The 53,307-nt window shown below is 63.3% G+C and carries 50 protein-coding genes, 1 tRNA gene and 2 pseudogenes (1 of these 53 cut by a window edge); 26 read left to right on the plus strand and 27 right to left on the minus strand.

The window, feature by feature from the left end:
* The 6 genes from AC0L2F_RS21910 to napE all read right to left on the minus strand — a co-directional run.
* Positions 1-1,087, minus strand: partial view of an ATP-dependent DNA helicase gene (locus tag AC0L2F_RS21910; RefSeq protein ID WP_007596183.1) — the 5' portion only. Its footprint begins 29 nt before the window's first position; only the first 1,087 of its 1,116 coding nucleotides appear in the window; it begins with the start codon at positions 1,085-1,087; its stop codon lies off the left edge, out of view.
* An 88-nt stretch (positions 1,088-1,175) separates the two neighbouring features.
* The gene (locus tag AC0L2F_RS21915; protein ID WP_473249808.1) at positions 1,176-1,829 is read right to left on the minus strand and encodes a NapC/NirT family cytochrome c; all 654 of its coding nucleotides are present in this window, start codon (positions 1,827-1,829) and stop codon (positions 1,176-1,178) included.
* Positions 1,826-2,296 (minus strand): nitrate reductase cytochrome c-type subunit, encoded by a 471-nt coding sequence (locus AC0L2F_RS21920; protein WP_007614113.1) that lies wholly within the window; start codon positions 2,294-2,296, stop codon positions 1,826-1,828. The genes AC0L2F_RS21915 and AC0L2F_RS21920 overlap by 4 nt, the downstream gene beginning before the upstream one ends.
* Positions 2,293-4,806: a nitrate reductase catalytic subunit NapA gene (gene napA / locus AC0L2F_RS21925; protein ID WP_473249809.1), complete on the minus strand. Its 2,514-nt coding sequence runs from the start codon at positions 4,804-4,806 to the stop codon at positions 2,293-2,295. The genes AC0L2F_RS21920 and napA overlap by 4 nt, the downstream gene beginning before the upstream one ends.
* Positions 4,807-4,822: 16 nt before the next feature.
* Entirely contained in the window at positions 4,823-5,137 is a 315-nt protein-coding gene (locus tag AC0L2F_RS21930) for a chaperone NapD (protein WP_007614109.1), read from the minus strand.
* A gap of 26 nt (positions 5,138-5,163) precedes the next feature.
* Positions 5,164-5,349, minus strand: coding sequence for a periplasmic nitrate reductase, NapE protein (gene napE / locus AC0L2F_RS21935; protein ID WP_007596178.1), 186 nt, complete (start codon positions 5,347-5,349; stop codon positions 5,164-5,166).
* Positions 5,350-5,555: 206 nt separating this feature from the next.
* Between napE and AC0L2F_RS21940 the strand changes: the two genes are divergently transcribed.
* From AC0L2F_RS21940 to AC0L2F_RS21950, 3 genes are all read left to right on the plus strand, one after another.
* Positions 5,556-6,683 carry an AraC family transcriptional regulator gene (locus tag AC0L2F_RS21940; protein WP_007614097.1) on the plus strand — a complete coding sequence of 376 codons (1,128 nt, stop codon included), beginning with the start codon at positions 5,556-5,558 and terminating at the stop codon, positions 6,681-6,683.
* An 85-nt stretch (positions 6,684-6,768) separates the two neighbouring features.
* Positions 6,769-7,998: an acyltransferase family protein gene (locus AC0L2F_RS21945; RefSeq protein WP_473249810.1), complete on the plus strand. Its 1,230-nt coding sequence runs from the start codon at positions 6,769-6,771 to the stop codon at positions 7,996-7,998.
* A 56-nt stretch (positions 7,999-8,054) separates the two neighbouring features.
* The gene (locus tag AC0L2F_RS21950; RefSeq protein WP_473249811.1) at positions 8,055-9,260 is read left to right on the plus strand and encodes an LLM class flavin-dependent oxidoreductase; all 1,206 of its coding nucleotides are present in this window, start codon (positions 8,055-8,057) and stop codon (positions 9,258-9,260) included.
* 28 nt (positions 9,261-9,288) lie between these two features.
* On the opposite strand, the gene AC0L2F_RS21955 is transcribed toward AC0L2F_RS21950, so the two are convergent.
* Both AC0L2F_RS21955 and AC0L2F_RS21960 read right to left on the minus strand, forming a co-directional pair.
* The gene (locus AC0L2F_RS21955; protein ID WP_473249812.1) at positions 9,289-9,870 is read right to left on the minus strand and encodes a hypothetical protein; all 582 of its coding nucleotides are present in this window, start codon (positions 9,868-9,870) and stop codon (positions 9,289-9,291) included.
* Between the two features lie 108 nt (positions 9,871-9,978).
* Positions 9,979-10,209 carry a hypothetical protein gene (locus AC0L2F_RS21960; protein WP_007614092.1) on the minus strand — a complete coding sequence of 77 codons (231 nt, stop codon included), beginning with the start codon at positions 10,207-10,209 and terminating at the stop codon, positions 9,979-9,981.
* Between the two features lie 224 nt (positions 10,210-10,433).
* Between AC0L2F_RS21960 and AC0L2F_RS21965 the strand changes: the two genes are divergently transcribed.
* The 5 genes from AC0L2F_RS21965 to AC0L2F_RS21985 all read left to right on the plus strand — a co-directional run bounded on the left by AC0L2F_RS21965 (position 10,434) and on the right by AC0L2F_RS21985 (position 14,033).
* The gene (locus AC0L2F_RS21965; protein ID WP_473249813.1) at positions 10,434-10,793 is read left to right on the plus strand and encodes a DUF2200 domain-containing protein; all 360 of its coding nucleotides are present in this window, start codon (positions 10,434-10,436) and stop codon (positions 10,791-10,793) included.
* Positions 10,794-10,910: 117 nt separating this feature from the next.
* Entirely contained in the window at positions 10,911-11,699 is a 789-nt protein-coding gene (locus tag AC0L2F_RS21970) for a helix-turn-helix domain-containing protein (protein ID WP_473249814.1), read from the plus strand.
* A gap of 77 nt (positions 11,700-11,776) precedes the next feature.
* Positions 11,777-12,943: a cytochrome P450 gene (locus AC0L2F_RS21975; RefSeq protein WP_473249815.1), complete on the plus strand. Its 1,167-nt coding sequence runs from the start codon at positions 11,777-11,779 to the stop codon at positions 12,941-12,943.
* A 254-nt stretch (positions 12,944-13,197) separates the two neighbouring features.
* The gene (locus AC0L2F_RS21980; protein ID WP_007614087.1) at positions 13,198-13,779 is read left to right on the plus strand and encodes a flavin reductase family protein; all 582 of its coding nucleotides are present in this window, start codon (positions 13,198-13,200) and stop codon (positions 13,777-13,779) included.
* 95 nt (positions 13,780-13,874) lie between these two features.
* Positions 13,875-14,033: a hypothetical protein gene (locus AC0L2F_RS21985; protein ID WP_156526979.1), complete on the plus strand. Its 159-nt coding sequence runs from the start codon at positions 13,875-13,877 to the stop codon at positions 14,031-14,033.
* A 114-nt stretch (positions 14,034-14,147) separates the two neighbouring features.
* Here the strand turns inward: AC0L2F_RS21985 and AC0L2F_RS21990 are convergent, their stop codons facing one another.
* The 9 genes from AC0L2F_RS21990 to AC0L2F_RS22030 all read right to left on the minus strand — a co-directional run bounded on the left by AC0L2F_RS21990 (position 14,148) and on the right by AC0L2F_RS22030 (position 23,970).
* Positions 14,148-15,296, minus strand: a complete 1,149-nt coding sequence (locus AC0L2F_RS21990; RefSeq protein WP_473249816.1) for a M20 family metallopeptidase — start codon at positions 15,294-15,296, stop codon at positions 14,148-14,150.
* 335 nt (positions 15,297-15,631) lie between these two features.
* The gene (gene flbD / locus AC0L2F_RS21995) at positions 15,632-17,017 is read right to left on the minus strand and encodes a sigma-54-dependent transcriptional regulator FlbD (RefSeq protein WP_473249817.1); all 1,386 of its coding nucleotides are present in this window, start codon (positions 17,015-17,017) and stop codon (positions 15,632-15,634) included.
* Between the two features lie 44 nt (positions 17,018-17,061).
* Entirely contained in the window at positions 17,062-17,412 is a 351-nt protein-coding gene (gene fliN / locus AC0L2F_RS22000) for a flagellar motor switch protein FliN (protein WP_007614079.1), read from the minus strand.
* A 3-nt stretch (positions 17,413-17,415) separates the two neighbouring features.
* Positions 17,416-18,036, minus strand: coding sequence for a FliH/SctL family protein (locus AC0L2F_RS22005; RefSeq protein WP_473249818.1), 621 nt, complete (start codon positions 18,034-18,036; stop codon positions 17,416-17,418).
* Positions 18,036-19,127 (minus strand): flagellar motor switch protein FliG, encoded by a 1,092-nt coding sequence (gene fliG, locus AC0L2F_RS22010; protein WP_007614076.1) that lies wholly within the window; start codon positions 19,125-19,127, stop codon positions 18,036-18,038. Before fliG ends, AC0L2F_RS22005 begins: the two co-directional genes overlap by 1 nt.
* A 17-nt stretch (positions 19,128-19,144) precedes the next feature.
* Positions 19,145-20,752, minus strand: a complete 1,608-nt coding sequence (gene fliF / locus AC0L2F_RS22015) for a flagellar basal-body MS-ring/collar protein FliF (RefSeq protein ID WP_473249819.1) — start codon at positions 20,750-20,752, stop codon at positions 19,145-19,147.
* Between the two features lie 192 nt (positions 20,753-20,944).
* Positions 20,945-21,220 (minus strand): CtrA inhibitor SciP, encoded by a 276-nt coding sequence (sciP, locus tag AC0L2F_RS22020; protein WP_002714638.1) that lies wholly within the window; start codon positions 21,218-21,220, stop codon positions 20,945-20,947.
* Between the two features lie 370 nt (positions 21,221-21,590).
* Positions 21,591-22,298 (minus strand): flagellar hook assembly protein FlgD, encoded by a 708-nt coding sequence (locus AC0L2F_RS22025; RefSeq protein WP_007614067.1) that lies wholly within the window; start codon positions 22,296-22,298, stop codon positions 21,591-21,593.
* Between the two features lie 13 nt (positions 22,299-22,311).
* Entirely contained in the window at positions 22,312-23,970 is a 1,659-nt protein-coding gene (locus AC0L2F_RS22030; RefSeq protein ID WP_473249820.1) for a flagellar hook-length control protein FliK, read from the minus strand.
* Between the two features lie 348 nt (positions 23,971-24,318).
* On the opposite strand from AC0L2F_RS22030, the gene mnmA reads away from it, so the two are divergent.
* The 7 genes and pseudogenes from mnmA (at position 24,319) to istB (ending at position 30,411) form a co-directional block, all read left to right on the plus strand.
* On the plus strand, positions 24,319-25,500 hold the full coding sequence (mnmA, locus tag AC0L2F_RS22035; RefSeq protein ID WP_473249821.1) for a tRNA 2-thiouridine(34) synthase MnmA: 1,182 nt from the start codon (positions 24,319-24,321) through the stop codon (positions 25,498-25,500).
* Between the two features lie 246 nt (positions 25,501-25,746).
* Positions 25,747-26,385 carry a class I SAM-dependent methyltransferase gene (locus AC0L2F_RS22040; RefSeq protein ID WP_473249822.1) on the plus strand — a complete coding sequence of 213 codons (639 nt, stop codon included), beginning with the start codon at positions 25,747-25,749 and terminating at the stop codon, positions 26,383-26,385.
* 45 nt (positions 26,386-26,430) lie between these two features.
* A complete protein-coding gene (locus AC0L2F_RS22045) occupies positions 26,431-26,787 on the plus strand; it encodes a hypothetical protein (protein WP_473249823.1) in 357 nt (118 codons plus the stop codon).
* Positions 26,788-27,028: 241 nt separating this feature from the next.
* Positions 27,029-27,105, plus strand: a tRNA-Met gene (locus AC0L2F_RS22050).
* 562 nt (positions 27,106-27,667) lie between these two features.
* A complete protein-coding gene (locus tag AC0L2F_RS22055) occupies positions 27,668-27,991 on the plus strand; it encodes a hypothetical protein (protein ID WP_473249824.1) in 324 nt (107 codons plus the stop codon).
* A gap of 57 nt (positions 27,992-28,048) precedes the next feature.
* Positions 28,049-29,539 (plus strand): annotated as a pseudogene (istA, locus tag AC0L2F_RS22060) (IS21 family transposase); the annotation flags it as partial.
* A gap of 8 nt (positions 29,540-29,547) precedes the next feature.
* The gene (gene istB / locus AC0L2F_RS22065) at positions 29,548-30,411 is read left to right on the plus strand and encodes an IS21-like element helper ATPase IstB (RefSeq protein WP_473249825.1); all 864 of its coding nucleotides are present in this window, start codon (positions 29,548-29,550) and stop codon (positions 30,409-30,411) included.
* An 8-nt stretch (positions 30,412-30,419) separates the two neighbouring features.
* Here the strand turns inward: istB and AC0L2F_RS22070 are convergent.
* From AC0L2F_RS22070 to AC0L2F_RS22080, 3 genes and pseudogenes are all read right to left on the minus strand, one after another.
* Positions 30,420-30,869 (minus strand): annotated as a pseudogene (locus AC0L2F_RS22070) (ATP-dependent DNA ligase); the annotation flags it as partial.
* Between the two features lie 473 nt (positions 30,870-31,342).
* Positions 31,343-31,996 (minus strand): hypothetical protein, encoded by a 654-nt coding sequence (locus tag AC0L2F_RS22075; RefSeq protein ID WP_473249826.1) that lies wholly within the window; start codon positions 31,994-31,996, stop codon positions 31,343-31,345.
* Positions 31,997-33,747: 1,751 nt separating this feature from the next.
* Positions 33,748-34,812, minus strand: a complete 1,065-nt coding sequence (locus AC0L2F_RS22080; RefSeq protein ID WP_473249827.1) for a methyltransferase domain-containing protein — start codon at positions 34,810-34,812, stop codon at positions 33,748-33,750.
* A gap of 202 nt (positions 34,813-35,014) precedes the next feature.
* On the opposite strand from AC0L2F_RS22080, the gene AC0L2F_RS22085 reads away from it, so the two are divergent.
* From AC0L2F_RS22085 to AC0L2F_RS22095, 3 genes are all read left to right on the plus strand, one after another.
* Positions 35,015-35,608: a TetR/AcrR family transcriptional regulator gene (locus AC0L2F_RS22085; protein ID WP_473249828.1), complete on the plus strand. Its 594-nt coding sequence runs from the start codon at positions 35,015-35,017 to the stop codon at positions 35,606-35,608.
* Between the two features lie 9 nt (positions 35,609-35,617).
* Complete coding sequence (locus tag AC0L2F_RS22090) at positions 35,618-37,729, plus strand: alpha/beta fold hydrolase (protein ID WP_473249829.1); 2,112 nt, start codon at positions 35,618-35,620, stop codon at positions 37,727-37,729.
* Between the two features lie 129 nt (positions 37,730-37,858).
* Positions 37,859-38,134: a hypothetical protein gene (locus AC0L2F_RS22095; RefSeq protein ID WP_473249830.1), complete on the plus strand. Its 276-nt coding sequence runs from the start codon at positions 37,859-37,861 to the stop codon at positions 38,132-38,134.
* A 9-nt stretch (positions 38,135-38,143) separates the two neighbouring features.
* On the opposite strand, the gene AC0L2F_RS22100 is transcribed toward AC0L2F_RS22095, so the two are convergent.
* Positions 38,144-38,326, minus strand: a complete 183-nt coding sequence (locus AC0L2F_RS22100; RefSeq protein WP_473249831.1) for a hypothetical protein — start codon at positions 38,324-38,326, stop codon at positions 38,144-38,146.
* A gap of 261 nt (positions 38,327-38,587) precedes the next feature.
* Between AC0L2F_RS22100 and AC0L2F_RS22105 the strand changes: the two genes are divergently transcribed.
* Positions 38,588-39,007 carry a CopG family transcriptional regulator gene (locus AC0L2F_RS22105; RefSeq protein ID WP_473249832.1) on the plus strand — a complete coding sequence of 140 codons (420 nt, stop codon included), beginning with the start codon at positions 38,588-38,590 and terminating at the stop codon, positions 39,005-39,007.
* A gap of 4 nt (positions 39,008-39,011) precedes the next feature.
* Entirely contained in the window at positions 39,012-40,187 is a 1,176-nt protein-coding gene (locus AC0L2F_RS22110; RefSeq protein WP_473249833.1) for an extracellular catalytic domain type 1 short-chain-length polyhydroxyalkanoate depolymerase, read from the plus strand.
* 125 nt (positions 40,188-40,312) lie between these two features.
* Here the strand turns inward: AC0L2F_RS22110 and AC0L2F_RS22115 are convergent, their stop codons facing one another.
* Positions 40,313-40,456, minus strand: coding sequence for a hypothetical protein (locus AC0L2F_RS22115; protein ID WP_473249834.1), 144 nt, complete (start codon positions 40,454-40,456; stop codon positions 40,313-40,315).
* A 749-nt stretch (positions 40,457-41,205) separates the two neighbouring features.
* Here AC0L2F_RS22115 and AC0L2F_RS22120 point away from each other — a divergent pair.
* A complete protein-coding gene (locus tag AC0L2F_RS22120; protein WP_473249835.1) occupies positions 41,206-42,396 on the plus strand; it encodes a cytochrome P450 in 1,191 nt (396 codons plus the stop codon).
* 307 nt (positions 42,397-42,703) lie between these two features.
* On the opposite strand, the gene AC0L2F_RS22125 is transcribed toward AC0L2F_RS22120, so the two are convergent.
* Both AC0L2F_RS22125 and AC0L2F_RS22130 read right to left on the minus strand, forming a co-directional pair.
* Positions 42,704-43,621: an NAD(P)H-hydrate dehydratase gene (locus AC0L2F_RS22125; RefSeq protein WP_473249836.1), complete on the minus strand. Its 918-nt coding sequence runs from the start codon at positions 43,619-43,621 to the stop codon at positions 42,704-42,706.
* A complete protein-coding gene (locus AC0L2F_RS22130) occupies positions 43,618-44,382 on the minus strand; it encodes a histidine phosphatase family protein (RefSeq protein WP_473249837.1) in 765 nt (254 codons plus the stop codon). Before AC0L2F_RS22130 ends, AC0L2F_RS22125 begins: the two co-directional genes overlap by 4 nt.
* Positions 44,383-44,808: 426 nt before the next feature.
* On the opposite strand from AC0L2F_RS22130, the gene AC0L2F_RS22135 reads away from it, so the two are divergent.
* The 3 genes from AC0L2F_RS22135 to AC0L2F_RS22145 all read left to right on the plus strand — a co-directional run bounded on the left by AC0L2F_RS22135 (position 44,809) and on the right by AC0L2F_RS22145 (position 48,172).
* Positions 44,809-46,965: an exonuclease domain-containing protein gene (locus AC0L2F_RS22135; protein ID WP_473249838.1), complete on the plus strand. Its 2,157-nt coding sequence runs from the start codon at positions 44,809-44,811 to the stop codon at positions 46,963-46,965.
* A gap of 130 nt (positions 46,966-47,095) precedes the next feature.
* The gene (locus AC0L2F_RS22140; RefSeq protein ID WP_088931269.1) at positions 47,096-47,320 is read left to right on the plus strand and encodes a hypothetical protein; all 225 of its coding nucleotides are present in this window, start codon (positions 47,096-47,098) and stop codon (positions 47,318-47,320) included.
* Positions 47,321-47,911: 591 nt separating this feature from the next.
* Positions 47,912-48,172 (plus strand): hypothetical protein, encoded by a 261-nt coding sequence (locus AC0L2F_RS22145; RefSeq protein ID WP_473249839.1) that lies wholly within the window; start codon positions 47,912-47,914, stop codon positions 48,170-48,172.
* Positions 48,173-48,212: 40 nt separating this feature from the next.
* Here AC0L2F_RS22145 and AC0L2F_RS22150 read toward each other — a convergent pair whose 3' ends face one another.
* The 3 genes from AC0L2F_RS22150 to AC0L2F_RS22160 all read right to left on the minus strand — a co-directional run bounded on the left by AC0L2F_RS22150 (position 48,213) and on the right by AC0L2F_RS22160 (position 51,117).
* Entirely contained in the window at positions 48,213-49,223 is a 1,011-nt protein-coding gene (locus AC0L2F_RS22150; RefSeq protein ID WP_473249840.1) for an ion channel, read from the minus strand.
* A 324-nt stretch (positions 49,224-49,547) separates the two neighbouring features.
* Positions 49,548-50,246, minus strand: coding sequence for a GrlR family regulatory protein (locus AC0L2F_RS22155; protein ID WP_473249841.1), 699 nt, complete (start codon positions 50,244-50,246; stop codon positions 49,548-49,550).
* A 79-nt stretch (positions 50,247-50,325) separates the two neighbouring features.
* Entirely contained in the window at positions 50,326-51,117 is a 792-nt protein-coding gene (locus tag AC0L2F_RS22160) for an IclR family transcriptional regulator domain-containing protein (protein ID WP_473249842.1), read from the minus strand.
* Between the two features lie 164 nt (positions 51,118-51,281).
* On the opposite strand from AC0L2F_RS22160, the gene AC0L2F_RS22165 reads away from it, so the two are divergent.
* Both AC0L2F_RS22165 and AC0L2F_RS22170 read left to right on the plus strand, forming a co-directional pair.
* Positions 51,282-52,448: an ABC transporter substrate-binding protein gene (locus AC0L2F_RS22165; protein WP_473249843.1), complete on the plus strand. Its 1,167-nt coding sequence runs from the start codon at positions 51,282-51,284 to the stop codon at positions 52,446-52,448.
* A gap of 47 nt (positions 52,449-52,495) precedes the next feature.
* Positions 52,496-53,307, plus strand: an 812-nt coding sequence (locus AC0L2F_RS22170; protein WP_473249844.1) for a 3-carboxyethylcatechol 2,3-dioxygenase, incomplete at its 3' end; no start/stop codon positions are given.

A 53,307-nucleotide genomic window follows, 5' to 3' on the forward strand; every position in this document is an offset into this window, starting at 1 on the left:
CCCGCGTGATGCCCGTGTACAGCCACCGCGCGCGACTCTCCTGAAACGCAAAGCTCTCGTCGAACAGCACGACGTCGTCCCATTGCGAGCCCTGCGACTTGTGCACGGTCAGCACATAGCCGTAGTCGAACTCGTCATAGGGCTTGCGCTGCTCCCAGGCGATCGCCTCGACACCGCCCTCGAAGCAATCGGCGCGCACCGAGACCTTGGTCACCTTGTGGCCGAGATCCTCGTCCGGCGACAGCCTCATGCTGAGAATGCGGGATTTCGAACGCGAGGTGTTGCGCGACTTCACGCGCCACAGCCCGCCGTTGAACAGGCCCTTCTTGCGGTTGTTGCGCAGGCAGACCAGCTTGTCGCCGGCGACGGGGAAGACGTCCTCGATGTTCTGGCGCTGACGCACCCGCATATTATACGCGCGCCGCGTGTTGTTGCGGCCGACCAGCACCTGGTCGGCGGCCATGACGCGATCAGGATCGAGCTCCTTGCGCGACACCACCTCGCTCTCGCCGTAGCGGCCGATGTCGAGCTCGCGGCCCTCGCGGACGTCCATCGACATCCGCACGATCGGGTCGTCCTGGGCCTGGCGGTGCACCTCGGTCAGCATCGCGTCCGGCTCGGTATTGGTGAAGAAGCCGCCGCCCTGGATCGGGGGCAGCTGCGCCGGATCGCCCAGCACCAGCAGCGGGCAGTCGAACGACATCAGGTCGCGGCCCAATTCGGCATCGACCATCGAACATTCGTCGATCACGATCAGCTTGGCCTTGGAGGCCGGAGCGTCGTCCCACAGCTCGAAGCTGGGTTGTTCCTCGCCGGATTCTCGGGTGCGGTAGATCAGCGAGTGGATGGTGGAGGCTTCGTCGCAGCCCTTGTTGCGCATGACCAGCGCCGCCTTGCCGGTGAAGGCGGCGAACTTCACCTCGCCGTCGACGCCGTCGGCGATGTGCCGCGCCAGCGTGGTCTTGCCGGTGCCGGCATAGCCGAACAGGCGGAACACCGGCGGCGTGCCGTTGCGGCCGGGTTTGGCCTTGAGCCAGTCGCCAACGGCCTTGAGCGCGGCATCCTGATGCGGGGTGAATGTGGCCATGTCTGTCTTGAGGAGGGGGCGAAACGGAGCGATTCGCCAGCCCCAAAACTAACCATTCGCACCGCCGGTTCAAGCCGGGCGGGGCCTCCTACTGCCAGCCGGGAACGCCGCGCATGTCGGGCAGATGGTGGGCGATGCCCTTGTGGCAGTCGATGCAGGTCTTCTCCTTGGTGAACAGGAAGCGCTGATGCGCGACCGAGGCCCGCGGCGACTGCTTGGTGATGTCCATGGAATCGGCGCTGTGGCAGTTGCGGCATTCCAGCGAATCGTTGGACTTGAAGCGCGCCCATTCATGCGCCGCCAGCTCGAGCCGGTGATCTTGGAATTTCTCGCGGGTGTCGATCGTTCCGAAGATCTTGCCCCAGACCTCCTTGGAGGCCTGCATCTTGCGGGCGATCTTGTCGGTCCAGTTGTGCGGCACGTGGCAATCCGGACAGGTCGCGCGCACGCCGGAGCGGTTGGCGAAGTGGATGGTCGATTTCAGCTCGGCATAGACGTTGTCCTTCATCTCGTGGCAGCCGGTGCAGAATTTTTCGGTGTTGGTCAATTCCAGCGCGGTGTTAAAGCCGCCCCAGAAGATCACGCCGGCCATGAAGCCCGCCAGCACGAGCACGCCGAGCCCGAACACCGAGCTCGGACGGATCAGGACCTGCCAGAGCTCGCGCGCAAAGTCCCAGATTCGCGCGATGAAGCCGCCCTTGGCCTTCATTCCCTCGTCGGGCTCATCAGCGGTCGTCGTCATCGGCGGCCACCGGGGCTTGCACGCGACAGCAGCGTGTCGATGTCGGTGAAGTCGTTGCTGACCGGCGGATTGGCGGTGTTCTGCGGCACGTGGCATTCCGTGCAGAAGAAGCGGCGCGGCGAGATCGAAGCCAGGAACTGGCCGTCGCGATCCATGAAGTGGGTGATCGAGACCATCGGCGCCTGCGATTCCGCGATGCGCGCCCGCGCATGGCAGGACAGGCACTTGTTGCCGTTGAGGTCGATCTGATAGCCGTCGATCGTATGCGGAATGACAGGCGGCTGCTCCGGATAGTTGCGCACTTCCCTTTCGGAGGTGTTGCGGTTCGGCAGCATCGGCGGCGCCGGACCTTCGTCGTTGAGCGGCGTCGGGCCGCGCAGGCCTGAGGTCACCGTCTGCGCGGTCAGCGAACTCGCGCCGGCCGCGATCGCGACTGCGAGCAGCGCTACTCCAAATCGTTTCATCATGACACGTTCACCCGCTCGATGCGCACGGCGCACTTCTTGTAGTCGGTTTGCAGCGAGATCGGATCGGTGGCGTCCAGCGTCACCTTGTTGATCAGCTTGGACTCGTCGAACCACGGCACGAAGACGAGGCCTCGCGGCGGCCGGTCGCGGCCGCGGGTCTCGACGCGGACGCGGATGAAGCCGCGGCGGGAGATCACCTTCACCTCGTCGCCGCGGCGGATCTTCGCCTCCTGTGCGTCGTCGGGATGCATGAAGCACACGGCCTCGGGGAAGGCCTTGTAGAGCTCGGGTACCCGGCGCGTCATGGTGCCGGAATGCCAGTGCTCCAGCACGCGGCCGGTCGAAAGCCAGTAGGGATATTCGTCGTCTGGCGATTCCGCCGCCGGCTCGTAAGGCAGGGCGAAGATGCGCGCCTTGCCGTCCGGATAGCCGTAGAACTGCACGTCGGTGCCCTGCTTGACATAGGGATCGCTACCCTCGCGGAAACGCCATTTCGTCTCCTGGCCGTTGACGACGGGCCAGCGCAGGCCGCGTTCGCGGTGATAGGTGTCGAACGGCGCGAGGTCGTGGCCATGGCCGCGGCCGAAGGTGGCGTATTCCTCGAACAGGCCCTTGTGGACGTAGAAGCCGAACGCTTTGGACTCGTCGTTGAGGTAGCCCTGCTCGATGTCGGAGACCGGAAACTTGTCGACCTGGCCGTTCTTGTAGAGCACGTCGAACAGCGTCTTGCCCCGCACGTCCGGCTTCTTGGCGATCAGCTCCTCCGGCCACACTTCCTCGATCTTGAAGCGCTTGGAGAATTCCATGAGCTGCCAGAGATCGGACTTGGACTCGCCCGGGGCAGCGACGAGCTGATGCCAGAACTGCGTACGCCGCTCGGCATTGCCGTAAGCGCCTTCCTTCTCCACCCACATCGCGGTCGGCAGGATCAAATCAGCGGCGAGCGCTGTCACCGACGGATAGGCGTCCGAAACCACGATGAAATTGTCGGGGTTGCGGAAGCCCGGATAGGTCTCCTCGTTGGCGTTGGGACCGGCCTGCAGGTTGTTGTTGACCTGCACCCAATAGGCGTTGATCAGGCCGTCCTTCAGCATCCGGCTTTGCAGCACGGCGTGCGCGCCGGGCTTGTCGGGAATGGTGCCTTCGGGCAGCTGCCAGATGTGCTCGGTCTTGGTGCGGTGTTCCTTGTTGGTGACCACCATGTCCGCAGGCAGGCGGTGCGAGAAGGTGCCGACTTCGCGCGCGGTGCCGCAGGCCGAGGGCTGGCCGGTCAGCGAGAACGGGCTGTTGCCGGGCGAGGAGATCTTTCCGGTCAACAGATGGATGTTGTAGACGAGGTTGTTGCACCAGACGCCGCGGGTGTGCTGGTTGAATCCCATGGTCCAGAACGAGACCACCTTGGTCTTGGGGTCGGCGTAGAGCTCGGCCAGCGCCTCCAGCCGGTTGAGCGGCACGCCCGACATCTCGGCCGCCTTCTCCAGCGTGTACTCCGAGACGAACTTGACGTACTCGTCGTAGCTCATCTCGGTGGAATCGTTGGCCTTCGCCGCGCCCGTCGCCTTCTTCTGCAGCGGATGCTCGGGCCTCAAGCCGTAGCCGATGTCGGTCTGGCCGCGCCTGAAGATGGTATGCGCGGCAACGAAGTCCTTGTTGACCCGGCCGGTCTTGATGATGTGGTTGGCGATGGCGTTGAGGATGTAGAGGTCGGTCTGCGGCTTGAATATCATGCCGATGTCGGCGAGGTCGAACGAGCGGTGCTCGAAGGTCGAGAGCACGGCGACGCGGACATGCGGTGCGGACAGCCGGCGATCGGCGAGGCGCGTCCACAGGATCGGATGCATCTCCGCCATGTTGGAGCCCCACAGCACGAAGGCGTCGGTGGCCTCGATGTCGTCATAGCAGCCGGCCGGCTCGTCGATGCCGAAGGTGCGCATCATGCCGGCCACGGCGGAGGCCATGCAGTGGCGTGCATTGGGGTCGATGTTGTTGGTGCGGAAGCCGGCCTTGAACAGCTTCACGGCCGCATAGCCCTCCCAGACCGTCCACTGGCCGGAACCGAACATGGCGACGCCGTTCGGCCCGCGCTTCTTGATCGCCTCCTTCCACTTCACCTCCATGATGTCGAAGGCTTCGGTCCAGGTAACAGGCGTGAATTCGCCGTTCTTGTCGTATTTGCCGCCCGTCTTGCGCAGCATCGGCTGTGTCAGGCGGTCGTGGCCGTACATGATCTTGGAGAGGAAGTAGCCCTTGACGCAGTTGAGGCCGCGATTGACCTCGGCCTTGATGTCGCCGTGGGTGGCGACAACGCGATTGTTCTTGGTCGCGACCATCACCGAGCAGCCGGTACCGCAGAAGCGGCAGGCGGCCTTGTCCCATTTCAATTCGGCGACGTCGCGCTCGGCGACGAGGTTTGCGGCGAGCGTCGGTGCCGGCATGCCCGCAGCGGCGGCCGCAATGGCGGCGGCCTCGAGCTTCAGCATCTGGCGGCGGTCGAGCTTTGGCGATGTCATGACGACTCTCCCGGCCTTAAGCCGTTTCGATGGCGTGAAAGACCAGCGCCGCCGAATAGACGTCGGGCAGCGACTGGATGGTGTTGAGCAGGGTGCCGAGGCTGCCGGCATCCGGCGCCTCGGTCACGACGATGAGCTTTCCTCGCGCATCGCGGCCGTGAATCTCGCAGCCGGCAAGAGCGGTGATCGCGGCTTCCAGCTGGTCCAGACGCTCGGGGCGGGCCTGCACGATGATGCTGGCAATTTCGCAACCGGGTGGCGCGACGATGCGGTCGGCGCTGAGCACCCGGCCGGTGATCAAGGCACGGCGGTTGAGTTTGGATTCGGCCATGATGCCTGTCTTTCGCTTCGAGGAGATCAATGCGGGGAGGGCGGTGGGCCGGGAGGGCCGGCGAACATCTGGTAGATCCAGACGCCGAGCCCGTAGGAGCCGACCGTTCCGACCGCGAGGACGGGCATCACGATCGCGGTCAGGAACAGGAATGCGAAAATCTCCATGCGCTTGCGGCGCACGCGCGAAGTCGCGTCGTCGGGGGCCGACATATTCGGTCTCGTCTGAAATGTGGGGATTGGGACGGCATCCGGGCCGTTGCCTTGCTGCACTTTAGAAGCAGCAGGGCCACTGACGCCTTGATCTGGATCAATCCGTCGAGTCGCGATGCTGGCTGCCGCCAGACCACAAGCGCAAGTTTGGGTTGTACCCGTGCGAAGGCGATGCGACAATTTGGCATCGAACGGGGATACGAGCTGTGACCGCGACAGGGCTGACGGCGATCGATCTCGGACTTCGCGGCGCGGCGAGCGGCGTGTTCCTGTTGATCGTTCTCGTGGCCTTGCTGCGTCGCGCGACCGGCCAACAGGCTTTTCTGGGCATCGCGATGTGCGCAGGCGGCATATTCTATGCGATCGCGACGGCGCCCAACCTGCCCAAAACGGCTTGGTGGTGGGTGTTGCCGATCCTGTCCGCGCAGCCTGCGGTCTTCTGGCTGTGGGCGCGCGCGGCGTTCGACGACGATTTCGTGCTGAGGCGTTGGCACGGCGCCCTGTGGCTGAGCATCGTGGCTTTCGGGTTTGCGATCACGCTGGGCTGGGCGAACTGGCCCGCTTTGGCCGGCGCAGGCGGGCGAGTCCTGGCTCTGGCCACCCTGGTGCTGGCCCTCGCTGCCGCGGTTCAGACGGTCAAGACCTGGCGAGCCGATCTGGTCGCGCGGCGACGCCGACTGCGGCTGGCGATGCTTGCGATCAATGTCGTGCTCATCGCGACCGTCGCCGTCGCCGGCTTCGCCGCAATTCCCGTCGCGGTTCCCGGCGCGCCCGGCAGTCTCCCGACCGCGCTCGGGCTGTTCATCGTGGCCATGCTTGCCGCCATCGGCCTGTTCAGCGCGCCGGCGATGGCCGTCGATGACGCCACGGCCGCGATCGCATCCGGCGAGGCGGGGAGGCAAGCCCCGGCCGCCGATCGCGCCGCCGCGGGGCAGGCCGTCGTCGACCCGATCCTGCTCCGGCGTCTTGACCATCTGATGACGGTCGAGCGAACTTACCGCCAGGAAGGCCTTGCGATCGGAGCGCTCGCGGCGCGGCTCGACGTTCCCGAGCATCGGCTGCGCCAAGCGATCAATGAAGGGCTGGGCTATCGCAACTTCAATGCGTTCCTCAACCGCTACCGTATCGAGGACGCCAGGCTGGCGCTGTCCGACTCGACGCAGCGGGAGGTCCCGGTGCTGACCATCGCCATGGATGCGGGCTTCCAGTCGATCGGACCTTTCAATCGCGCGTTCAAGGCCGAAACCGGCATGACCCCGACCGAATTCCGGCGCGAGGCGCTGAGCCGGCCCGACAGCGCTGAACTCAGCCAGCCGCGCCGCGAAATCGGCTAGCCGATTTTTGGATCAGGCGAGAACGCCGCGCCCCGATTGGGCAGACTGTCCGGCAGATCCTCTCGCCAGCCGAATGAGCCCACCCATGTCACCTTCGACCGCCGCCACCCCTGCATCGGAACGGCTGCACGCTCTTGATGCACTCAGGGGCGGCGCCCTGCTGCTCGGCATCGTCCTGCACGCGGCCATGTCGTTCGTGCCCGCCACGCCCCGGTTCTGGTTCATCCAGGACACCCATCCAAGCCTGCTCCTGGGCCTGCTGACCTTCGCCATCCACGTCTTCCGGATGACGACCTTCTTCCTGATGGCGGGTTTCTTCGCCCGCATGAGCTTTCATCGCCGGGGCGTCAGGGGCTTCGTCCGCGACAGGCTCCTGAGAATCGGGCTGCCGCTCGTGATCGGTTGGCCGATCCTGTTCACGCCCATGTACTTCATCGCGATCTGGGCGTCTCATTTCCCGAACGGCGGCTGGTCCCGCAGCTGGCCACCGGTGCTGCCGAATTTCCCCCTGACCCATCTCTGGTTCATCTATGTGCTGCTGGAGCTTTATGTCGCCGTTCTGCTGCTGCGCGGCGCATTTGTCTGGCTAGATGCGTCAGGCGGGTGGCGAGTGGTAATTGACCGCGTCTTCGCCGGGATCATGAAAAGTCCGCTGGCCCCCCTTGTTCTGGCGATCCCGATCGGCGTCGCCTTCTGTCTCGATCAACGCTGGATCAATGTGATGGGCGTGAGGACGCCGGATCAATCGCTCATCACCAACGCGCAGGCCTGGATCGGCTTCGGCACCGCCTTCGCGATCGGCTGGCTGCTGCATCGGCAGATCGATCTGCTGCGGCTGATTGAGCGGCGCTGGCTCCCGCATCTTCTGCTCGCAATCACTCTGATCCTGATCAGTTTCGTGCTGGTTGGGGCGATGACGTCCGCGCCGGGTGCACCGAAACTGCCTTTCGGCTTTGCCACGCTCCGGCTTGTCTCCGTGATCCTGTATGCGCCGGCGATATGGATTTCGACCTTCGCGGTCATCGGCCTCGCCCTCCGCTTCATGTCGGGCTTCAGCCCGACCTGGCGCTACCTCGCCGACGCCTCCTACTGGCTCTATCTGATCCACCTGCCGATCGTGATGGCGCTGCAGGTCGCGCTGTCGCAGCTCGACTGGCCCGGGCTGATCAAGTTCGTCATCATTCTCCTCGTCGCTGTTCCGCCGATGCTGGCGAGCTATCATCTGCTGGTGCGCTTCACCTTCATCGGCACGGTGCTGAATGGCCGCCGCGCCGAGAAGCGTGTTCTCCCGCAAGGCGGAATTGCGACTGCGTAGACAGCGCCGCCCCGCGCATTAAGATGCCCGCAACAAGAATAAGCGGGAGAGGCGTCATGAAGTTCGGCATCTTCTATGAGCTGCAACTGCCACGGCCCTGGGTGGCCGGCGACGAGCTCAGCCTCTACCAGAACGCGCTCTCGCAGATGGAACTGGCCGACAGTCTCGGCTACGATCACGCCTGGGTCGTCGAGCATCACTTCCTCGAGGAATATTCGCACTCGCCGTCGCCTGAGTCGTTTCTCGCCGCCGCGAGCCAGCGCACCAAGAACATCCGGCTCGGCCACGGCATCCTCCAGCTCACCACCAACCATCCGGCGCGTGTCGCCGAGCGCGTCGCGGTGCTCGACCTGCTCTCCAACGGCCGCTGCGAATTCGGCATGGGCGAGAGTGCCTCCATCACCGAGCTCACGCCGTTCGGCCGCGACATGGAGACCAAGAAAGAGGTGTTCGAGGAGGCCGTCGCCGCGATCTTCCCGATGTTCAAGGACGCGGGAAGCGAGCACCACGGCAAATATTTCGACATCCCCTTGCGCAACGTCGTTCCGAAGCCGGTGCAAAAACCGCATCCGCCCTTGTGGATGGCCTGCTCGCAATTACAGACCATCGAACGCGCGGGACGGCACGGCTTTGGCGCGCTCGGTTTCCAGTTCGTCAGCGTGGATGCCGCGCATGCCTGGGTGCACGCCTATTACAACGCCATGACCAAGCGGCTCACCAAGCTCGCCGACTACGAGATCAACCCGAACATGGCGCTGGTGTCGTTCTTCATGTGCGCGAAGACGGACGAGGAGGCCCGCGCCCGGGCCGACGGCGCCACCTTCTTCCAGTTCGCGTTGCGCTTCTACGGCGCCTCGCAGAACCGCCAGCGTCCGGCGCCCTACACCGTCAACATGTGGGACGAGTACAACAAGTGGAAGCGCGACAACCCGGAAGCGCAGGAGGCGGCGCTGCGCGGGGGCCTGATCGGCTCGCCCGAGACGATCCGCAGGAAGCTCAAGCGCTTCCAGGGCTCGCACATCGACCAGGTCATCCTCCTGAACCAGGCGGGCAAGAACAGCCACGAGCACATCTGCGAATCGCTGGAGCTGTTCGGCCGCGAGGTGATGCCGGAATTCCAGAACGATCCCGCGCAGGCCGCCTGGAAGCAGGGCGTCATGAGCGGCGAGATCAAGCTCGAGGAGATCGACACCGAGGCCTTCACCGACCGCTACGGCAAGCTCGCCGTCAGCGTCTCGCCGGCCAAGGCGGCGGCGGGGTAGGGTCTTTCACCGCCGCGGCCGGCTGACTTTATTTGGATTCCGTTTTCGTCTGGACGTTCTGGACGGCTCCGTCCACCGGCGTCCACTGCACCCGGCCATCCAACGCGGAGAGGTTTAGACCACGGCCGGTCCCGAAGAGAACCATGTGCCCCGAACTGGCGGAGTCCACAGCGAGCGTCGCGCGGGGAAGTTTTGCAGCATTGTACATCGTCAAGGACGCATCCTGATGATCATTCAGGGACAGCACCGCCCGATGACCTTGCTCCGTATCGAGGAGCGACACCGAAGGTGCACCATCCTGGCGAAGCCCGATGCTGAGACGCACCTTCTCGCGGCTATCGAAGAGCGAGATATGCGGCGTTCCGTCGGAAGTGGACGAGATCAAGGCGACAATTTTTCCGGTGCCATTGCGCAAGGCTATTGTTTCCACAGAGAGGCTTTTGGTCTTGACCGCATCGGCGTTTACGGTCGCATGCCATTGCGACGAAATGATCGCCGCAGCCGCCATGATCGTAGCCCCTAGAACGCTCCATCTCATTGCCTTCAGCGATCGGTCCTGCCGCTGGATATGCGATGCCAGATTTTCAAGTGTGGGTTCGACCTTGAGCATGGCTTCGCCTCTGCCTTCGAGTAAGTTTGAAATCCGAGCATGCACTGCTGGTGCGAATTCTGCTAACCCAGCAGGGAATGCCGGCAATACACCGTCGAGACAGTCAGCTCAGCGGCCGCCCGGGAGGTAGTTACGCTTGCAGCTTTCGATATTCTTGTTTCGGTTCGGGTAGTCGGCACCGAAGGCCCCCACGTATTTGAGGCAATCCATGTATGGCTTGTTTCCCATCCATCCGTATTGCGAGCCGAAGCCTGCTGCAGCAGGTGAATAATGTGCGGACCCGAGCAGAGAGCCGAGTCCGACGAGGGCGGCGAAGACAGCGAAGCGAGCGGCTTTCATGTGAGGTCCTCCTGTTTTGGGTGGCGGGTTGCGGCCACGATGCAGAGTGCCGCAACTGCTTTGAACCTTCAGTGACCCATATCACGGGCGCTTTGACCGGCGTTTGCGCGCATTTACCGCCGTATATTGCTTCGCGGGGCTTTCCAGTCAGAACCTCTACGGCAAGCTCCATCGATGATATCGTTTCAACCTTCGGCCGTAACGAGTGATGCCCTGGAGTGGTCATGGCAAAACACCGGATCTATACGATGAGCTTCGCAAGCGTTTATCCGCTTTACGTTGCGAAGGCGGAGAAGAAAGGACGCACCAAAGCTGAGGTTGATCAGGTCATCTCCTGGTTGACAGGCTACGGTCAGAAGGAGCTGGAAGCACAACTGGAGCAGGGGACGGACTTTGAAACCTTCTTTGCGAAGGCCCCCAAGATCAATCCATCGCGAGCGCTGATCACAGGCGTGGTTTGCGGTGTCCGGGTGGAGGATGTCAAAGAGCCGACGATGCGAGAGATCCGCTACCTGGACAAGCTGATCGATGAGCTGGCCAAGGGAAAAGCGATGGACAAGATTTTGCGGAGAAGTGCCGCCTGAGGCGCCAGCCCTGGTCCGCCTGGCTTGGCGACCTTGCGGCAGATATCCGACGACACCCGGCTTCCGCCGCGCGGCCATTGCTGATAAATTTCGTCAAAAGGCGATAGGGAGAAAACGATGCGCCCTCACGGGACGCCCGCAAATCCGGCGGCCGGCGATGTCACACCCGCGGTGCTCGCCATCGGTCGCCCGGATTTCCCTGATATCCTGATCGATACACTGCGCCGGCAGGCCGGGGTCGGCCATTGCATGGTGTTCGCCCTGAGCCGCGCGGGCGCCGCACACTGCCTGCTCGATGCCGGCAACATCCCGATCGGCGGCGATCTGGGCGCGGCCTATGCCGGGCAGTTCCATCAATCCGATCCCAACCGCGATGCGCTGTTCGAAGGCGAGGGCCGCGCGCCGCTCGTGCTGCCGGCCTTCGCGCCGCGCATGTACGGAGCGCGCTACCGAAAAATGTTCTTTGTGGATTCCGGCATCGTCGACAAATGCGCGACCGCGATCTGGGTCGACGATACCTGCTTCTACGTCAATTTCTATCGCATCGCTGTCCAGGGCCGCTTCAGCGACGCCCAACGCGCGCGACTTCAGGCCATCGCACCGGCCATCAGTGCGAGCGTAGCACGCCATTTCCAGCACAGCTCGTCCGCGACGACTGAGCAATCTCTCGCCGCGCTCTTCGCGACGCGCGCGCCGCTCGCCAGCCTCACCCCGCGTGAGCAGGACGTTTGCCGGCGCATCCTCTCCGGCTTCAGCTCCGAGGCGATCTCGCAGGCGCTCGGCATCAGCCTGCATTCGACCCTGACCTACCGCAAGCGCGCCTATGAACGGCTCGGCATCTCCTCGCAAAGCGAGCTGTTTGCGATCGTGCTGCGCCTGCTCGCCGGCCCGCGCGGCCTGAACTGAAGCTGTCCCAATCGCTGGGGACAGACAGCGCCTCCTGAAGCCGCTAACCTTGGTGGCGAACAGCATGGGAGCGAAGCTTGAGCACGGCGCCGCGCATCGACATCGACCCGGCCGCATTCTGGGCCGACCCCTATCCGATGCTCGCCAAGATGCGCAAGGAGGCGCCAATCGCGTTCGTGCCGCAGCTCGGCTCGACGCTGCTGACGAGCCGCGACGATATCTCCATCTCCGAGAAGCAGATCGACGTGTTCTCCTCGCACCAGCCCGCGGGCCTGATGAACCGGCTGATGGGCCACAACATGATGCGCAAGGACGGCGAGGCGCACCAGGTCGAGCGCCGCGCGATGTTTCCAACGGTGTCGCCGAAGACGGTGAAGGCGCATTGGGCCGCGCTGTTCCAGGCCCATGCCGATCGCATCATCGACGCGATCGAGCCGGGACGGATCGATTTCATGCGCGACTTCGCGTTGCCGTTCTCCGGCGAATGCCTGAAGTCGATTACCGGCCTCGCCAATATCGGCTTTGCGGAGATGGATGCCTGGTCACAGGGCATGATCGAGGGCATCGCCAATTACAGCGGCGACGCAGCCGTCGAGGCGCGTTGCCATGCGGCGACGTCGGGCATCGATGCCGCCATCGACGACATCCTGCCGGTGATGCGCAAGCATCCCGACCAGAGCATCCTTGGCGTGCTCCTCGCCTCGGGCATGGCGATGGAGAGCGTGCGCGCCAATGTCAAACTCGCGATATCAGGCGGCCAGAACGAGCCGCGCAAGGCGATCGCCGGCACGGTTTGGGCGCTGCTGACCCATCCCGACCAGCTCGATCTCGTGCGCCAGGGCGAGGTGACCTGGCTCCAGGCTTTCGAGGAATATGCCCGCTGGATCTCGCCGATCGGCATGTCGCCGCGACGCATCGCAAAGCCGTGGACCATCCGCGACGTCGCGTTCGAAACTGATGAGCGCGTATTCCTCATGTTCGGCTCCGCCAATCGCGACGAGAAGCACTTTGAGCGCGCCGATCAGTTCGACGTGCGGCGTGATACGGCCAAGAGCGTCGCATTCGGCGCCGGTCCGCATTTCTGCGCCGGCGCCTGGGCCTCGCGTGCCATGATTGCCGACGTCGCACTGCCGACCTTGTTCGCCCGTGCCAGCCGGCTCGAGATCGCCGACGACGAACCGGTGCGGGTCGGCGGCTGGGCGTTCCGCGGGCTGCAAAATCTGCCCGTGAGGTGGCTGCATTAGCCCGGCAAGGACCGGTCCATCCGCAACGCCGCCATGATGCCATCCTGCTCCTGTTTTGCCCGACGAGTCAAGTTGATTTCGGATAAGCGTAAGTCATTGTTTTCGCACGCCCCGGCTACTGTGCATGGGGTTGTTTTCGCGATTTTTTAATCTCTCGGTCGGGTCGCGGGCCTCGAAGGCTCGATCCTGAGCCACCTTTTGTCGGCGGACGATCGTACCTAGATAGAGAGGGACCCCCGCTCGGGGACGATGCCATGAATGTAGTGCCCCGCGATCTCATGACCGAAAATGCCGTCTCGCCTGCTGATTTCCGCGGCGCCATGCGCCATCTCACCGGCGGCGTCAGCGTCATCACCGCCGGACGGGGCAAGGACATCACCGGCATGACCGTCACCTCGGTCAGCTCGTTCTCGGTCGATCCGCCGACGCTGATCGTCAGCATCAATCGCGACGCCTCCTCCTTCCCGCTGATCCGGCGCCACGGCGCCTTCGGCGTCAATATCCTCGCCGCCGATCAACTCGACATCGCCGAGCGCTTTGCCGGCAAGGGCGGGCTCAAGGGCGCCGATCGTTTCGCGGGCGCCAGATGGGTGACCGCGGTCTCGGGTGTTCCGCTGCTGGTTGGCGCATTGTCGGCCGTCGATTGCGAAGTCGAGGAGATCATCGAGCGCCATTCGCATGGGATCATCATCGGGCGGGTGCGAGACGTCAGGAATTCGACCCGCAACGCAGCGCTGGCCTATTGGCACGGCCAGTATGTGGCGGTGGATCAGGACGAAGACGCGGTCAGGCTTGCGGACGTCAGCGTTCCCACCCACGTCCGCCGCGGCATTTGATCGCCGCCGGCCACAGACCGTCCAGGCTGGCCTTTTCGCCCTCATCGCTCTAGAAGCGCTGCCTGAGCCTCCCGCCGGGACAGCAATGGAGCGCAATGATGAAACGCGTCGCGACCTGGGCCTTCTACGCGGTCGGCGCGATTGCGATCGCCTATCTCGCGCTCTACGCCTATGCGATGTTCAGCGGCCATCCGATCGTGCCGGGCGACCCCATCCAGATCTTTCGCAGGCCGGATGCGCCGAGCTATTCGTAACGGCTCTCTCCTCGTCATGCCCGGGCTTGACCCGGCCATCCACGCGCAGCCGCCATTCCCGAGAGACGTGGATGCCCGGGACAAGCCCGGGCATGACGGCAGAGTGCGTGACGACTACCCCCGCAAGATCGCCAGCGCCAGCGCCTGCGCGCGCGGCACGATGCTGTCGAGCTCGAGATATTCCTCCGGCGTGTGCGCGAGCCCGCCGACCGGGCCGAGCCCGCAGATGGTCGGCGTTCCCACCGCGGCGGTGAAGCCGGAATCGGCGCAGCCGCCGGAGAACTCGCCTTCGAGCGTGGTGAGACCGGCCTGCTTTGCTGCGGCCTGATAATTCTCGAACAGCGCCTTTGAATCGGCGCTCTGCACCACCGGCACGAACTCGCCCTTGACCGTCAGCGTTGCGCTGGTGCCGGGCACGTAAGGTGTCGCGATGATGGTCTCGATCGCGGCCATCACCGTCGCGCGATCCGCCGGATCGACGTAGCGCAGGTCGATCTGCCCTTCCGCGTAAGGCGCCGTGGTGTTGACGGACTGCCCGCCCGAGACGAGGCCGACATTGAGCGTAATGCCCTTGTCGAGATCGGTCAGCGCGTGGATATGCACGATCTTGTGCGCGAGCTCGCCGATCGCGCTGACGCCGGCGGCGAAATTGGCGCCGGAATGCGCGGCTTTGCCGGTGATGGCGACATGCATGAAGATGCCGCCCTTGCGTCCCGTGACGATATTGCCGGTCGGGCGGCCCGGCTCGGAATTGAACACCGCGCGCGCGGCGCGTCCTTCGCGCTCGATCACCGGCCGCGAGGAGGGCGAACCGATCTCCTCGTCCGAGGTGATCAGCAGCTTGATCGGGTGCGGGTTGCCGCCGAATTTGTGGAAGGCGGTTGCCACGAATATGTTCATGACGACGCCGGACTTCATGTCGGCAACACCAGGACCATAGGCGCGCGTGCCCTGGATCGTGAACGGACGCCGTCCGGCCTCGCCCTTGCCGAACACTGTGTCGCGATGTCCCATCAACAGCACCGGCTTCTCGTTGCTGCCGGGTTTTGCGACTTCGGCATGGATGGCATCGCCGAAAGTACCGTGGCTTTCGCGCCGGAACGGAATGCCGTGCTCGGCGAAATGCCGCTCGAACCGCGCCCCGACCGCATCGACGCCTTCCTTGTCATAGGATCCGGAATCGATGTTCACGACATCACGCAGCAGGTCGATCATCGCCTGCCGCTGCGTCGCCAGCCAATCCGTGATTTGAGCTTGAGACATTTTACCCTCACGTGGTCCTCGGTGGCGCTTATAGTGCCTGGCGCTGTCGCGACCTAGTCGGAGAACGCGGTGCGGCCATGTCGTAGTCTGCGGGTTTTGATCCACGCTGCCTCCCCAACGTCGTCCTGGCGAAAGCCAGGACCCATACCGCGGAAAATATCGAGGGAGGGCGGTAGGAGTACCGAATGACGAATCTTCGCCAAACTCTTCCTTGGGGTAATGGGTCCTGGCTTTCGCCAGGACGACATCGAGAGTCTGGAAGCTGTCTGCACTTCACCAACAAAAATGCCCGGGACGAGCCCGGGCATTCGCAGTTTCAATGTTCGGCAGGAGTCCTACGCCCCCACCATCGGCATGCGCGGATAGTCGCCCGGCGTGCCGGCTGGCGTAATCGGAATGCCGCCGTCGGAATATTCGTTGAGCTTGTTGCGGAGCGTGCGGATCGAGATGCCCAGGATATTGGCGGCATGGGTCCGGTTGCCGAGGCAGTGCTTCAGCGTCTCCAGGATCAGGTCGCGCTCGACGTCGGCGACGGTGCGGCCGACCAGCGCCCGCGTCACCTGCTCGGCGGCCATGGTGGCATGCGCCACGGCCGGCACGGTCTTGGCGAGATCGAGGCGGTCGCCGTCGGGCGTGAGGATCGCATCGGCGCCGATCTCGTCGCCCTGCGCCATCAAAACCGAACGGTGCATGGTGTTTTCGAGTTCGCGGACGTTGCCCTGCCAGCGGTTGGTGGAGAGCACGCGGCGCGCTTCCGCCGAGATCGGGCGCATCGGCACGCCATTGGCTTCGGCGTATTTCTTCACGAAGTGCTGGGCGAGCTCGAGAATGTCGAGGGGACGCTCGCGCAGGGGCGGGATCTTCAGATTCACGACGTTGAGCCGGAACAACAGGTCCTCGCGGAACGTGCCTTCGCGCACCGCGTCCACCAGGTTGCGGTTCGAAGTCGCGATGATGCGGATGTCCACCGGGACGGGCTTGGTGCCGCCGACACGGTCGATCACGCGCTCCTGGATGGCGCGGAGCAGTTTCGATTGCAGGCGGACGTCCATCTCCGAGATTTCGTCGAGCAGCAACGTGCCGCCGGTTGCCTCCTCGAACTTGCCGATGCGGCGGGCGATCGCGCCGGTGAAGGCGCCCTTCTCGTGGCCGAACAGCTCGGACTCCAGCAGATGCTCGGGGATCGCAGCGCAGTTGATCGAGATGAACGGGCGCTTGGCGCGGGCCGAGCGGGTGTGGACGTAGCGAGCCAGCACTTCCTTGCCTGTCCCGGATTCGCCGGTGATCATCACCGAGGCGTCCGAGCCCGCGATCTGCTGCGCGAGCTTGATCACCTTGGCCATCGCCTCGTCGCGATAGACCAGCTCGCGGGAATCGTTGGCGACGGCGGCCAGCACCGCTGCGATCAGTTCCGGATCCGGCGGCAGCGGGATGTATTCCTTGGCGCCGGCGTGGATCGCGGCAACCGCGGCGCGGGCGTCGTTGGTGATGCCGCAGGCGACGATCGGCGCGTGGATGTGCTCGGCCTCGAGCCGCATCACGAGATCGCGGATGTCGAGGGCGACGTCGACCAGCAGCAGGTCGGCACCCTTGCCGCCGCGCAGCACGCGCATCGCCTGATCGTGATCCTCGGCGTGGGTCACGGTGGCGCCGTTCGCCATCGCGATCTTGGTGGCGGTGGTGAGCTGGCCCTTCAATGTGCCAACGATGAGAAGCCGCATGTCAGTCTCCTGTCCGTCTGGTCGCGCTGCCGCGCGTCGTCGCTTTAGGCGCGTTCAGTCTTGATGATTTCGGTCATGGTCACGCCGAGCTTGTCCTCGACCAGGACGACTTCGCCGCGGGCGACCAGCTTGTTGTTGACGTAGATGTCGATGGCCTCGCCGACGCGCCGGTCAAGCTCGAGCACGGTCCCGGGTCCGAGCTTCAACAGCTCGCTGACGTCCATCTTGGAGCGGCCGAGCACGGCCGAAACCTGGACCGGCACGTCGAACACGGCCTCGAGGTCGGCGGCGGCGCGCGTCGCGTATTCGTCCTCGTTGTAGCCGACGTCGGTGCCGGCAGGCGGCATCGGGCCGTTGAGATCGGGCAGCGGGACCTGTCCGTCAGTGTCGCTCATGATTTAACTCCCCCTGCGGGACGCAACGTAGCGTCCCACCATTTCGTCGATCTTGGCCGCGATGGCGGCGCGCTCCAGCACGACGCCGCCATCGGCCCATTCGATCCGGCAGTCGCCGGTAGCAATCTCCGGCTCGGCCAGAATCACCAGCCGGCCTTCGAAGCCGTTCTGCTTGGCCAGCCGCTCGATGTTCTCGCGCGCGGCGTCGTAGAGCGCGTCGTTGATGCGGACGACGAGATGCGGCGTCGCGACCAGATGCGAGAAGCAGTCCTTGACCAGCGCGACGATCTCGCCGAGCGGCTCGGCGGCGACCAGATCGGCGCACAGCTTGCGCGCCACCGCGACCGCAACGTCGACCGCCTCGGTCTCCATCTTGGATTCGATGTTGCCGATGCCCGAAGCGATGCCCCGGATGGCGATGTTGATCTCTTCCATGGCAAGCGCGACACGGCGGTCGCTCTCGGCCTTGGCCTCGCGCTGGCCTGCGGCGAAGCCGTCCTGATAGGCGCGCGCCTCGGCTTCCGCGACCTTCTGGGCGATCTCGGCCGCGGTTGCGGCCTTCTCGCGCGTCCGGTCGGGCGCCGCGAAGTCGTTGTCGAACAGGAATTTTGCCGGAGCGGCCATCAGTACACCAGCTCGTCGTCGGCGCGGTTCTTGGTCAGCATGATCTCGCCCTTGGCGGCGAGATCCTTGGCCAGGTTCACCAGCAGCGCCTGGGCCTCGTCGACGTCGCGCAGGCGGACCGGGCCCATCGCCGCCATGTCGTCCTGGAGCATTTTGGCCGCGCGCGAGGACATGTTGCCGAAGAAGAAGTTGCGGACGTCCTCGTTGGCGCTCTTGAGCGCGACGCCGAGCTTGTCCTTGTCGACGTTGCGCATCAGGGTCTGGGCGGAGCCGGAATCGAGCTTCACGAGGTCGTCGAAGGTGAACATCAGCGCCTTGATGCGCTCGGCCGATTCGCGATTGTCCTCTTCCAGCGAGGTGATGAAGCGGGTTTCGGTCTGGCGGTCGAAATTGTTGAAGATTTCCGCCATCACCTCGTGGGCATCGCGTCGGCGGGTCTGTGACAAATTGGACATGAATTCGGTGCGCAGCGTCTTCTCCACGCTCTCGATCACCTCCTTCTGCACCGCCTCCATCTTCAGCATGCGGTTGACGACGTCGAGCGCCAGATCCTCCGGGAAGATGCCGAGCACGCGCGCGGCGTGTTCCGGCTTCAGCTTCGACAGCACGACCGCGATGGTCTGCGGATATTCGTTCTTGAGATAGTTGGCGAGCACCTCTTCCTGCACGTTGGAGAGCTTCTCCCACATGTTGCGGCCGGCGGGGCCGCGGATTTCGTCCATGATGCCGTTGACGCGCTCGGGGGCCAGATATTGCTGGAGCAGCCGCTCGGTGGCGTCGAAATTGCCCATCAGCGCGCCGGAGGCCGACATCCGCGAGACGAACTCGAGCAGCATGTCCTCCACCGTATCGACCTCGACGGTGCCGAGCGTCGACATCTCCAGCGAGAGCTGGCGCACCTCGTCATCGTCGAGCAAGCCCCAGATCTTGCCGCCATATTGCTCCCCGAGCGCCAGCATCAGGATCGCGGCGCGCTTCGGCCCCGGTACTGCTTCGGTCTTGGCGCCCGCGCGGCCGACGGCACGCTGACCGAGCGTGGAGATCACGCTGGTGATGTCGTTGGAATTGGCGTTTTGCAGGGCAGCGGCCATGTCAGATCACTTCTCGATTATTTCGCGGGTTCGGTCAGCCATTGGCGGATGATGGCGACGGTCTCGTTGGGATTGCGCTCGGCGAGTTCGCCGACGCGATGGACGGATTGGGCATGGACCTGGCCCTGCACGGTGGCGACGTCGATCGCGCTCGCGGCGCCACTCGGCAGGAGCGGCTGGCTGGCGGGCGCGGCCTCGTCGCTCGCCGGGCCGGTGAGGGCGCCGGAGATGGCGGCTGCGACTTCGTCGGATGCCAGGATGCGCTTGACCAGCGGCCGGACCACCAGGAACAGCACCACCAGGCCGAGCAGCATCATCACGCCGAGCTCGACGAAGTACATGACGTCGTCCTTGGTGAACTGGAGCATGCCGAGCAAGCCGCTCGGCTCCGCGATCGGGGTGGTGGAGGGGGCGTCGGCAAAGCGCAGATTGACGACCTCGACCTGGTCGCCGCGCTTCTGGTCGAAGCCGATCGCTGAGCGCACCAGCGTGGCGATGCGGTCGAGCTGCTCCTTGGTGCGGTCCTGGTAGGCCAGATCGCCCTTCTCGTTCTTGGAATAGATGCCGTCGACCAGCACCGCGACCGAGATGCGGTTGACCCGGCCGGCCTCGGTCACTTCGGTCTTGGTGGTGCGGGAGATCTCGTAATTGTTGGTCTCTTCGCTCTTCTTGCTCTGGTCCTTGGCCGCGACGCCGCCGTTCTGCTGGTTGCCCGGCAATTCGTTGTTGACGGTGACCTGGCCGTTGTTGTCGGCGGTCATGCTCTGCTCTTCGCGGGTCTGGCTCGAGCGCAGCACGCGGCCTTCGGGATCGTACTTGTCCGAGGTCTGGGTGATCTTGTTGAAGTCGAAATCGGCGGAGAGCTGGACCCGGGCGCGCCCCGTGCCCACCACGGAGGAGACGATGTCCTCGACCTGCTTGCGCATCCGCTTCTCGAAGGCGGTGCGGCGCTCGTCGCCCATCGCCTGCTCCGGATCGGTCTGGGCGCCGTCGGCGAGCAGCTGCCCGGTCTCGTCGACGATCGAGACCCGCTGCGGCTTCAACCCGTTCACGGCCGAGGCGACGAGGTGGCGGATGGCGCGGATCTGCTGGGCTTCCAGTGCGCCGCGGACCCGCACCACGATCGAGGCCGACGGCTCCGGCGCCTCGCGCGAGAACAGCGGGCGCTCGGGCAGCACCAGATGGACGCGGGCGGCCTGGATGCGGTCGATGGCGCGGATGGTGCGGGCGAGCTCGCCCTCCAGCGCGCGGAGATGGTTGATGTTCTGGACGAAAGAGGTGGTGCCGAGCGCATCCGACTTGTCGAACACCTCGTAGCCGACGCCGCCGCCCTTGGGCAGGCCGCCCTCGGCGAGCTTCATCCGCAGCCGGGTGACCTTGTCCTTGGGCACCATGATGATGGTGCCCTCGTTGCGCAGCTCGAACTGGATGCCCTGGCGCTCCAGGTCCTTGATGATGCCCGAGGAATCCTCGACGCTGAGGTCCGTGAACAGCGTCGTCATCTGCGGCGTGGTGACGCGCATGATGACGAACGCGAAAAAGCCGACGAGCGCGGCGGTGACCGCGATCATCGCCCCGAACCGGGCGGCTCCGATACCCTTCAGAAAGTCCGCAAGACCTTGCAAGCAACCGCCCCGAGAGATTCGGCTGCTTTCACAGGAAAGGCCGACTGGGCAATTATTGCCTAGGTGATGGTTTCGATATGGTTAACGAAGGTTAAGAGCTGCGACAAAAGTCGCGCCAAAACGAAACATGAAAAAAATCGGCCTCGCAAGGCGAGGCCGATTTTCGTCAAAAGCCGCAGATTTCCGGATTGCCTACTGGCGATATTGTTGGATACGGGTGGTGCGAAGTCCCGCCAGACCATGCTGGTCGATCGAAAACTGCCAGGAGAGGAATTCGTCAACCGTCAGGGTATAACGGCTGCAGGCCTCCTCGAGGGAGAGAAGACCGCCACGGACTGCGGCGACGACCTCGGCCTTGCGGCGGATGACCCAGCGTTTGGTGCCGGGTGCAGGCAGATCCGCAATCGTCAACGGACTACCGTCCGGCCCGATGACGTATTTTACCCTCGGGCGATGGGGTTCTGTCATGGCGTACTCACAAACTCTCAACCACTGAACTCACTCAGGAACCGTACGCCCGCCGGCTTAAAAATCCGCTAAGCCTAAGGCTTCAATACAATTCTCGTTGAAAATGGCTGGAACGCAGCCGACTCGACCGGCGGGACGGTGCGTCCAGGCGGGCCGAGGGGGGTGTTCGTAAATACTTTACTAACGAACGAGGCCTGCGCGGGGTGTCGCAAGGCCTCTCGACGTCGTCCTGGCGAACGCCAGGACCCATTACCCCAGGGAGGAGTCGCTACGACGACTCGGGGTCACGTCCTCGCGCCAAAACGACTTTCGGTGGCTATGGGTCCTGGCTTTCGCCAGGACGACGCGGAATGTGGTTCGCGTGCCGCCTTTAATTGCTGGCCGTCGCGATGATGCTCTTGACCTGGCTCAGGGTGTAGCTGGCGCCGTCGATGGTCAGCAGCGGCGGCGACTGGGTCAGGTCGACGGATGACACCACGCCCTGCACCTGCGCGGCGATGCCGACATTGTTGTTGGCGACATCCTTGCCCGTGGCCGAGATCGTGTACTTGCCGTCGGGCCATTGCGTGCCGTCATTGCCCTGGCCGTTCCAGGTGAACGGGACGTCGGTGCCCGCGCCGGCGGTGTATTTGCCGGTGAACACGGTCTGGCCGCTGGCATTGGCGATGGTGATATCGACCGTCGCATCGCTGGGCACGTTGAGATGCCAGGTTGCCGACGAATTCGTCATGGTCCCGGTGGTGCCGTCGACCAGGGCGGTCTTGCCGACGAAGCCGAGCGCCTGGGTCGCCTGCGTGGTCTGTTGCAGGGTGACGAGCTGGGACAGCGAATCGTTGGTCTTGAGCTGCTGCTCGACGCCGGCGAACTGCACCAGCTGCTGCGTGAACTGGTTGGTGTCCAGCGGATCGAGCGGGTTCTGGTTCTGCAGCTGCGTCGTCAACAGCGTCAGGAAGGTCTGGAAATTGCCGGCCAGCGTCGCGCCGGTGCTCGAGCCCAGGCTCGGGTTCGACGAGGATTTCGGCAGGTCGGTCGTGCCCGAGACGACGGACGGGGCGGTGGCGGCATTCGTGGTGGTCATGATCGAATACTCCTCACACTCTGATGTCGACGCCGCTGCTCGATCCGAGCATGCGGCCGTAGCTGCGCCCGACCGGGGCCGCGGGAACTGCGTCCTCGTCGCTGACGATCAGCCGGCGGGCATTGCCGCCATTGTCGTTGTTCTGGCCGGAGTTCTGCCCCGACGAATTCTGGTCGCGCAGGCTGAAGGACAGCCCGTTGCTGCCGGTCTTGAGGCCGGCATCGTCGAGCGCGCGCTGCAATTGCGGCGCGTCCTGCCGCAGCATCTGCAGCGTCTCCGGCTTCTCGACGGTGAGATGCGAGGTGACCTGGCCGTTGCGGTCGACATTGATGCGGACGTCGATGCGGCCGAGGTCGAGCGGATCGAGGCTGATGTCGAACCGGGTCTTGCCCGCGCGCGCGGCGGCGGCAATTTCGATCGGCACGCCGCTGATCGGAATGGCGTTGGCATTCGCCGCGGTCGCCGTGAGCGTCGCGGTCGAAGCGGTCGCGGCCGATGTCGTGTTGGTCAGCGGCGCTTGAATGGCGGAGGCCGCCTGCGCGCTGATGTCGGTGGAGGGGACAGCGGCCTGCGTGCCCGCATGGGCATGCGGTGTTGTCGTCGCCGGTGCCGCATCGGTGGTGCGGTCGGAAGTCCCGGCTTTGGCGTCGGCTGCGTTCGCGTCGATGGGCGGCTTGTCGGCTTGCGGATGCGCCGTGTTGGCGGACGCTGCCGTCGCCGGGGTCTGCGCGGCGTTGGCCTTGCCGGTGTCCTGGCCGATATTGGAGACGTCGCTCGCGCCTTGCGCGATGGCTGCGGCCTTGAACGAGGTTTTTGGCGTGCCCTGGTCGACGGCGGCGATCAGGCCGCCATTGGTCTTGGCATCGGTCGCGGTCGAATCGGTCGTCCCGGTCGCGGCATCGGCCAGCGTCGCCGAGGTGTCGGCATCGACCTTGGCGCTCGCGGTCTTGGCGCTCTTGTCGCCCGGCGTCGCGGTGTCGGTCTTGGTGCCGGCGATCTGCGCCGCGATGGATGCGCTGGCGGCGAGGCCGGCGGCGGCGATCGTCAGCGGCGAGGAGGCGGCGCCGGCGGCCTGGTTCGCAGCCGCGTTCGGATCGACCGGCACGGCCACCACGAGTGCGTTCGGATCGGGTAAGGCGGCCTGCGCCGCGTCGATCTGCGCGGCGGCGGCGGTATCGACGGCGGCCGCGAGGCCATCGGTGCCGTCGGCCTTGTCCGCCTTGGTCTGGTCGGACTTGTCCGCAGACTTGTCGGCCGATTTGGCGTCGGACGCCTCCGGCTTGTCCTTGGTCTTGCTATCAGCCTTGGCCGCATCGGCGGTCGAGTCGCTCTTGGCGTCGTTCCTGGCGTCGCTCTTCGCGTCGTTCTTGGCGTCGTTTTTGGCGGACGCGGATTTGTCGGTGTCGTCGCTGGCCTTGCTCTGCGAGGACTTGTCGCTCACTGAGCGATCGCGCGGGCTCTTGTCCGAGGCGGAGGACGATGAATCGGTCCGGCGTGGGGTGTCCTGCGCGGAGGACGCCGCGCTGTCGCTGATCGCCTGGGTGTTGCTGTCCACCAGCGAGCCGAAGGACTCGTTTGCGGAGCTGTCTTTCGGCGCTTGCGACCGGGCAGGCTTTTGCTGCGCGCTCTGGACTTGCACGCTTGCCGCTACATCTGACGTACGACCGACCACAGGCAACCCCTTGGAAACATCTTCGCCATGAGAGGTAGCAAGGAGCGGGCCACCGTCGCGCTGAGTAATTTTAACTAATAAAATCAAAGGTTTAATGATTTGGCGTCCCCGCCGCGGGGCCTCCCGAAGCCCCGCCATTTCTGCCTCCCCGGCAAGAATTGCCGTAAACCTTGCGGGGTCCGCGATTGCTTCACCGGAAGGCCGCCTATATTAAAGAGACAGCTCTCAACCGCTTTCGACCGGGCAGGCCGCGCCCTTCGGGAACTCTCGGTTCCCGGGGATTGCCTTTGTCCCGCCGGAAGCACCCAGCGGATCGCCGAACGCCGCCGTCACAACGCTTTAAGGCCCATGCTCAACAGTCTGGATCTCGAAGGCCGTCCTGAGGATACCAGGGTCGTCGTTGCCATGTCGGGCGGCGTCGATTCATCGACGACGGCTGCGCTCTTGAAGGCGGAAGGCTACGACGTCGTCGGCATCACGCTGCAGCTCTACGACCATGGTGCAGCGACCCATCGCAAGGGCGCCTGCTGCGCCGGCCAGGACATCCACGACGCCCGCGACGTCGCGGCCAAGCTCGGCATCCCCCATTACGTGCTCGACTATGAGGACCGCTTTCGCGAATCCGTCATCGACAATTTCGTCGATAGCTACGCGCTCGGCGAGACGCCGGTGCCGTGCATCGAGTGCAACCGCTCGGTCAAGTTTCGCGACCTCTTGAAGACCGCGCGTGAACTCGGCGCCACCGCGCTTGCCACCGGCCACTACGTCGCCTCTCGCCGCCGCGCCGACGGCTCGCGCGCGCTGGTGTGTGCCGCCGATGCCGATCGCGACCAGAGCTATTTCCTGTTCGCGACCACGCAGGAGCAGCTCGATTATCTGCGCTTTCCGCTCGGCGACATGACCAAGCCCGAGACGCGCGAGCTGGCGCGCCGCTTCGGCCTCGCGGTCGCCGACAAGCACGACAGCCAGGACATCTGCTTCGTGCCCACCGGGCGCTACACCGATATCATCACCCGCCTGCGGCCGAACGCGATGGACCCCGGCGACATCGTCGATCTCGACGGCCGCGTGCTCGGCCGGCACAACGGCATCGCCAATTTCACCATCGGCCAGCGCCGCGGCCTCGGCATCGCGGCCGCCGCACCGCTGTTCGTGGTGCGGCTGGAGGCCGCCAACCGCCGCGTCGTCGTCGGCCCGCGCGAGGCGCTGAAGATGCACCGCATCGTGTTGCGTGACGTCAACTGGATCGGCGATGGCGACATCGACCGCGCCATCGGCGATGGCCTCGAAATGTTCGTGCGCGTGCGCTCGACCCGCGCGCCCCAGCCTGCTTGGCTGCGCGGTGCCAACGGCCATTACGAGGTCGAGCTCGTCGCCGGCGAAGAGGGCGTTTCGCCGGGACAGGCCTGCGTGTTCTACGACGCACCTGGCGGCCAGGCCCGCGTGCTCGGCGGCGGCTTCATTCAAAGCGCCGCCGCGAAGGCCGCAAGCAGCACGACGAGGCCGCTCGCAGAAGCGGTCCGCGGCTGATCCATGAGATCGGACCGCACTCTCGCGACGCCGGAAGTGCGCCCCCTCTCCCGCCTGCGGGAGAGGGTTGGGGAGAGGGCTCTCTCCACCCGCGATATCTCGCGAGAGGATAAAGCCCTCACCCGCCACGCTCTTGCGAGCGTGCCGACCTCTCCCGCAAGCGGGAGAGGCGCCAGACCGCGCGCTGGGCTGACTTCGATTTCACCAATGATCAACTCTCCATAGAATTCAAGCAGGGCAGGGGGCATGGCAGCAGACATCTCGCGGGCCGGGGTCGAGAAGGCCTATGGCCGCTGGGCGCCGGTCTACGATCTCGTGTTCGGGAAGGTGTTCGACGCCGGAAGGCAGTCGACCATCGCGGAGGCCGACCGCATCGGCGGCCGCATCCTCGACGTCGGCGTCGGCACCGGTCTCTCGCTCTCGGACTATGCGCGCACCACGAAGATCTGCGGCGTCGACATCTCCGAGCCGATGCTGCGCAAGGCGCAATCGCGCGTGCGGAGCTTGCGACTCTCCAATGTCGAAGTGCTCTCGGTGATGGACGCGAAAAACCTCGCCTTCCCCGAAAACTTCTTCGACGCGGTGGTCGCGCAATACGTCATCACCGCGGTGCCCGATCCCGAAGGCACGCTCGACGAGTTCGTGCGCGTCTTGAAGCCCGGCGGCGAGCTGATCCTGGTCAACCACATCGGCGCGGAAAAAGGTTTGCGCAAACTCTCCGAGCTGGCGTTTGCGCCCCTGGCCCGCCGTCTCGGCTGGCGCCCGGAGTTTCCGTGGCAGCGCCTGGTCGACTGGGCCGCGAAACACGGCGGCGTTACGCTCGCCGAGCGCCGCCCGATGCCGCCGATGGGCCACTTTTCGCTGATCCGCTACCTCAAATCGTGATCGGGGGGCGCGGAACACGCGGCAGCACCCGCGCGTTTCCCTCCCATGCGCACCACATCGAACATCATTCTGGCCAGCCTCCTGATCGCCGCCTCCGGCAGCGCGATCGCGCAGGCTCCGCCCGCCCCGGCGCCGCCGCCGCAACAAACCGCGCCGCCATCCCCGCAGCACGCCACCAATTGCACGCCGCAGGACCGCCCGAACCGCTCGGCCGACGGCATCACCACCGGCCAGTCCCGGGAACCGCTCGGCGACAAACTGGCGAAATCGGACGGCGTGCTCTGCCCGCCCTCCGGCGTCGACCCCGAGATGCACGCCCCGGCCCCCAGCACGAACGGCGCCATGCCCGTCATCCCGCCCCCCGGCAGCCCCGGCGGCGACCCGACGGTGCGGCCGAAATAGCAAATAGTCGGGCATCCGCGCTTCTTCGCCTCTCCCCGCCTGCGGGGAGAGGCCGGAATCCGCGCGACGCGCGGATTTCGGGTGAGGGGGACTCTCCGCGAGTCCGGTGCCCGAGTCGCGCGATTCCCCCGCCAAATCGGCCCGAACAGAAGCGGGCGACCTTAGCTTGACAGCCCACCGCCCCCTTCCTTATATGCCGCGCGTTCGCGAGCTAGGCCTTGTCAGGCCCTCGCGACCCTGTGGCGGGGTAGCTCAGCTGGTTAGAGCACGGGAATCATAATCCTGGGGTCGGGGGTTCGAGTCCCTCTCCCGCTACCAATTCCAGCGTAACCCTTTGATTTCCCAGCTTCGGCCGATCGGTGTTTCGACACGAGGGATGTCTCATTGATACATCCGGAACGGTCGTGGATCAATTCTCGTCGTGAACGATCAACATCGGCGCGGAGAGCCGACGTGCGGACCGCGATTTGCGAGAGTGTGGCGGGTTAACAGGGGCTCGAATCCCTCCCTCTCCGCCAGTTTCCAAATCCTATCCGCCACTTTCTTCGCGCAGAAAACCTTCAAAAATCGCACGTCCGGCCTGCGTGAGTGTGCAAGTGCCGAAGCGTGTATCCCCCGAGGTAGTCCATCAAGTAGTCCACGACCGCGCCGCCCCGGCGCCGGCCCGCAGCAGCCGCCGGCGAGGCGCGCCTACCTACGTTGTTCGCCGGCTTTCCACGTATTTCTTCCAGATCCGACCGCCCCGCGATCTTGCGGGTAACGGCATCCCTGCGCTCCTATCCGGGTGAGGCTCGGCGTGCTGCCCAAGAGGGAGGCGCACCGCCGAGCCGCGTGGCTGGGGATCCTGGCTCAGGCCGGGTTCGGCGAATGGAGGCGGCACTTGGAAGGTCACGCGTACAGCGAGTTTCCGCCGAGCGAGGTCGGCTTCCCGAAGGGCGACAGCCCCGAGGAGTTTTTTGCCAACATGATGGCCTTTCTCAACGAGGCCGCGGCGAAGCTGGAGAGCCCGGCGCCGGCGCCGGTGTTCTCGCCGGCCGGCATGCGCGACCTCGCCGCCATCCAGGAGGCGGTCGCGATCGAGCAGGAGGTCAGGAAGGGGGATGCAGGCCATCCCACGGTGACTGCGCGTGCCGACCTGCTCCGGAGGTGTCATTCGGCTTGCAATATTGACCCCCTAAGCCGGGGGATCGGCGTCCAAAATTGACCCCCTATAGGTTGGTCTGTTGCGCTGCCTGCTTCGTAACAAAGCAGGTGGTGGAGGATGCTGATCGTGGAGACGATTGCGCGGATACGGCGCGAGCACTTCATCAAGGGCAAGACCATCAAGGAGATCGCCCGCGACCTGAAGGTGTCGCGGAACACGGTCCGGAAGGTGCTGAGGTCGGGAGAGACCTCCTTCGAGTACGAGCGGCAGGTGCAGCCACGGCCAAAGCTGGGGCGCTGGGCGTCAGAGCTTGAGGGGCTGCTGGCGGCGAACGCAGCTAAATCGGCTCGTGAACAGCTGACGTTGATCCGGATCTACGAGGAGCTGCGCGGCCGCGGGTACGACGGCGGTTACGATGCGGTGCGGCGTTATGCCAGGCGCTGGAGCAAGGAACGCGGGCAATCGACCGCAGCCGCTTATGTCCCGCTGAGTTTTGCCCCAGGCGAAGCCTACCAGTTCGACTGGAGCCACGAGGTCGTCCTACTGAGCGGCACCACGGTGATGGTGAAGGCTGCCCATGTCCGGCTCTGTCACAGCCGTATGCTGTTCGTGCGGGCCTATCCGCGGGAGACGCAGGAGATGGTGTTCGACGCCCACGACCGGGCGTTCGCCCTGTTCAAAGGCACCTGCACCCGCGGCATCTACGACAACATGAAGACCGCCGTAGAGACGATCTTCGTCGGTAAAGGCCGTCTCTACAATCGTCGCTTCCTGCAGATGTGCAGCCACTATCTGGTCGATCCGGTCGCCTGTACGCCAGCGTCGGGTTGGGAGAAGGGGCAGGTCGAGAACCAGGTCGGGCTGGTCCGGGAACGCTTCTTCACGCCGCGGCTGCGGTTCAAAAACCTCGACGAGTTAAACGCCTGGTTGCTCGACAGATGCATCGCCTACGCCAAGGTTCATCCCCATCCGGAGCTGGCCGATCAGACGATCTGGGAAGTGTTCGAAGCCGAACGCCCCAAACTCGTTCCCTACGCCGGCCGCTTCGACGGCTTCCATGCGGTGACGGCATCGGTCTCGAAGACATGCCTGGTGCGCTTCGACAACAACAAGTACTCGGTCGCAGCCAGCTCAGTCGGACGGCCGGTCGAGGTTCAAGCCTATGCCGATCGCATCGTGATCCGTCAGGATGGACGTATCGTTGCCGAGCACCCACGATCCTTTGGCCGCGGCGATACCGTCTACGACCCCTGGCATTATGTGCCGGTGCTCGCCCGCAAACCCGGCGCCTTGCGCAACGGTGCTCCCTTCAAAGACTGGGTGCTGCCGGCCGCGATCGAGCGGATCCGACGCAAGCTTGCCACCACCGACGATGGCAATCGGCAGATGGTCGACATCCTCAACGCGGTGCTGACTGACGGTCTGTCCGCGGTGGAAGCGGCCTGTGCCGAAGCGCTCAGTCACAGCGTCCATTCCGCCGATGTCGTTCTCAATATCCGGGCCCGTCAACGTCAACCCGCCCCACCGGCCAACATCATGACGCCGGCCGCACTGACGCTCCGTCATGCACCGATCGCCGATTGTGCCCGCTACGACAACCTCCGGAGGACCATCTGATGGAACGAACCCAAATCTTCGACCTCATGGGCGAACTCAAGCTCTACGGCATGAAGGCTGCCTTCGACGAGATCATGGCAACTGCCGTCAAGCGCCAGCACGAACCTCAGCGCATTGTCGGCGACCTGCTCAACGCCGAGATCAACGAGAAGCAAGCCAGGTCGATCAAATACCAGCTCACCATTGCCAAGCTACCGCTTGCCAAGGACATCGCCGACTTCCAGTTCGATGGCACGCCGATCAATCAGACCCTCGTCAATGATCTTGCTGGCGGCGGCTTCATCGCCCAGCAACGCAACGTCGTGCTGGTTGGCGGCACCGGCACAGGCAAAACCCACCTGGCCATTGCCATCGCCAGAAGCTGCATCCGATCCGGTGCCCGCGGCCGCTTCTTCAACGTAGTCGACCTCGTCAACCGCCTCGAGACCGAGACCCGCAATGGACGGCAAGGTCGGCTCGCCGAGCATCTGACCCGGATGGACTTCATCGTGCTGGATGAACTCGGCTATTTGCCCTTCGCCCAGTCCGGTGGCCAGCTTCTCTTCCACCTCGTCAGCCGGCTCTATGAGCGCGCCTCCGTCATCGTGACCACCAATCTCGCATTCGGCGAGTGGCCGACCGTGTTCGGCGACGCCAAGATGACCACCGCGCTGCTCGACCGGTTGACCCACCACTGCGACATCGTCGAGACCGGCAACGATAGCTGGCGGTTCAAAAGCCGAGACGACGATCACGCCACGCGCGCTCGTCTCGCCTCCGCTATCCCGGCCAGCTCCGACGAGACGAGCGCTACCAGCAAAACCCGCCGCCCGAAGGGGTCAAAATTGGACGCCGATGAGGGGTCAAATTTGCAAGCCGATTGACAGGTGTTGCCGACGTGGCCAATGTACCGCCATGCATCGACGTCGCATACCGCCAGCACGAGGGCGCCGAAGAAGGGCCGGGTTCGCCTCGGCGCGGTGAAGCCGGCGATCACTACCCCTGCCGCTGCGCGGTCTTCACCTTCAGCCAATCGGCGGTCCGGCGCCCGAACGCGTACGGGGCGCGCTTGGCCATGATGCCTTCGAGATGTCTCAGCTCGGCTTGTGCAAAGAACTTTGCCGCTGCCCTTGCGGTGGTTGCTGAACGCGATCAGCTTGTGGCGCGGCAGAAGGGCCTTGAGCCGCTTCTTGCGCTCGAGAAGCGGCAGCGCACGTAGGTCCTCGCCGGCTGCGAACATGAGGTCGAACGCGCAGTACAAAAGCTTGGCCTCGTGACGCAGGGCGTTTTGAAGCAACTGGAAATGGGATACGCCGTCCTTCCCGATCGCAACGAGCTCGCCACGATCACGGCGTCCGCCCATGTTCGCGACATGGGTGAGACTCGTCTGCCAACGCATCATAACCACGAGCCACCTCCAGGGAACCGCTCCGGCTAGGCTCATCGGTCATAGCAGCAAGCCTGCGGCCTTCTTGTGCGCGCTTTGAATTTAAAGCCGTTTGGCTGGGACTGCGGCTCCGGGGGATACGCGAAGCATCTGCTGTGATTTAGATTTAAAAGGGTGGAGCACGCACCGTCAATGGTACCGAGGCGATCACTTATCCAGACATTGATACCTGGGTTCTTGAAAGCCCGCTCGGTGTTGAGCAACTATTTGGCGCCCCTGGGGTCCCACGCAATGCAGAGTTCACAGTCGAAAACTGATGGACGCGCTCACCAATGACGAAGTGGTGGCTGCATCAGTCCGATCGAAGGACGGCCGCGCTTCGGTCTAATTGAAGTTGAGTAGAGTTGGAAAAGTTCAACTCTTTTACGTCAAGAGGGCTTCTGGCCAGGCCAGCCGTGACGAAGGAACCGGAATCCAAAAAACAGGAGAACTCCAAGGTTAAGGATGCTTGTCAGGCCGGCGGGGTTAGCATTTGCGTGGTACAAAGCCTGTAGCAAAGGTTGGTGTGTTTCCTCCTGCATATCGACCGCGCGAGAAACCATCAAGGCCACCAGGATGAACGGCATCAACGCGAAACAGGTCTTCAGGATTATTTGCCGAGTGGGAGAGAGCACCACCGGCGGTGCTGCCTTCCGGACATCCGCTATTGTGATCCGCTCGTCTGTTGGCGGCAATCCAACAATGATGGGCTTAAGCCGCGCCAGGAGCACGCGTCGACATATGAGCGATGCGCCGTAGAGCGAAAAGACGATTGCAGTTGCGACGAGCAATTCTCTAGCGCCATGCGACGGAGATCGGGTCGCCCAGACAGCTGCTGTTCCGAAGAGCATCGACAGGGTCACCCAGCAGCCGCCTAAGATGGGAAGCAACGGCACTGAGTTCACAGCTTTGATGATCGCAGCTTTTTGGCTCTCATTGGCCAGCAGGTGTACTCCGGCGCCGAAAACCCACGAACCTGGCGGACGGTAGACATAGCCCCCCGTTACGGGTTTGAAGACGACGTATTTCGAAACGCTACTCATTTCTCGCCTCCTGTCGGCCTCTGTTCATCTCATGGTTCTCCGTCTCGAACCGTGCTTGAGATCACATATCGAGCTTGCCGCTGTGACGGGTGCCCGCCTGGCGAAAGAGCGCCCGGGCACGCATCACGCGGGACTGAGATCAAAATTGATGACGCGCTTTCCATAGCTGCTGCCGAAATGTCGGCTTGCCCTGACATGGCGGACAGCCCACCGATGTAGGCCCTGGGGGCAGCTGAAACTGGCCCCGGAAGGACGCTCTGTGCAGTGCTTAAAACCTTGGTCACGATGACCTCTCCTCAGTTGATGAGACTGGCCACCTTCGAACCTGTAACCTTCTGAACCTACGTCGACTTCTGCAGGATTGGAGACGTACTTTGTACGATTCAACGGGATCGAGGGGCGAAATTGACCCGAAGCGCCACGAGCATGCCTATACTCTCGATGGTTTTGCTGCGATCCGTAATTCTCCGCTTAGATTGCACTCGCGATTTATAGAGTACCGAGTGGCAAACTGAACGTTAGCGTCGGCAAGCGATCGCATGACCACTGCGCCTCTAAGCTTGCCGTGTGAGGTCGCGCACGCTCGACTTGGGAGCATTGAGGCATGATAGAAGCGTGCTGCAATCAAGCAGCCCATTGGTGGAGACTTGTCATGTTTTCCTACCCTCGTGCTCTCGCAGTTTTCGCTCTTGCCGTCGGTTTCGCCTCCGTCTCCGACCCTCACTCGGCTTCGGCGACTGGGCTGGATTTCTTCAATCATATGAATCCCGAATACACCAAATGCATCAGCAATGTACGCACCTCCATGCACTACAGAGATCGAAACGACAGCAAACTGCAAGATGCTATCGTAAACGCCTGCAATCGGGCGCACCCAGCTTTTGGAAAAGGTTAAGCGCCTAGACCAGGCTACTGCCCGCGAGCGTCGGGCTGCTGACGCGGCGAGCAGGTGTTGTCTCTGTCTGGGGTCAGAAGCAGACATCGACGCTCTAAGCTGATCCTGTAGCAACCCCCATCAGCGACTTCAATGGCTCGCAACCAAGGGTCCTTGCTTGCGTGGCCCAAAAGCGCATCCTGTGGAACAAGCGGAAGATCGTTGGTGCGAAGCCGCCACTCCGGCCGAAGCACGTTGGTCAATCCGGACGAAGCTCCAGGTTGAGGGTCAAATCAGTGACGCCGCATTGTTCAACGTCGCGGTCGACAGCAAGCTCCGGGCGCGACCTCGTCAGCTTGGAGTCGACGACGTTACGCCAAGCGGCTTGCTATGCAGCCCGACAGAGCAAGCGTTCGCCAAAAGAACTGGACGGCCGGTCAAGTTTGAACTTACAGCGTTCGCACGCCACGCGATCGATGACTATCTCAGGGCAACTGGCAAGAAGCCCGGAGACCGTCTGTTCAAAAGTCGTCGAGGCGCTGGGCGCAGCCTAACAACTCGCAATACGCGCGGCTGTTATCCAGCTGGCTGGTACAGGGTTGGATCCTCATCTTTTCGGAACGCATTCGCTCCGCCGAAGGGAACCCTTTCTGTCGGCGCAGGTGCAATCTGCGAGCGTGCAGCTGCTTCTGTGCCACATCAAACGAGAGCCCGTCCGGTACTAGCACAGCAAGTAGATGTGTGAAGTAAGGGGCAGAGCGGACATGCTCTGCCCCTGCTTTCTATGCCCGCTCGGGCCCCGAAGCTGACCAACTTTGCATCTCAAAATGGCGGACCAGTATTCGGGCGGCGCGCCTAAAAGATGCCGGCCACGTTTTCATGGCCTCGCTTCTAGCACCATATTGAACGGACCCTGGGTGGCGCGACGGACCTGACGGAAACCACCTTCCTTTAACACCTCGGTGAGCTTTGCCTCTCCAGCCTGCGCGCCGAGTGCCTCGCCGACTTCCTGGGCCATCGAGGTCGGTACGCAAATCATCGTCGATGCATTAAAGTAGAGACGGCTGACCGGATTGCCGACATTGTCGACCGGATCATCCGCGGCAATCGGCTCGACGATCATCCAGGAACCACCGGGCTTGAGCAGGCTCCGTACATGCCTTGCGCAGCCGCGGGGATCCCCCATGTCGTGCAGGCAGTCGAACATGGTGACGAGATCGAAGTCTCGCTCAGCTATGTCCTTCGCACGCGCGGTCACGAAGCGGACGCGGTCGGCGAGTCCGTGCGCCACGGCGTGTGCGTTGGCCTGCTCGATGGAGGGGGCGTGGAAGTCGTAGCCGACAAATATGCTCGCCGGGAACGCCTTCGCCATCAGCAAGGTCGAAAAGCCGACCCCGCATCCGATGTCGGCTACCTTGATACCGTCGGAGAGCTTCTTCGGCATGCCGTCCAGCGCCGGTAGCCAAGACTGCACGATGTTGTTGACATAACCCGGACGAAAGAAGGAACCAACAGCACAGAACAGGCAGCCCGAGCTTTCACCCCAAGCAACGCCGTGCCCCTTTCTGAATGCGGATTCGACCATCGGTCGCCCTTCCACCATCGCCGCCGCAAGGTCGAAAGCGCCTTCCAAGTAGACGGGACTGTCTTTTACGGCAAAGATCATTGCCTGTTCAGGCGTCAGACTGAACCGCTGGTCTGTCTTGTCGAGGGTGATGTAGCCGTTCGCGGCCTGTGCAAAAGCCCATTCACGAACGCACCGTTCGGTCAGGCCGGCTCGCTGTGCGAGTTCAGAAGCAGTCGCGGGGCCGTCCCGGTGCAATGCATCGAACAGGCCGAGGCGGAAGCCGATCCCAGCCGTCGGCACACTAAAGGCCCCGCCCAAGTCCCCCAGCATCTTGCCGACGAGGGCGCCAAGTCTGTCATTGTCCACTGCGCGCATGACTCAGTCCTTCTCTGGCTATCGAGTTGAACAACAGTCGGATCCAAATTCGGTCGGTCGGCCGAATTATGTGATGCGATGCTGCGCCGAGTCAAGTAGGCTCTCTCATGTTGACTGTGACCACGGCGCGCCCGACATTCGGCCGATCGACCGAATATCACATGCTGTAGTCAAGGAAGGTGGGAGGATGCCGCGAAACGGCGTGAAGGCAGACACCAGAACGGTAGTGCTGGAGTCCGCAAAGAAGGTGCTTAGGCAAAAGGGATACGCCAAGCTGTCCACCCGCGACGTTGCTGCGGCGGCTGGTGTCCCCCTCAGCCAGATCCATTATCATTTCGGTTCCAAACAGGGGATGATGCTGGCGCTGTTCGAGCATCTCAACTCGCAGCTGCTCGACCGCCAGAACGCACTGTTTCGAGATTCCGCTCTAAAGCTGTCCGAGCAGTGGGACCGCGCCTGCAACTATCTCGACGAGGACATAGCCTCGGGATACGTTCGCGTGCTGCAGGAGCTGATGGCTGCCAGCTGGGGTGACGGCCCTGTGGCGAAAGTGGTCCAGGCCGGCATCATGGGATGGCTCAAGCTGATCACGGACCTAGCGCGCCGTGCCGAGCGCGAATTCGGCGGTCTCGGCCCCTTCACGGCCGACGAGGTCGCCGCCTTGGTCGCCCACGCCTTTGTCGGCGCGGAGAGCCACTACCTGCTCGGACTGGAAAAGAAAGGCGTTCCTGTCCGGCCGGCTCTTCGGCGCTTTGGTGATCTTATTCGCATCATGGAGACCGCTCACCGAAAATGAGGTGCTGACATGCGCGCCAAGCTTCCGGCTTTCGAAGGACTAGTTGAACGTAACGGTGTGAACCTTCACTACGAAATCTACGGCAGCGGCGCGGAGACGATCGTCTTCGTGCCCCCGTGGAGCATCGTTCATTCGCGGGTTTACAAGGCGCAATTGCCTTGGTTCAGCGAGCGTTTCCGCTGCGTCGCTTATGACAGCCGTGGCAATGGCCGATCCGATCGGCCGGACGAAGTGGCGGCCTATACGCTGGACAACTACGTCGCAGATGCACTTGCCGTGATGGATGCGGCAGGAGTTGGCCCTGCCATTCTCGTCGGCCTCTCCCTCGGCGGGATGATCGCATCTGTGATCGCGGCGCACCATGCGGAACGCGTCAAGGCCGCGATCCTGGTCGGTACATCGGCCAGCGTAGGGCCCGCCTATCCTTACATGACGCCGGACCACTTTCAGGCCAACCGCGCGGAATACAAGGATTGGGACAAATACAACGGCGCCTACTGGCTCTCGAACTATCAGGATTTCGCGGCTTACTTCGTCGGCTCCATCTTCTCCGAGCCTCATTCGACCAAGCAAATTGAGGATGCCGTTGGTTGGGCCAGCGAGACTACGGGATCCATCCTTGCCAGGACGGTGAACGCGCGGACGATGCCGCCGGCTTTCGATGTGAGCGAGGCCATGTATCGCAAGATCACCTGCCCGGTCTTGATGATCCATGGCAACGACGATCAAATCCAGCCCTATGCCCGTGCACAAATCGTAGCCGGCCTGACAGGTGCCGAGTTAACGACCATCGAAGGAGGAGGCCACAATCCGCTCGGTCGCTTTCCGGCGAAGTGCAACACCCTGATTACAGAGTTTCTTCAGCGCCGGCTCGACCTGAGTGCCCGACCTAAACGGCGTCCTGCGCGACCAGGGCTAGGGCCGAAGCGCGTCCTCTACTTGTCCTCCCCTATCGGGCTCGGCCACGCCCGGCGGGACATCGCCATCACGCGGGAGTTGCGTAACGTGCTTCCTGATCTGCAGGTCGACTGGCTGGCACAGGATCCGGTCACCCGGTTGCTCGAAGCGAGTGGCGAGACCGTTCATCCGCTCAGCGGTCGCCTGGCCAGCGAAACCCGCCATATCGAAATGGAATGCGGCGAACATGAGCTGCATGCCTTTCAGGCGATTCGCCGAATGGACGAAGTGCTGATTGCCAACTTCATGACATTTCAGGATGCCGTCGAGGAGTTGCGCTATGACCTCGTGATCGCCGACGAGGCGTGGGACATCGATCACTACTGGCACGAGCATCCCGAACTGAAACGAGCACCGCTGGCATGGTTCACTGACTTCGTCGGGTTCGTTCCAATGCCCTCGGGTGGTGAACACGAGGCATTCCTGACAACCGATTACAATGCCGAGATGATCGAGCATGTCGAACGGCATCCCGGCGTGCGTGATCGCGCGATCTTTGTCGGAAACCCGGACGACGTCATTCCTCGGTCGTTCGGGAGGGATCTGCCCGAAATGCCGGACTGGGTGCCCAAGCACTTCGAGTTCGCAGGTTACATTCTCGGTGAACACCCGCAGACATTCGGGCCGCGCGCAGAGCTTCGACGACGGATCGGCTACCGGGATGGCGAGCGCGTCTGCATCGTCACGGTGGGCGGTTCAGGCGTCGGTGCGCCGCTCATCAGGCGCGTTTTGGGGAGTTATCCGCTGGTACGGTCAAGGATACCGGAGTTGCGCATGATCGTGATCGCCGGACCCCGAATTGATCCGGCGTCATTGAACGCTCCGGCCGGCGTTGAAGTTCGATCATTCGTGGCCGACCTGGACCGGCATCTCGCAGCGTGCGACCTGGCCATCGTGCAGGGCGGACTTACGACCTGCATGGAGCTGACCGCGGCCGGCACCCCTTTCATCTATTTCCCGCTGCAGGATCATTTCGAGCAGAACTACCATGTGGCATATCGACTGGATCGCTATAGCGCGGGCCGGCGTATGAACTATGCGGACTCAACCCCCGAGATGATTGCTGAAGCGACTATCCGCGCCCTGACCGAAGGGACATTCTCTCAGCCGGTCGAAAGCGGCGGTGCAGCACGGGCGGCGCACATGCTTGCGGAACTGCTCTGATGCCACGGCCGGCCGCATTGTCGATGGACACTTGAAGCTGCTGTAGAGCCTGGCCCAACTCGCGAGCATGGTAGTGTTGCCGGCCAAGTGCCGGCGCGACCGCTCCGCTTCGAGCGGAGATCGACACAGATGCTCGCACCTGCGTTCGGACAATCGGGAACGGATGATCGTCCGTTCGAGTTGGTCTGTATGAGCGAGCGAGTTCTTTACGAAAGCAGCAACGGTGACGTCTGGGCGCTGACGCGAGATCCGCGGACGAATACGCCCGTCGTGAAGCACCAGCCTAACATCAGCTCAGGCGGCCAAGTCTCCTATACGGATATCGGCCAATTCCTGCGTAGTGGCGCCGGGGGCCCGGAACGTCAGCAATTGCTGAAGCTGATCGGCACGCTGCTGGAGGGCTAATAAAGGCTCTCAGGCCGACCACTTGTCCTCCTCGCGGCGCGCTTCGTCGTCGTTGATGCGCTCGGCCAGGTCGGCAGCAGTTTCAGGATCCTCAGCAGTGGCGATGGGCTCGCCGTCTTGCTTCTTGATCTTTTGTCCTTCGGCGGTCACCGGAAAATCATCGGGTCCCAACGGCTTCTTGGAAGTGGACATGTGTCTTCCTCCTGTAGCCACGACGATAGCACGCCGCCCAACGAGGCCCGGATTGATTTCAGGGGGAAGGTGGATAGACGGCCGGACGAAGTCGTCCGTCGCATCCTGGGAAGTTCGGCCTGCGGCAGATCTCATCTGGTCTCGAACCGCGCAGCAGTAAAGGAAAGAGCTTGGTTTCCGGTCAGGCCTTGTAACTGCACTGCAAGCATCCATATACCATCCGTAGAACATCCATTTGGATGGTTAGAATGGATGTACCCGATGACCGACAATGTACGCGAATTGCGACCCCGGGCTCCCGACACGGAGAAGATCACGATCAACCTGGGCTATGTGGACCTCGGCCAGGTCGATCTCATGGTGCAGGAAGGGTTCTATTCGAACCGCACCGATTTCATCCGGACCGCGATCCGCAACCAGATCGAGCGGCACGCGGATGTGGTCAAGCAATCGACGGCCCGTAATAGTCTCGACCTGGGGCTGCGTAATTATGCCCGCGTCGATCTCGAAAGGGCGCGGCGAAAAGGCGAGATGCTGCACATCAACGTCCTCGGCTTGGCGACCATCGACCAAGACGTCACGCCCGAGCTGGCGCGCGCCACAATCGCCTCGGTTTCGGTGCTCGGTGCCCTTCATGCCAGTCCCGCGGTCAAGGCCGCTCTCGCCGACCGAACGAGGTGAAACGATGCTGAATCCAGACATGGTCCGCGAAGCGACTCGCCTCACACGTGCCGGCCAACTGGCCGAAGCCACTGCACTGCTGCAGCGAATGCTGCGCGGCGATGGCGCCCCCGCAGCGACAAGGGGGAATGCTGTGCCTGTCGAGCGTGCGAGGCTCGAGCCGCCGACACTCGAGCTGAAGGCCAATGTCGTCGAGGAGACGGAGAGCGGGCCTTCCACGCAAGCCACGCCTGCCAAACGCCACAAAGGCCGCGCGCCCTTCGGCGGCATGAAAGATCTTTCCGGTTTCAGCCTGCCAGGTCCGGCCGGGCGTACTCCAATGTCCAAAGTGGATATTGCACCGGACGGCACAAGGTTCGTCTCTGCCACCTTCACCAACGCGGCGGGAAGTCGGACCTACAAGCTGTTCATCCCCAGCCGCACTCATGCAGGACCGCGTCCCCTCATCGTCATGCTTCACGGCTGCACCCAGTCGCCGGACGATTTCGCCGCCGGTACCCGGATGAATTTTCTGGCGGACGAGCGGAATTGCTTCGTTGTCTATCCGGAGCAGCCACGGGGAGCCAACCATGCGAAATGCTGGAACTGGTTTCGCACGGGTGACCAGCGCCGGGATGGCGGTGAGCCTTCGCTGATCGCTGGCATCACCCGCCAGATCATGCGGGAGCATCCTATCGATCCCAAGCGCGTCTACGTCGCAGGCCTGTCGGCCGGCGGGGCCGCCGCGGCCATCATGGGCGCAACGTTCCCCGACCTATACGCCGCCGTCGGCATCCACTCCGGCCTGGCCTGCGGGGCTGCCAGCGACCTTCCGTCCGCACTGGCCGCTATGCGGCAGGGCAGCGCTGGACCGATCGGGACGGCGGGCGCGTCGGTGCCGACCATCGTCTTCCATGGCGATCGCGACACCACGGTGCATCCCAGCAATGCTGACCGGATTCTCCGTTGGCCGGGCGAAGATGCGAGCGTGAGGAGGAAGATTCTTCGCGGGCGAGTACCTGAGGGACACGCGTATACCCGCACGATCTTCACCGACGAAGGTGGCTTGGGCATGTCCGAGCACTGGAGCGTCCACGGGGCCGCCCACGCCTGGTCAGGAGGCAGTCCTGCCGGGTCCTACACGGATCCGCGCGGGCCGGACGCGACCAGGGAGATGCTGCGTTTCTTCCTCGAGCATTAGCTGGCAAGCTTCACGCGGAGATAGGGTTGCGACGGAGCGGCCCGCTGTCGAAGGCCTGGTCAGGCCCCGCTCGGTCCGGAGAAGATGGAAGCGGGCGGCGGGGTGCCCGGGACCGGCAGCCGCCGTCAATTGCTCCAGATCGCCCAAGGGCCTCCCTTGGCGTCGTACCGCTTGGCGAGACCCAGCAGACGACGTCGGGTGAACGGATTGGCCTTTTCGGCGATGACACGGACCCGCTGCGCGAGGCTTTCATAAAACTCCTGCCCCATCACGCTCCCGACGCAATCACTGCCTCGAGTTGAGTAACCCGCGGTCTTGGAGTCAAGAAAGCGTCGGCAAGCCCATGCAACTCTCCGCAACCGTCTTGAGATCGCGGTGGCGGCGGACGTAGACTGCAATAGCGGGGGAAAACCAGATGCCAGTGTCCGATCCGGTCCGGAAGGCGTGCCCGGCTTGCGGCAGGCCGATGAAGGCTGTGCGCGATGAAATCGGCGACCGGAAGCTGCGGTACGTCCGCACCAGTTGCGCCGATGACCCGCTGCAGGACCCGACGGCCCGCAAGTGGGCGGATAGCCCGCTGCGCCCGCCGATAAAATAGGAATTTCCCCGCGACCCCGGTGCTCTGGTTACGATACATCGATCGCACCACAGCCGGGATTTGCTCCCCATGCGAATACTGACCGCTGCTGTTTTCGTCGCCTGCCTGTTCCCTCGCCGGCCCCCGCAGCGACGTGCTCAGAAGCGATCGCGCATTGCAAACAGGACGAATCCAGGCGTCCAGACGCGGTCTCGCAGTGTGCGCAGACATCCGTTCGCCGAAGCGCTCCTTTAGCGGAAGAAGCTCAGTGTCACAGCTTGATAGGTGCTTCTCACACCTTTTGAAATCGCCTCAGCGCCTCGGGCCTTTTTCGATAGAAAAGCCTATCGATTGCCGTTGGCCGTGAACGAATCCGCACTGATGATAGTTTAGCCCATGGCGCTTGCCCTGCGTCGACTCATAGTAGGGAGTGGACGACGGATGACCTACGTGACAGACCGATCGAGCCCCTTGGACGAGACGATCACAATCGCGGACCTCGTTCGCGATCCCTATCCAATCTACAAGCGCTTGAGGCGCCAAGCGCCCGTGTTGCGGGTCAAATCAGTGGGCCGCACGTTTCTCACCAAGGCCGCTGACACAAAGTACGTCAAAGACAATCCAACCTTGTTCAGCTCCAATGATCCGAACACGCCCATGAAGCGCGCCTTTCTTGCGCATACGCTGATGCGGAAGGACCACGAGGAGCACCGGAGCGAACGCATGGCTATGATGCCCGCCTTGATGCCGAAGACAATCGAATCTGTCTGGGCAGCGCTATATGCGGACCTCGCGGAAGCGTATCTCGACCGTTTGCCGCGCGGCGAGGTTGTCGATCTGTTTCCGGCGCTCGCGGGGCCCCTTGCTGCACGGATTCTGGCGCATGCGATGGGCGTTCCGGATGCGAGCGATGAGGACATGCAGCGGTGGTCGCAGATGCTGATCGACGGTGCCGGCAATTTCGGCTGGACGCCCGGGCCTTTCCAAGCAACCGACATCGCCAACGCGGAGATGGATAGATGCATCCGGGCCAACGCTGAACGGGTGCGAACCGAGCCGGACTCCTCCGCCCTCTCCTTCATGGTGAATGCAAAGAATCCGATTCCGGAAAGCCAGATGATCGCCAACGTGAAAATCGCGATTGGCGGGGGCATCAACGAGCCGCGCGACGCTCTGCTGACAGTGCTTTACGGCCTTTTGACCAACCCTGATCAGCTCGACGCCGTGCGCGCAGAGGGCAAATGGCGCGCAGCCTTCGAGGAAGGAATCAGATGGGTGGCGCCGATCCAGGCCAGTTCACGGCTTGTAATGGAGGACACTGAGATTCGGAACTATTTCATCCCGAAGGGCGAAACCGTTATGACAATCCAGGCCTCTGCAAACCGGGACGAGGACGTCTTCCCGGACGGTGAGAACTATAACGCCCTTCGCGAACCCAACCCTCACCAGGCATTTGGGAATGGCCCGCATCATTGCGCGGGCGCGCACCTCTCGCGGCGAACTGTGGGGGACATCCTCCTACCGCTACTGTTCGAGCGCTTTCCAAAAATGACCTTGCCTGACCCAGTGAGCGTGCGTTGGCACGGATTCGGTTTCCGCGGGCCGCTCAATCTGCCGATTCTGCTGCAGTAGCCTAGCCGGCCTGCAGCCGTCACAGATAAAGCCCAACAAAGCTCGTGGGACATTTCGCCGGTATTGTCCGAAGAGAGATAGAGAGATAGAAGGCAAGCTGAGCTAACTCGCGGGACCGCTATGTACCAATTGGAGCCCGCGCAGCTCGATCAGCGGCCTCCAGTTACGCCGCACAAATAGCTGAACGTTCGGCATACGTAGTAATCGATCTGGGGAAATCGCGGTCTCCTGAAGCGCGACGGCAGCGCCGGGGCAAGGGCCGGGAGCCATCACCAAAGCTCAGGAGGCTGTCTAGAGCTTTACTCGCTTATAGATCGCCACCCCCCGGCCTCTGAACGGAAAGCCCGCCGACAGACTGCATTAGCCGTGGAATATCAGCCGGGATCTCCCGTGCGAGTAGTCCCAGTTGTCCGTTACGCTCCACCCACCTGCGCCCGGCTTCGCCGTGAAGAAAGACGGCCCACGCCGTCGCGACTAAGGGCGGGGCGCCGCGGGCAGCCAAGCCAGCGATGATTCCAGCCAAAACGTCTCCCGATCCGGACGTGCCGAGAGCAATGGGACCTTGCTCGAAGCAGAGTTCTTGTCCCTCGGGCGAAACGACGTGTGTGCGTCCTCCCTTCATGGCGACGACGGCATCGAGCATGCGCGCTGCGGATAGCGCCGGAGCGATGGGATCAGTCTCGATTTCGTTCTTGTCCATCCGCAGAAACTTCGCCATCTCTCCCGAATGAGGCGTTACGATCGTAGTCCTTCCGGGCGCCGCGGCAACTCCGTGCGAAGCCCTGAGGGACGTGAAGGCGGAAGCATCAAGAACGAAAGCCGGCTTGGTGGCACCGCCGATGAGTTCGGCTCGCAATTCCGCGATGGGTGCCTCGTCGATGAGGCCGGGACCCATCAGGACCGCATCGGCTTCCTTTGCGAGATCGACCAAGCGGACCGAATTCGACGGGTCGATCTCGCCACTGCAGGTCTCGCGGCAGCCGATAATCATCGCTTCGGGCATGGCCATCCCAAGATGGGAGGCATTCGATTTGCAGGTCGCTATCTGAAGAACTCCTGCTCCGGACCGGAGCGCGCCTAGCCCCGCCAAGAGCGCAGCACCTGGCACTTCGACGCTTCCCGCGATGATCAGCACCCGGCCACGGGAATGCTTGTCCCCGCTTCCATCGTGGTCTGGGAGCGGATTCGCCGAAAGGTAGGCGGCGTCGATCTTCACTTCGCTCATCGGGCGGCCACGTTCTCATCCGGCGCGGACGTGACGGGGGCGCCCTCGCGCTCCAACGGCGCAACAAAATTATATCTCTTCAGGACCAGCCCCTGCGGACTTTCGGTCATCGCCAGATCGTATTCCGTCACGGCGCAGTTCGCGACGTCCCCCTCGGAATCGATCGACAATATTCGAGCTTCGTCCAGGTTTTCCAATAGGTACCGCATGCAGAGGACAACGACTTGATGGGCCACGATCAGCACGCGCTTTCCGCTGTAGTGCAGGCTGATGCTGTCGAGGACGCTCCTGAGCCTCAGGATGACGTCACACCAGCTTTCGCCGGCCGGAGGTCTGAAGTAGAACTTTCCGACCCGTCCGCGTGCTTCCGCCAGGTCGGGGTGGCGCTGTTCGATGCCGAGCCGTGTCAATCTGTCTAGGATTCCGAACTCCTTCTCCCGCAGCCGTTCATCTATGACGAGATGCACGAAATCTGGCGCGATCCCTCCCCGGCCTCGGATCGCATCGGCGGTGCTTTTGGCCCGAAGGTAGGGCGAACTCAGGATGACGTTGGGCCGCCCCTCCGGCGGTAAGGATGCGAACCAGTGGCCCAAAGCGTCCGCCTGCCGTCCGCCGAGTTCGCTTAGAGGTACGTCGACGTCGCGGGCTTCGATTTTGATCCAGGCTTCGCCAGCGGCATGCGCTGCGTCACGGGCCACATTACCTGCGCTCTCTCCGTGACGGACGATCCATAGCTTTGTCGGCCAGCGCTGCAAAATCACTCTTTCACTTTCAATGCGATCTTAACGGAACTCCAAACGCTCGGTTCCTTGGAAATGTGGAGCAGGGTCGGGGTCTCGCGCAGCGGGGCCCGGGCCATCGCAGAGCAGGCTTTGACTTTCTGGTGGCGTGATCTGGCTCGCACACCCGCGTGCCGTTCGCAGTAGCTCTGGCCGATTGTGAATCGGCGCCGGGGTCACGTCGCTTCAAGTCCCGGCAGTATCCGTCTGAACGAAATTAGAAAAGCCACGTTGGGGTGGGGTCCCGATCGGCGCCGATCGGGACCCCACCTCGACGCAAATTCGGTCAGCTGCGACAAGGAATTGCCGCCGCTACTTCAACGGGCCGAGTTCGGCGCCGATTGACACTTGACTCTGAGGGTGGCCCTCGAACAAAAATAGAACAACGATTCTGCCCCGAAGGTCCGCTTGGCCAAATTGCCGCAACTGCCCGTCTACTATTATCTCGACCACTTCGCCGAAATGCTGGGGTTCGTGCGGCGGACGTACGCCCCTGTACTTGGTCCGGATCATCACGCCTTCATGGCGCGGTTCGAGGGCCTTTCGAGAGATGCGCGTTGCCTCCTGGTCCGCATGATCAACAGGCGCGGTGCCATCTTCAACCGATCCCTGTTCAACTACCCCGAGATCGATGACGTCGAGCGTGCGGCCGCCGATCTGACCGCGGCCGGTCAGGCCCGCGCGCTCGGCGAGGCGGACTATGCGGCCTTCGTCTCGTCCCTGCCGAAGGACGTCCTCGTCACCGGAGCGCAGGCGGCCGGGCGAGGAGACGTCCGCAAATCCTGGTCGAAGCCGAAGTTCGTCGACTATTATCTACACACCATCCCCTTTTCGGTCGCAGCGCAGCACTGTGGCGCCCGCAATTTCATCGCGCTCGAGGGGACGCGGCCGATCGAGTTCCTGCTTTACCTGTATTTCGGCAAGACCGAGGTGAGCCTGAAGAACTTCGCGCTGCGCGACCTGGGAATCCTCCGCACCAACCGCGAGACGTCGTTTAGCGCGCGCTTCACCGATGCCGAGGAGGCGCTCGCCTCGTTCCACTACAGCCAGATCCTCGACAGCCTGGAGGTCGGAACGGAGCCTGTCCACAGACGGGCCGCCGTCGACCTGTTCGCCGGGCCCGCCTGCGGGACTCAGTTCGCCGGCGATCTCCGCAGCCGAGCCGCGCATCAAACGGGGCTTTTCTTCGAGAAAGCAGGCGAAAGCGATCTTGCCCTTCAGCTTTACCGGGCGGGGTCTTCGCCGGACTGCAACGAGCGCCTGGTCCGACTCCTCTACAATGACGGCGACAAGACAGAGGCCGAAGCGCTGCTGCAGCGCATGATCGATGATCCCGCCAGCGACGAAGAACACCTTTTCGCTACCGACTTCTACGCCCGCAAGTTCGGCGGACGGCGCACAGGTCTCCACACCGAACTTTTGCGGTCCGGCCGCACGATCACCGTAGACGACACTCATCGCGGCAATCCCGAGGCGGGCGTCGCCGGCGTGCTGCGGCGCGGGGGCACGAAGGTCTACTTCACCGAGAACGTGCTGTGGCAAACCCTGTTTGGCCTGCTCTTCTGGGACGAACTGTTCGAGAGTACCCGCATGCCCAGCGGGTTCGATTGGATGCCTCATTGCCTGAAGGACCGCAGCTTCCGTCGGCTCTTCGCCGCGACAATCGACGAGAAGCTGGCGGCCATCGCGTCCGGATCCGCCCTCCCGTTGATCCTCCGCACCGTCGCAGCGAGGTGGGGGCGCCCGAACGGGATCTTCAGCTGGGATCACGTGCAAGTGGAGGCGCTGCGCGCCCTGCTCGAAGGGTCCGATACGGCCGGCATCGCCAGCATTGTCCGCGGCATGTGCGACGATTTCCGCGGGATGCGAGACGGCTTCCCCGACCTCATGTTGGTCCAGGACGGCAAGGCGTCCTTCATGGAGGTCAAGGCGGAAGGCGACGTGATCCGCCGCAACCAACTGACCCGCCTCCGCCAGCTCGGCGACGCCGGCATTGTGGCCGAGATCGGTAGGGTCGACTACCGCTTCGACCCCGAGCAGGATTACGTCGTGGTCGACATTGAGACCACCGGCTCATGGTCGAACGGCGACCGCATCACCGAGATCGGCGCTGTGAAGATCCGCAACCACCGGGTCGTGGACGAGTGGCACTCTCTCCTCAACCCGCAGCGTTCCATTCCGGCAAAGATCGTCCAGCTGACCGGCATCACGAACGAAATGGTTCGGGACGCGCCTTTGTTCGCCGAAGTCGCGGATTCCTTCATGCAGTTCATGGCCGACGGCATCTTCGTCGCCCATAACGTCAGCTTCGACTACGGTTTCATCACCTACGAATTCGAGCGGATTGGGCGGCGCTTCAGATTTCCGAAGCTCTGCACGTGTGCCGGGATGCGGCGGCGCTATCCGGGACACAAGTCCTACGGACTTGGGAAGCTCTGCGAGATCTACGGCATATCGCTCGCCACCCACCACCGCGCCCTATGCGACGCGCGGGCCTCGGCGCAGCTGTTGAATCTCATCAATCAGAAGCGGAGTGAGGAGAGATATATCGGCGAAGCCGCCTAGCGGTTCGAGCCGATCGGGTGGCTTGGAAACGGCGCCAGAGAATTCCGATAAGACGAAATTTGTCTTGCTCCGTCGGGCAAAACAGTGGTTCATAAGGCGCTGGTCCTAGCGAGACGAAGGAGCCAGCCCGATGGCGAATGACGTGGACACCTCCTCGGAATTGTCCAAGATCGCGAAGCTGAACGGTGACTTCCGAAGGAATTACGGCACTCTCATCGGTGCGATTTTGTACCTCCGCACCGTGAGCGCCGCCCGCCGAAGCCCTTGGCTTTGGGCTGGCCTGATCTCGATCGCTTTTTCGGCGGTGCTGAGCTGGTTGGGGCGGCACGGGTGGTTTTTGCCAGCGTTGCTTTGATGGCCGCGAACAGTGCCCCCCTTTCCCGGTAAAGCGCCCCGCGATTACGACGAAGGGAGCCTGATGCGAGCCAGACGTAGCGTCCCGACCTCAACGAGGCAGGCAGTAGAACGTAATCCTCGATCTCGCGATTTGCCGCATCCAACCGCATCACGGCAAGCAGGCCCGATGAAATCTCTCTTCGATAGGCCTTCCATTGCGCAGCGTGATCCTCTCCCCGTCGCGCCAGCCGTCGCGCGACGAGAAACGAAACTACCCGCCTGCCTTCGACATCGACGCCGATCCCGTCCGGAGCGAGCTCCGGCCGAAGACCAACGTCGTTTCGCAACACCTCCGCGAGCTCGGTTACCCATGCACCCCTCCCGCTACTTCAGAGGTACCAAGCCTAGCAAATACACCTTGCGCGTTCAGGCTGGCAATGCCGATCAAACTTGAGGTGGCCAGGTCCATCCGGCAGCGCTTCTGGTTTTGTGCACAGCGCCGCGGAACAGGGGGACAAGCCGCAGCCCTACCGATTGCGAATCCCTGACCTGTGCTACGCCCGGAACGGGCAGGCGGGCGGCAGGATTCGTCCTGGCAGGAGCGATGTCGATGCTGATGACGAAGGAACGACGACCGGCGATCCGGACGCTGCGCGGCTGGGCAATCCACGTGCTGCAGGAGGCGGGCGCCATCCATGAATGCGAGGAGCACGGATGGGCGAAGGATCGGGCCGATCCTCACGCCCGGGAGCGCGCGTTGGACATCGCGAGGCAGGAGCCTCCGGACGGCTTGTCTCCGGACCAGGCTGTCGCCGAGGTCCGCGGAGTGCTGGATTCGGTCGGCGATACCTGCCCTGAATGCCCCGACTGAAGCGCACCAACAACCCACGGCCCGATGCCGCTGTCGATGATCAAGGGATCAGGGGCGCCGCCGTGGTGCCAAGATGCTCAGCAGCGGCGCGTACCCGGCCAGCGTGCTTTCGCCGCTGCTCCGCGAACTCCGCTGCGTCCGCCGACGAACGCACCTTGTAGCCCGCCGCCGTCAAGCGGGCGCACACCCGCGGAACTGCCGCAGCACTGGTATCGTCAGATTTTGCCTCGAGGCCGATCAGTCCATTCAGATCGTCGATGAGGCGCAATCCTTCGCTTCGGAGCAGGATCGCCAGCGCTCGGCTCTCGCGGTCCTCGATCAGCAGTTCGAACATCAGTGCGAGGTCCATCATGGCTCCGAGCGTTGCAGGCCAGCCCGAGCCCACGCCGACGGATCGGAAGTAGATCAGCGATGGATGGGAAGCATGGCTCTGCAGGACGGTGGCGCACCAATCCCGTCCCCTGTAAAGCACGCGCCTGATCTCCTCCGGAGAGTCGAGGTCAGCATAACGCTCCAGCAGTCCGAGAGCCGAGGGCGGCTGACCCGCAGCCGTCGTAAGTTTGAGAATTCCGGCATCGCGGCGGGAAATGCCTTCTTGCACCTGCAGCAGGTATGTGACGGCCATCGTCAGGACCGAAAGACCCGAAAGGCCGGCTAAGACCAGGGCCCAGCGGGCCGGACCGTGGGCCTTGATGCCGCTCAGTCCCACCGTGCACAACGCGCTTCCGACGATGAACAGTGCCTCCAGGAAATCAGCTGGCGGCGCGAACCAATCGCCCAGCGCATGCGCGATCAGGCCGAAGCCCAGCCACAGAAGGACCATCCAGATCAGGAAGGAGCCCATGAGGATCGCCGGCGCAAAGCTGGTGGAAACCCCGCTCTTGCCGCGGCGGGCCCACTTCCAAATCGGAAGCATGATGGCGAGCAGCCGCCGCGCCACGCGTAGCGCGCTTCGGCTCTCACCGGGCACCACCACCGTATCGAATACATCGCGAAGGGCGAGAACGACCAGGACAATTTCTGCGATGATCTCGACCGCCTGTATGATCATGGCGCGCCACCAGGCGAGATCTGCTCGAACTCGTCACAACTGGCCGCGTGGAAGATCTGCAATCCATCCCAACAGGCCAGAACCAAGGTCAGGACCGATCCTGCGGAGCTCCTTCTCCGGCTATCTGCTCGTCGGACCAAATGCATCGGCGCATTTTCAATTGAACAGCACCAACCCCGCGGTGCCGGGGCCGTTCCTATGCACACGTGCTTGGAGCCACCTGCTCGCCGAGAGCGCCCTCATCCGTGCTCAAGCTCTACTGGTTCGCCGCTTGGTTGATCTCAAGCTGCAGCGTCCTCATCCGACCACGAACTGAACTCTTGATCAGATCCTGTGCAGGAGCTTCATCTCGGCCGCCAGCTGGAAACTTCGTTTTCCGGCCAGCGCCGTCGCCTCCCAAATCGCGCCGTTGGCCTCCCAACTGCCCGAAAAGCCAATGCCCACTTCGTACCCGCCGAAGATCGCGTCGCGAGCCGCCGTGTGTTCCTGGTTGACGATTTCACCGCGCCAGCGGTTATCCGCAGAGGAGTAAGAGCCGAGATAGTAGAAGAAGGCGTCTCCGCCCAGCATGCGGCCGTCCTCCAGCAGCATCACACCGGTCAGTCCGCCATCAATCCCATCGAGCGCGCGGATGCGCAGCCCGTAAAGGCCATTTGGGATGCCGCCGTTGCCGACCTTTCCTGGCGGCGGCAATGATTCCTCATCCAAGCTGGTCATCACGGAATGCATCACTTGATCAGGGAGCCGGACCGGAGAGGCATCGAAGTGATAGGAATCGCCAACCGCACGGCCGCGCAGGATTAGCTCGTCATCGTCCGCACCATAGAGCTGCCGCACCTCGGGATTCATGGCATGGCGCTGTCCGGCTACGCGACCGACGATCACACCATCGATCTCTTCGTAGCTTCCGACGTGGGCGAAAGCCGAGTTTCCACCCAGCATGCGGCCACCACGGACATGCATGACGCTACGGTTCAGCACGGAACCAGCGCGATACTCGCATTTGTACAATCCGTCGAACAACCGCCTCTCCGCGCTACGCGTGCGTATTGTAGCCGGTCAGATGGGACGCGAATAGCGGCTCGGCAACTCTAGAGAAAGATTAGGGTTTCGCAGGCTGGCCGCGCGCCTTGTTCGCTGCAGACCACCGCCGCTCGATTTCCTTCACCGCTACCCGCATGCTGGGCAGATACTTTTTGGCGGCCGCCTCGGGGGACATAGATGACGAGAAGAAGATCAGATTGAGACTGCCGAGAACGGGACCCCCGCCCGGAATGGCGAGCGCGATCGCGCTGATGCCCGCCTCCGATCCACCGACAGACGAAGCATAGCCGTCCTTCCTTGCTTGCGAGAGAATATCTTCGATGAAGCGGCGGTCCTTCGCCAACCCCGCATCTTCCTCGACAAGCGATGCGGTGAGGTCCAGCATTTCACGCCTCAGCGCCGGCGCTGAGGCGGCTAGAATGGCTTTCCCGAGCGCGCTGCGCACCAGCGATCTCCTTCGACCAACCATGGAGCGATGCACGGAGAACGGACTGAAGGGATGCGTGCTCTCCCGGATGAGCACTGAGCCGAGTTCGAAGACGCCGAAGTCGCTGGGCCAAGAGACGTCGTCCAGCAGGCCGAACATCGCCGGCAGCGCCGCCTGGCTCGACAAGTCCCGGGAAGACACGCCTTCGCTCAAGGCGCGCACCTTGGGCGTCAAGCCGAACAAGGCGTTCGTTTCGTCGAATGTTACGTAGCTGTCTTCGCGCAGCGTATCGAGCAAGCGATAGCACGTCGTTCGATTGAGGCCGGTCCTCCTCGCGAGCTGTACCACGTTCGATGGCCCGCTCGCGTTGAGCTCGTTGATCAGCGCCAATCCTCGGGAAAGTGCCCTAACGTTGCGGTGCATGATCCCTCCGGACGTGTTCGCAGTGCGAACATTTCACAGACTTCGATGGAATCATAGTTCAATCGGCGGCAATCCATCCCGGCACGCCCAAACGGCGGCGACGGGAGGAAACGATGGTTCATTCAAGGTTTTATCTGTCCGCGGCCGTATGTTTGGCCCTCGCAATGCCCGCTGCGGCCCAGACCGGTGGCGCCAGCCCAAATCTGAGCGGTGGTAAAGTCAAGGTCGGTGTCCTGACTGACATCGCCGGCCCCACGGCGATGGCGAACGGCAAGGGTTCGGTGATCGCGGCTGAAATGGCCGCCGAGGATTTCGGCGCCGGCCTCAACGTCGAGGTGATCTCGGCCGACCATCAGGGCAAACCCGATATCGGATCGCAGATAGCCGGACGCTGGTTCGACGTCGAAGGCGTGGACGTGGTTGCCGACATGCAGGGATCGCCGATCGGCTTCGCCGTGCAGAATATGGCGGCGCAAAAGAGCAAGATCATGCTGCTGTCCGGCTCGACCTCGTCGGACTTCAATGGCAAGGCCTGCTCGCCGCTTACGGTCCAGTGGACCGTCGATACCTACAACCTCGCAAAAGGCGCCGCCAAATCGGTGATCGAGGCGGGCGGAACGAAGTGGTATTTCCTCACGGTGGATCAGGCGTATGGCAATGCCCTGACTCGCGATACGTCGGAGCAAGTCAAGCTCAACGGCGGCCAGGTGGTCGGCAACTCCGTGTTTCCGCCGAACACGTCCGACTTCGCGTCATTTCTTCTGACCGCATCCAATGGCGGGGCCAACGTGATCGCCATCGCAGCATCGAGCGGCGATACGGTGACCGCGATGAAGCAGGCGGATGAATTCGGCCTTAGCTCCACGGCCAAGATCGTTCCGCTTCAGTCCGTGCTTACGGACGTCTACGCGGTTGGTCAGAAGATCGCGCACGACGCTTACGAAGTGTCGCCGTTCTACTGGGATCGAACGCCCGAAACGCGCGCTTGGGCCGAACGCTTTTTTGCCAAAGCCAAGATCATGCCGACCGGATTCCACGCGGGCGTCTACTCTTCCGTCGCGCATTATCTGAAGGCAGTGAAGGCGACGGGTACCGACGACGCTCCGACCGTCATGAAGCAGATGGAGAAGGAGCACGTGCGCGACTTCTTCGCGGCCGACGGTTACATCCGCGCCGACCGCAAGATGATCCACGACATGTACCTGCTCCGGGTCAAGAAGCCCGGCGAAAACAAGGGCGCCTGGGATCTCTACAACGTCATTCAGACGCTGGCCGGCGAGTCCGTCAACCGCCCGCTCTCCGAAAGTCCGTGCCCGCTGGTGAAGAAGTAGCCGCCAGCCATCGATCGACAATCCAACTCGGCGCAAGGAATCCCAACATGTCAGTTGCCATCGTCTGCGCTTCTCATACGCCTCTGATGTACAAGGGGCCGGCCAGCAACGAAACCGAGCAACGCGTCCGAACCGCGTTTGGACGGCTCGGGACATTCGTGAAGGAGTTCGCACCCGACTACATCATCCAGTTCGCTCCCGATCACTTCAACGGCTTCTTCTACGACTTGATGCCCTCGTTCTGTGTCGGGGCCGGCGCAGTCTCCCTAGGCGACTGGGGAGGCGGGACGGGACCGCTGGATGTTCCGGAGAAGACGGCGCTCGAGCTCATCGACCATGTGCGTGCCGAGGATTTCGACGTAGCGGTTTCGTATCGCATGCCGGTCGATCACGGCTTCGTCCAGTTGTGGGAGGCGATGCTCGGTGACTTCAAGTCGATCCCGATCCTGCCGATCTTCGTCAACGCCGCTGCGCCGCCCGTTGCGACCTATCGCCGTGCCCGGCAAATCGGTGAATCGGTAGGGCGGTTCGCTGCGCGTTCCGGCAAGCGGGTCTTGTTTGCCGCGTCGGGGGGCCTCTCGCACGATCCGCCGCTGCCATCGATCAAGGACGCGCCACCGGAGATTCGGGAGCGGCTGATTAATGGGCGAAATCCGACCGCGGAAGCCAAGGAAGCCCGCGAGAAGCGGGTGCTCGAGGCGGGCGTTCTCGCACAAGCGGGAGAGGGGCCGTGCCAGCCGCTCAATCCGGATTGGGATGCGCAGTTCATGGAGATCCTGCGTAGCGGCCAGATCTGGCGTGCCGACGCGCTCGACACCGACAAGGTCCGCGAAGTTGCGGGACGCGGTGCCAACGAGGT

Source organism: Bradyrhizobium sp. Ken64 (assembly GCF_055807555.1).

Excerpts from the sequence above, each read along its gene's own strand:
- AC0L2F_RS22105 (WP_473249832.1), top strand. The coding sequence starts at position 38,588 with ATGACCGACAATGTACGCGAATTGCGACCCCGGGCTCCCGACACGGAG.
- AC0L2F_RS21960 (WP_007614092.1), bottom strand. The coding sequence starts at position 10,209 with ATGAAAGCCGCTCGCTTCGCTGTCTTCGCCGCCCTCGTCGGACTCGGC.
- AC0L2F_RS21945 (WP_473249810.1), top strand. The coding sequence starts at position 6,769 with ATGTCACCTTCGACCGCCGCCACCCCTGCATCGGAACGGCTGCACGCT.
- AC0L2F_RS22165 (WP_473249843.1), top strand. The coding sequence starts at position 51,282 with ATGCCCGCTGCGGCCCAGACCGGTGGCGCCAGCCCAAATCTGAGCGGT.
- istB (WP_473249825.1), top strand. The coding sequence starts at position 29,548 with ATGGAACGAACCCAAATCTTCGACCTCATGGGCGAACTCAAGCTCTAC.
- AC0L2F_RS21965 (WP_473249813.1), top strand. The coding sequence starts at position 10,434 with ATGGCAAAACACCGGATCTATACGATGAGCTTCGCAAGCGTTTATCCG.
- AC0L2F_RS22045 (WP_473249823.1), top strand. The coding sequence starts at position 26,431 with ATGCGCACCACATCGAACATCATTCTGGCCAGCCTCCTGATCGCCGCC.
- AC0L2F_RS22160 (WP_473249842.1), bottom strand. The coding sequence starts at position 51,117 with ATGCACCGCAACGTTAGGGCACTTTCCCGAGGATTGGCGCTGATCAAC.
- AC0L2F_RS22080 (WP_473249827.1), bottom strand. The coding sequence starts at position 34,812 with ATGCGCGCAGTGGACAATGACAGACTTGGCGCCCTCGTCGGCAAGATG.
- AC0L2F_RS21950 (WP_473249811.1), top strand. The coding sequence starts at position 8,055 with ATGAAGTTCGGCATCTTCTATGAGCTGCAACTGCCACGGCCCTGGGTG.
- sciP (WP_002714638.1), bottom strand. The coding sequence starts at position 21,220 with ATGACAGAACCCCATCGCCCGAGGGTAAAATACGTCATCGGGCCGGAC.
- AC0L2F_RS22095 (WP_473249830.1), top strand. The coding sequence starts at position 37,859 with ATGCTCGCACCTGCGTTCGGACAATCGGGAACGGATGATCGTCCGTTC.
- fliN (WP_007614079.1), bottom strand. The coding sequence starts at position 17,412 with ATGAGCGACACTGACGGACAGGTCCCGCTGCCCGATCTCAACGGCCCG.
- AC0L2F_RS22090 (WP_473249829.1), top strand. The coding sequence starts at position 35,618 with ATGCGCGCCAAGCTTCCGGCTTTCGAAGGACTAGTTGAACGTAACGGT.
- AC0L2F_RS21930 (WP_007614109.1), bottom strand. The coding sequence starts at position 5,137 with ATGGCCGAATCCAAACTCAACCGCCGTGCCTTGATCACCGGCCGGGTG.
- AC0L2F_RS21990 (WP_473249816.1), bottom strand. The coding sequence starts at position 15,296 with ATGTCTCAAGCTCAAATCACGGATTGGCTGGCGACGCAGCGGCAGGCG.
- AC0L2F_RS22110 (WP_473249833.1), top strand. The coding sequence starts at position 39,012 with ATGCTGAATCCAGACATGGTCCGCGAAGCGACTCGCCTCACACGTGCC.
- AC0L2F_RS21985 (WP_156526979.1), top strand. The coding sequence starts at position 13,875 with ATGATGAAACGCGTCGCGACCTGGGCCTTCTACGCGGTCGGCGCGATT.
- fliG (WP_007614076.1), bottom strand. The coding sequence starts at position 19,127 with ATGGCCGCTGCCCTGCAAAACGCCAATTCCAACGACATCACCAGCGTG.
- mnmA (WP_473249821.1), top strand. The coding sequence starts at position 24,319 with ATGCTCAACAGTCTGGATCTCGAAGGCCGTCCTGAGGATACCAGGGTC.
- AC0L2F_RS22150 (WP_473249840.1), bottom strand. The coding sequence starts at position 49,223 with ATGATCATACAGGCGGTCGAGATCATCGCAGAAATTGTCCTGGTCGTT.
- AC0L2F_RS22140 (WP_088931269.1), top strand. The coding sequence starts at position 47,096 with ATGGCGAATGACGTGGACACCTCCTCGGAATTGTCCAAGATCGCGAAG.
- AC0L2F_RS22075 (WP_473249826.1), bottom strand. The coding sequence starts at position 31,996 with ATGAGTAGCGTTTCGAAATACGTCGTCTTCAAACCCGTAACGGGGGGC.
- flbD (WP_473249817.1), bottom strand. The coding sequence starts at position 17,017 with ATGCGGCTTCTCATCGTTGGCACATTGAAGGGCCAGCTCACCACCGCC.
- AC0L2F_RS21955 (WP_473249812.1), bottom strand. The coding sequence starts at position 9,870 with ATGCTCAAGGTCGAACCCACACTTGAAAATCTGGCATCGCATATCCAG.
- AC0L2F_RS21915 (WP_473249808.1), bottom strand. The coding sequence starts at position 1,829 with ATGACGACGACCGCTGATGAGCCCGACGAGGGAATGAAGGCCAAGGGC.
- AC0L2F_RS22120 (WP_473249835.1), top strand. The coding sequence starts at position 41,206 with ATGACCTACGTGACAGACCGATCGAGCCCCTTGGACGAGACGATCACA.
- AC0L2F_RS22115 (WP_473249834.1), bottom strand. The coding sequence starts at position 40,456 with ATGGGGCAGGAGTTTTATGAAAGCCTCGCGCAGCGGGTCCGTGTCATC.
- AC0L2F_RS22005 (WP_473249818.1), bottom strand. The coding sequence starts at position 18,036 with ATGGCCGCTCCGGCAAAATTCCTGTTCGACAACGACTTCGCGGCGCCC.
- AC0L2F_RS22125 (WP_473249836.1), bottom strand. The coding sequence starts at position 43,621 with ATGAGCGAAGTGAAGATCGACGCCGCCTACCTTTCGGCGAATCCGCTC.
- napE (WP_007596178.1), bottom strand. The coding sequence starts at position 5,349 with ATGTCGGCCCCCGACGACGCGACTTCGCGCGTGCGCCGCAAGCGCATG.
- AC0L2F_RS21980 (WP_007614087.1), top strand. The coding sequence starts at position 13,198 with ATGAATGTAGTGCCCCGCGATCTCATGACCGAAAATGCCGTCTCGCCT.
- AC0L2F_RS21920 (WP_007614113.1), bottom strand. The coding sequence starts at position 2,296 with ATGATGAAACGATTTGGAGTAGCGCTGCTCGCAGTCGCGATCGCGGCC.
- AC0L2F_RS22040 (WP_473249822.1), top strand. The coding sequence starts at position 25,747 with ATGGCAGCAGACATCTCGCGGGCCGGGGTCGAGAAGGCCTATGGCCGC.
- AC0L2F_RS22145 (WP_473249839.1), top strand. The coding sequence starts at position 47,912 with ATGCTGATGACGAAGGAACGACGACCGGCGATCCGGACGCTGCGCGGC.
- AC0L2F_RS22025 (WP_007614067.1), bottom strand. The coding sequence starts at position 22,298 with ATGACCACCACGAATGCCGCCACCGCCCCGTCCGTCGTCTCGGGCACG.
- AC0L2F_RS22100 (WP_473249831.1), bottom strand. The coding sequence starts at position 38,326 with ATGTCCACTTCCAAGAAGCCGTTGGGACCCGATGATTTTCCGGTGACC.
- AC0L2F_RS21970 (WP_473249814.1), top strand. The coding sequence starts at position 10,911 with ATGCGCCCTCACGGGACGCCCGCAAATCCGGCGGCCGGCGATGTCACA.
- napA (WP_473249809.1), bottom strand. The coding sequence starts at position 4,806 with ATGACATCGCCAAAGCTCGACCGCCGCCAGATGCTGAAGCTCGAGGCC.